This is a genomic window from Cryobacterium sp. TMS1-20-1 (assembly GCF_004402355.1).
GTDB classification, from domain to species: Bacteria; Actinomycetota; Actinomycetes; order Actinomycetales; family Microbacteriaceae; genus Cryobacterium; species Cryobacterium levicorallinum.
Window position 1 is genome coordinate 1 of sequence record NZ_SOGF01000071.1, and the last position, 55,924, is coordinate 55,924.

Annotated in this window: 60 protein-coding genes and 1 pseudogene (1 of these 61 cut by a window edge); 41 read left to right on the forward strand and 20 right to left on the reverse strand. The window is 65.2% G+C overall.

Going from position 1 to position 55,924, the window contains the following annotated elements; all coding sequences use genetic code 11:
* Positions 1-148 precede the first annotated feature (148 nt).
* Positions 149-448 carry a hypothetical protein gene (locus E3O45_RS16845; RefSeq protein ID WP_134444677.1) on the reverse strand — a complete coding sequence of 100 codons (300 nt, stop codon included), beginning with the start codon at positions 446-448 and terminating at the stop codon, positions 149-151.
* A 176-nt stretch (positions 449-624) separates the two neighbouring features.
* On the opposite strand from E3O45_RS16845, the gene aroQ reads away from it, so the two are divergent.
* Both aroQ and E3O45_RS16855 read left to right on the forward strand, forming a co-directional pair.
* A complete protein-coding gene (gene aroQ, locus E3O45_RS16850; protein ID WP_134444678.1) occupies positions 625-1,083 on the forward strand; it encodes a type II 3-dehydroquinate dehydratase in 459 nt (152 codons plus the stop codon).
* 228 nt (positions 1,084-1,311) lie between these two features.
* Positions 1,312-2,844, forward strand: coding sequence for an amidohydrolase family protein (locus tag E3O45_RS16855; RefSeq protein WP_134444680.1), 1,533 nt, complete (start codon positions 1,312-1,314; stop codon positions 2,842-2,844).
* 115 nt (positions 2,845-2,959) lie between these two features.
* Here E3O45_RS16855 and pstB read toward each other — a convergent pair whose 3' ends face one another.
* The 4 genes from pstB to pstS all read right to left on the reverse strand — a co-directional run bounded on the left by pstB (position 2,960) and on the right by pstS (position 7,055).
* Positions 2,960-3,739 (reverse strand): phosphate ABC transporter ATP-binding protein PstB, encoded by a 780-nt coding sequence (pstB, locus tag E3O45_RS16860; RefSeq protein WP_092449481.1) that lies wholly within the window; start codon positions 3,737-3,739, stop codon positions 2,960-2,962.
* Between the two features lie 36 nt (positions 3,740-3,775).
* Positions 3,776-4,864 (reverse strand): phosphate ABC transporter permease PstA, encoded by a 1,089-nt coding sequence (pstA, locus tag E3O45_RS16865; RefSeq protein WP_092449483.1) that lies wholly within the window; start codon positions 4,862-4,864, stop codon positions 3,776-3,778.
* Positions 4,864-5,805, reverse strand: coding sequence for a phosphate ABC transporter permease subunit PstC (gene pstC, locus E3O45_RS16870; protein WP_134444682.1), 942 nt, complete (start codon positions 5,803-5,805; stop codon positions 4,864-4,866). Before pstC ends, pstA begins: the two co-directional genes overlap by 1 nt.
* Positions 5,806-5,960: 155 nt before the next feature.
* The gene (gene pstS / locus E3O45_RS16875) at positions 5,961-7,055 is read right to left on the reverse strand and encodes a phosphate ABC transporter substrate-binding protein PstS (protein WP_134444684.1); all 1,095 of its coding nucleotides are present in this window, start codon (positions 7,053-7,055) and stop codon (positions 5,961-5,963) included.
* Between the two features lie 373 nt (positions 7,056-7,428).
* Between pstS and infA the strand changes: the two genes are divergently transcribed.
* The 7 genes from infA to E3O45_RS16910 all read left to right on the forward strand — a co-directional run bounded on the left by infA (position 7,429) and on the right by E3O45_RS16910 (position 11,644).
* Positions 7,429-7,650: a translation initiation factor IF-1 gene (infA, locus tag E3O45_RS16880; protein WP_035834638.1), complete on the forward strand. Its 222-nt coding sequence runs from the start codon at positions 7,429-7,431 to the stop codon at positions 7,648-7,650.
* Between the two features lie 67 nt (positions 7,651-7,717).
* Positions 7,718-7,831: a 50S ribosomal protein L36 gene (gene rpmJ / locus E3O45_RS16885; RefSeq protein ID WP_035834639.1), complete on the forward strand. Its 114-nt coding sequence runs from the start codon at positions 7,718-7,720 to the stop codon at positions 7,829-7,831.
* A 126-nt stretch (positions 7,832-7,957) separates the two neighbouring features.
* Complete coding sequence (gene rpsM, locus E3O45_RS16890) at positions 7,958-8,332, forward strand: 30S ribosomal protein S13 (RefSeq protein WP_092449488.1); 375 nt, start codon at positions 7,958-7,960, stop codon at positions 8,330-8,332.
* A 45-nt stretch (positions 8,333-8,377) separates the two neighbouring features.
* Positions 8,378-8,776: a 30S ribosomal protein S11 gene (rpsK, locus tag E3O45_RS16895; RefSeq protein WP_035834641.1), complete on the forward strand. Its 399-nt coding sequence runs from the start codon at positions 8,378-8,380 to the stop codon at positions 8,774-8,776.
* Positions 8,777-8,910: 134 nt separating this feature from the next.
* Positions 8,911-9,900, forward strand: coding sequence for a DNA-directed RNA polymerase subunit alpha (locus E3O45_RS16900; RefSeq protein ID WP_092339419.1), 990 nt, complete (start codon positions 8,911-8,913; stop codon positions 9,898-9,900).
* A 48-nt stretch (positions 9,901-9,948) separates the two neighbouring features.
* Positions 9,949-10,476 (forward strand): 50S ribosomal protein L17, encoded by a 528-nt coding sequence (gene rplQ / locus E3O45_RS16905; protein WP_134444686.1) that lies wholly within the window; start codon positions 9,949-9,951, stop codon positions 10,474-10,476.
* 139 nt (positions 10,477-10,615) lie between these two features.
* Positions 10,616-11,644, forward strand: coding sequence for a GNAT family N-acetyltransferase (locus E3O45_RS16910; protein ID WP_134444687.1), 1,029 nt, complete (start codon positions 10,616-10,618; stop codon positions 11,642-11,644).
* Between the two features lie 2 nt (positions 11,645-11,646).
* Here the strand turns inward: E3O45_RS16910 and E3O45_RS16915 are convergent, their stop codons facing one another.
* Positions 11,647-13,614 carry an acyltransferase family protein gene (locus E3O45_RS16915; protein WP_134444689.1) on the reverse strand — a complete coding sequence of 656 codons (1,968 nt, stop codon included), beginning with the start codon at positions 13,612-13,614 and terminating at the stop codon, positions 11,647-11,649.
* Between the two features lie 93 nt (positions 13,615-13,707).
* Here E3O45_RS16915 and truA point away from each other — a divergent pair, with 93 nt between their 5' ends.
* The 4 genes from truA (at position 13,708) to glmM (ending at position 17,155) form a co-directional block, all read left to right on the forward strand.
* Positions 13,708-14,646, forward strand: coding sequence for a tRNA pseudouridine(38-40) synthase TruA (gene truA, locus E3O45_RS16920; RefSeq protein WP_241978802.1), 939 nt, complete (start codon positions 13,708-13,710; stop codon positions 14,644-14,646).
* A gap of 145 nt (positions 14,647-14,791) precedes the next feature.
* Positions 14,792-15,238 (forward strand): 50S ribosomal protein L13, encoded by a 447-nt coding sequence (gene rplM, locus E3O45_RS16925; protein ID WP_092449498.1) that lies wholly within the window; start codon positions 14,792-14,794, stop codon positions 15,236-15,238.
* A 50-nt stretch (positions 15,239-15,288) separates the two neighbouring features.
* Complete coding sequence (rpsI, locus tag E3O45_RS16930) at positions 15,289-15,774, forward strand: 30S ribosomal protein S9 (RefSeq protein WP_092107287.1); 486 nt, start codon at positions 15,289-15,291, stop codon at positions 15,772-15,774.
* Between the two features lie 19 nt (positions 15,775-15,793).
* Positions 15,794-17,155, forward strand: coding sequence for a phosphoglucosamine mutase (glmM, locus tag E3O45_RS16935; protein WP_134444693.1), 1,362 nt, complete (start codon positions 15,794-15,796; stop codon positions 17,153-17,155).
* 2 nt (positions 17,156-17,157) lie between these two features.
* On the opposite strand, the gene coaA is transcribed toward glmM, so the two are convergent.
* The gene (gene coaA / locus E3O45_RS16940) at positions 17,158-18,246 is read right to left on the reverse strand and encodes a type I pantothenate kinase (RefSeq protein WP_134444695.1); all 1,089 of its coding nucleotides are present in this window, start codon (positions 18,244-18,246) and stop codon (positions 17,158-17,160) included.
* A 34-nt stretch (positions 18,247-18,280) separates the two neighbouring features.
* On the opposite strand from coaA, the gene glmS reads away from it, so the two are divergent.
* The 4 genes from glmS to tsaE are packed head-to-tail and all read left to right on the forward strand — an operon-like array spanning position 18,281 to position 22,153.
* Positions 18,281-20,131 carry a glutamine--fructose-6-phosphate transaminase (isomerizing) gene (gene glmS / locus E3O45_RS16945; protein WP_134444696.1) on the forward strand — a complete coding sequence of 617 codons (1,851 nt, stop codon included), beginning with the start codon at positions 18,281-18,283 and terminating at the stop codon, positions 20,129-20,131.
* A 6-nt stretch (positions 20,132-20,137) separates the two neighbouring features.
* Complete coding sequence (locus E3O45_RS16950; RefSeq protein WP_134444698.1) at positions 20,138-20,488, forward strand: holo-ACP synthase; 351 nt, start codon at positions 20,138-20,140, stop codon at positions 20,486-20,488.
* A 47-nt stretch (positions 20,489-20,535) separates the two neighbouring features.
* Positions 20,536-21,606 carry an alanine racemase gene (alr, locus tag E3O45_RS16955; RefSeq protein WP_134444757.1) on the forward strand — a complete coding sequence of 357 codons (1,071 nt, stop codon included), beginning with the start codon at positions 20,536-20,538 and terminating at the stop codon, positions 21,604-21,606.
* Positions 21,599-22,153 (forward strand): tRNA (adenosine(37)-N6)-threonylcarbamoyltransferase complex ATPase subunit type 1 TsaE, encoded by a 555-nt coding sequence (gene tsaE, locus E3O45_RS16960; RefSeq protein ID WP_134444700.1) that lies wholly within the window; start codon positions 21,599-21,601, stop codon positions 22,151-22,153. Before alr ends, tsaE begins: the two co-directional genes overlap by 8 nt.
* An 11-nt stretch (positions 22,154-22,164) precedes the next feature.
* Here tsaE and E3O45_RS16965 read toward each other — a convergent pair whose 3' ends face one another.
* The gene (locus E3O45_RS16965) at positions 22,165-22,866 is read right to left on the reverse strand and encodes a FadR/GntR family transcriptional regulator (RefSeq protein WP_241985419.1); all 702 of its coding nucleotides are present in this window, start codon (positions 22,864-22,866) and stop codon (positions 22,165-22,167) included.
* A 123-nt stretch (positions 22,867-22,989) separates the two neighbouring features.
* Here E3O45_RS16965 and E3O45_RS16970 point away from each other — a divergent pair, with 123 nt between their 5' ends.
* The 8 genes from E3O45_RS16970 to E3O45_RS17005 all read left to right on the forward strand — a co-directional run bounded on the left by E3O45_RS16970 (position 22,990) and on the right by E3O45_RS17005 (position 30,415).
* Positions 22,990-24,357: an SLC13 family permease gene (locus tag E3O45_RS16970; RefSeq protein ID WP_134444701.1), complete on the forward strand. Its 1,368-nt coding sequence runs from the start codon at positions 22,990-22,992 to the stop codon at positions 24,355-24,357.
* Between the two features lie 39 nt (positions 24,358-24,396).
* Complete coding sequence (locus E3O45_RS16975; RefSeq protein WP_134444703.1) at positions 24,397-25,623, forward strand: CaiB/BaiF CoA-transferase family protein; 1,227 nt, start codon at positions 24,397-24,399, stop codon at positions 25,621-25,623.
* The gene (locus tag E3O45_RS16980; protein WP_134444705.1) at positions 25,620-27,131 is read left to right on the forward strand and encodes a carboxyl transferase domain-containing protein; all 1,512 of its coding nucleotides are present in this window, start codon (positions 25,620-25,622) and stop codon (positions 27,129-27,131) included. The genes E3O45_RS16975 and E3O45_RS16980 overlap by 4 nt, the downstream gene beginning before the upstream one ends.
* Positions 27,132-27,218: 87 nt before the next feature.
* Positions 27,219-27,854: a tRNA (adenosine(37)-N6)-threonylcarbamoyltransferase complex dimerization subunit type 1 TsaB gene (tsaB, locus tag E3O45_RS16985; protein ID WP_134444706.1), complete on the forward strand. Its 636-nt coding sequence runs from the start codon at positions 27,219-27,221 to the stop codon at positions 27,852-27,854.
* The gene (gene rimI / locus E3O45_RS16990; protein ID WP_134444708.1) at positions 27,851-28,354 is read left to right on the forward strand and encodes a ribosomal protein S18-alanine N-acetyltransferase; all 504 of its coding nucleotides are present in this window, start codon (positions 27,851-27,853) and stop codon (positions 28,352-28,354) included. Before tsaB ends, rimI begins: the two co-directional genes overlap by 4 nt.
* Entirely contained in the window at positions 28,351-29,436 is a 1,086-nt protein-coding gene (gene tsaD, locus E3O45_RS16995; protein ID WP_134444710.1) for a tRNA (adenosine(37)-N6)-threonylcarbamoyltransferase complex transferase subunit TsaD, read from the forward strand. Before rimI ends, tsaD begins: the two co-directional genes overlap by 4 nt.
* Positions 29,437-29,517: 81 nt before the next feature.
* Positions 29,518-29,967, forward strand: coding sequence for a DUF4190 domain-containing protein (locus E3O45_RS17000; protein ID WP_134444712.1), 450 nt, complete (start codon positions 29,518-29,520; stop codon positions 29,965-29,967).
* 52 nt (positions 29,968-30,019) lie between these two features.
* On the forward strand, positions 30,020-30,415 hold the full coding sequence (locus E3O45_RS17005; RefSeq protein WP_134444713.1) for a hypothetical protein: 396 nt from the start codon (positions 30,020-30,022) through the stop codon (positions 30,413-30,415).
* Positions 30,416-30,423: 8 nt separating this feature from the next.
* Here the strand turns inward: E3O45_RS17005 and E3O45_RS17010 are convergent, their stop codons facing one another.
* Positions 30,424-31,629 (reverse strand): class I SAM-dependent methyltransferase, encoded by a 1,206-nt coding sequence (locus tag E3O45_RS17010; RefSeq protein WP_134444715.1) that lies wholly within the window; start codon positions 31,627-31,629, stop codon positions 30,424-30,426.
* A gap of 124 nt (positions 31,630-31,753) precedes the next feature.
* Here E3O45_RS17010 and groES point away from each other — a divergent pair, with 124 nt between their 5' ends.
* From groES to E3O45_RS17030, 4 genes are all read left to right on the forward strand, one after another.
* The gene (gene groES / locus E3O45_RS17015; protein WP_092107311.1) at positions 31,754-32,050 is read left to right on the forward strand and encodes a co-chaperone GroES; all 297 of its coding nucleotides are present in this window, start codon (positions 31,754-31,756) and stop codon (positions 32,048-32,050) included.
* A 121-nt stretch (positions 32,051-32,171) separates the two neighbouring features.
* Positions 32,172-33,116: an EamA family transporter RarD gene (gene rarD / locus E3O45_RS17020; protein ID WP_134444717.1), complete on the forward strand. Its 945-nt coding sequence runs from the start codon at positions 32,172-32,174 to the stop codon at positions 33,114-33,116.
* An 88-nt stretch (positions 33,117-33,204) separates the two neighbouring features.
* Positions 33,205-33,912: a hypothetical protein gene (locus E3O45_RS17025; RefSeq protein ID WP_134444719.1), complete on the forward strand. Its 708-nt coding sequence runs from the start codon at positions 33,205-33,207 to the stop codon at positions 33,910-33,912.
* Positions 33,913-34,039: 127 nt separating this feature from the next.
* Positions 34,040-35,341 (forward strand): ABC transporter substrate-binding protein, encoded by a 1,302-nt coding sequence (locus E3O45_RS17030; protein ID WP_134444721.1) that lies wholly within the window; start codon positions 34,040-34,042, stop codon positions 35,339-35,341.
* 187 nt (positions 35,342-35,528) lie between these two features.
* Here E3O45_RS17030 and E3O45_RS17035 read toward each other — a convergent pair whose 3' ends face one another.
* From E3O45_RS17035 to E3O45_RS17050, 4 genes are read right to left on the reverse strand one after another with little or no spacing between them, the layout of a single operon-like run.
* Positions 35,529-36,296 (reverse strand): ABC transporter ATP-binding protein, encoded by a 768-nt coding sequence (locus E3O45_RS17035; protein WP_092449545.1) that lies wholly within the window; start codon positions 36,294-36,296, stop codon positions 35,529-35,531.
* Positions 36,283-37,173 carry an ABC transporter ATP-binding protein gene (locus E3O45_RS17040; RefSeq protein ID WP_241985424.1) on the reverse strand — a complete coding sequence of 297 codons (891 nt, stop codon included), beginning with the start codon at positions 37,171-37,173 and terminating at the stop codon, positions 36,283-36,285. Before E3O45_RS17040 ends, E3O45_RS17035 begins: the two co-directional genes overlap by 14 nt.
* 49 nt (positions 37,174-37,222) lie before the next feature.
* On the reverse strand, positions 37,223-38,203 hold the full coding sequence (locus E3O45_RS17045) for a branched-chain amino acid ABC transporter permease (protein ID WP_134444723.1): 981 nt from the start codon (positions 38,201-38,203) through the stop codon (positions 37,223-37,225).
* Positions 38,204-38,211: 8 nt separating this feature from the next.
* A complete protein-coding gene (locus E3O45_RS17050; RefSeq protein ID WP_134444725.1) occupies positions 38,212-39,477 on the reverse strand; it encodes a branched-chain amino acid ABC transporter permease in 1,266 nt (421 codons plus the stop codon).
* Between the two features lie 298 nt (positions 39,478-39,775).
* On the opposite strand from E3O45_RS17050, the gene guaB reads away from it, so the two are divergent.
* From guaB to E3O45_RS17100, 10 genes are all read left to right on the forward strand, one after another.
* Positions 39,776-41,278, forward strand: a complete 1,503-nt coding sequence (guaB, locus tag E3O45_RS17055; protein ID WP_134444726.1) for an IMP dehydrogenase — start codon at positions 39,776-39,778, stop codon at positions 41,276-41,278.
* A gap of 117 nt (positions 41,279-41,395) precedes the next feature.
* Entirely contained in the window at positions 41,396-42,514 is a 1,119-nt protein-coding gene (locus E3O45_RS17060) for a GuaB3 family IMP dehydrogenase-related protein (protein WP_092449554.1), read from the forward strand.
* Positions 42,515-42,757: 243 nt separating this feature from the next.
* Complete coding sequence (locus tag E3O45_RS17065; protein WP_134444728.1) at positions 42,758-44,470, forward strand: glycerol-3-phosphate dehydrogenase/oxidase; 1,713 nt, start codon at positions 42,758-42,760, stop codon at positions 44,468-44,470.
* 248 nt (positions 44,471-44,718) lie between these two features.
* Complete coding sequence (locus E3O45_RS17070; protein WP_233193339.1) at positions 44,719-45,252, forward strand: cation:proton antiporter regulatory subunit; 534 nt, start codon at positions 44,719-44,721, stop codon at positions 45,250-45,252.
* 3 nt (positions 45,253-45,255) lie between these two features.
* Positions 45,256-46,710 carry a cation:proton antiporter gene (locus tag E3O45_RS17075; RefSeq protein WP_134444730.1) on the forward strand — a complete coding sequence of 485 codons (1,455 nt, stop codon included), beginning with the start codon at positions 45,256-45,258 and terminating at the stop codon, positions 46,708-46,710.
* Positions 46,711-46,715: 5 nt separating this feature from the next.
* A complete protein-coding gene (locus E3O45_RS17080; RefSeq protein WP_241985425.1) occupies positions 46,716-47,474 on the forward strand; it encodes an SURF1 family protein in 759 nt (252 codons plus the stop codon).
* A gap of 10 nt (positions 47,475-47,484) precedes the next feature.
* Positions 47,485-47,934, forward strand: coding sequence for a DUF3817 domain-containing protein (locus E3O45_RS17085; RefSeq protein WP_134444733.1), 450 nt, complete (start codon positions 47,485-47,487; stop codon positions 47,932-47,934).
* The gene (gene guaA / locus E3O45_RS17090) at positions 47,931-49,535 is read left to right on the forward strand and encodes a glutamine-hydrolyzing GMP synthase (protein ID WP_134444735.1); all 1,605 of its coding nucleotides are present in this window, start codon (positions 47,931-47,933) and stop codon (positions 49,533-49,535) included. Before E3O45_RS17085 ends, guaA begins: the two co-directional genes overlap by 4 nt.
* A 501-nt stretch (positions 49,536-50,036) precedes the next feature.
* Positions 50,037-50,624, forward strand: coding sequence for a DUF1990 family protein (locus E3O45_RS17095; RefSeq protein WP_241985420.1), 588 nt, complete (start codon positions 50,037-50,039; stop codon positions 50,622-50,624).
* Between the two features lie 90 nt (positions 50,625-50,714).
* Positions 50,715-51,035, forward strand: coding sequence for an SRPBCC domain-containing protein (locus E3O45_RS17100; RefSeq protein ID WP_166789551.1), 321 nt, complete (start codon positions 50,715-50,717; stop codon positions 51,033-51,035).
* Here E3O45_RS17100 and E3O45_RS17105 read toward each other — a convergent pair.
* A complete protein-coding gene (locus E3O45_RS17105) occupies positions 51,032-51,523 on the reverse strand; it encodes a MarR family winged helix-turn-helix transcriptional regulator (RefSeq protein ID WP_134444739.1) in 492 nt (163 codons plus the stop codon). The two genes, E3O45_RS17100 and E3O45_RS17105, sit on opposite strands and share 4 nt — an antisense overlap.
* Positions 51,524-51,567: 44 nt before the next feature.
* Here E3O45_RS17105 and E3O45_RS17110 point away from each other — a divergent pair, with 44 nt between their 5' ends.
* Positions 51,568-52,662 (forward strand): DMT family transporter, encoded by a 1,095-nt coding sequence (locus E3O45_RS17110; protein WP_134444741.1) that lies wholly within the window; start codon positions 51,568-51,570, stop codon positions 52,660-52,662.
* An 89-nt stretch (positions 52,663-52,751) separates the two neighbouring features.
* On the opposite strand, the pseudogene E3O45_RS18485 reads toward E3O45_RS17110, so the two are convergent.
* The 6 genes and pseudogenes from E3O45_RS18485 to E3O45_RS17130 form a co-directional block, all read right to left on the reverse strand.
* A pseudogene (locus E3O45_RS18485) lies at positions 52,752-52,880 on the reverse strand (HipA domain-containing protein); the annotation flags it as partial.
* Positions 52,840-53,253: a HipA domain-containing protein gene (locus tag E3O45_RS18490; protein WP_370450400.1), complete on the reverse strand. Its 414-nt coding sequence runs from the start codon at positions 53,251-53,253 to the stop codon at positions 52,840-52,842. The gene E3O45_RS18490 and the pseudogene E3O45_RS18485, both read right to left, overlap by 41 nt.
* Positions 53,254-53,257: 4 nt before the next feature.
* Positions 53,258-53,395 (reverse strand): hypothetical protein, encoded by a 138-nt coding sequence (locus E3O45_RS18175; RefSeq protein WP_241985421.1) that lies wholly within the window; start codon positions 53,393-53,395, stop codon positions 53,258-53,260.
* Positions 53,388-53,624, reverse strand: coding sequence for a helix-turn-helix domain-containing protein (locus E3O45_RS17125; protein WP_166789553.1), 237 nt, complete (start codon positions 53,622-53,624; stop codon positions 53,388-53,390). The genes E3O45_RS18175 and E3O45_RS17125 overlap by 8 nt, the downstream gene beginning before the upstream one ends.
* A 137-nt stretch (positions 53,625-53,761) precedes the next feature.
* Positions 53,762-53,914, reverse strand: coding sequence for a hypothetical protein (locus tag E3O45_RS17650; protein WP_158251615.1), 153 nt, complete (start codon positions 53,912-53,914; stop codon positions 53,762-53,764).
* A 90-nt stretch (positions 53,915-54,004) separates the two neighbouring features.
* Complete coding sequence (locus E3O45_RS17130; protein ID WP_134444745.1) at positions 54,005-54,823, reverse strand: Bax inhibitor-1/YccA family protein; 819 nt, start codon at positions 54,821-54,823, stop codon at positions 54,005-54,007.
* A gap of 224 nt (positions 54,824-55,047) precedes the next feature.
* Here E3O45_RS17130 and E3O45_RS17135 point away from each other — a divergent pair, with 224 nt between their 5' ends.
* Positions 55,048-55,924, forward strand: partial view of a glycerophosphodiester phosphodiesterase family protein gene (locus tag E3O45_RS17135; protein WP_134444746.1) — the 5' portion only. Its footprint extends 182 nt past the window's final position; 877 of the gene's 1,059 nt are visible here — the first part of the coding sequence; its start codon is at positions 55,048-55,050; the stop codon falls past the right edge of the window.

The following is a 55,924-nucleotide window of genomic DNA, read 5'->3' on the forward strand; positions in this document are numbered from 1 at the left end:
ACCGACCGACACCAAATCCGACAACCGACGGTCAGAGACCGGCTTCACCCACCCTGTACGCGCCATACCCACAACGTAACACGGAGATGCTTAACTGAACGGTATTGCCCTAAAAGGGGCGCAGCACGCGCGGTCCGCGCGGCGTCGTTCAACCGGGTTGGACGGTGGCGCGCTGTCGCCGGCTCGTGGTCACCAATGCGAGGCCGAGGAGGAGTGCGGCGCCACCACCCGCGAGCGGGAGCACGGGGGCGTCGTAACCGGTGGCGGCGAGCCCGGTGGAGGCGAGCCCGCTGTAGCCGACGTACTCCTCATCCGGCGGGACCAGGGTGCCGGTCACGGCCAGGGGAGACTTGCCTTCGGGAACGTAGGTGGCAGCGGATGCTGCGGCCGGCACGGTAAAGACGGCGAGGGTGGTCAGCGCGGTGATGGCGAGGATTTTCTTGAGCATGAGCGAATTCCTGTCAGAACGGTCGTTTTGGCACAATTCGAGGCGTCGGGTGGGCCTCGAAGGCCTCACCGTACCGAGCTTCACCGTAGATATCTACGGGTAGCTGACAATTGGTCAACTATTAATACTGACTGTTATGCTCTCCGACCGCGTTGCGCGACGTGGAACAATTGCGTATGACCATCGAGACTTCGCCCCTGCCGCTCTTCCTCGTGCTGAACGGCCCGAATCTTAATCTCCTCGGCACGCGCGAGCCCGAGCGTTACGGATCCGAAACCCTGCCCGACCTCGAGACGCGCGTCACCGCCGCGGCCGCGCGGTTGAACGTGCGGGTCGAGTTTTTTCAGAGTAATCACGAGGGCGCGCTCGTTGACGCCATCCACGGTGCCCGCGGTGTGGCCACCGGAATCATCCTCAACGCAGGGGCCTACACCCACACCTCGATCGCCATTCGCGATGCGATCGTCGGCGTCGCCATCCCCACCGTCGAGGTGCACGTCACCAACGTGCACGCGCGCGAGGAGTTTCGTCACATCTCTTATATCGCCGAGAAAGCGGATGCCGTCATCGCCGGCGCCGGCCTGCTCGGCTACGTCTTCGCACTGGAGTTCCTGGTCGCCAAGTACGGGCGTTGACCCGCTGCGTCAGAGTTAACCGGGGTGCACTGACTCTCGGTGCTGCAATCTTGCTGATGTGGCGGTTGCTTTGGCACGCCCGCCTTGCGCAACTGTTCGCTCGTCGCTCGTCGCTCGTCGCTCGTCGCTCGTCGCTCGTTGGCCGTCATTGCGAAGCGATGCCAGCCGCCGCCGATTGCACACTGCCCGCCGGTAGGGTGGCAGGACGCCCCGACCGAAAGCCGAACCATGCCCGATCTCGTTTTGCGCTCTGTCAGGCAGCCCGGCGACACCACATTCTCGGATGTGCACATAACCGGCGGTGTCATCACGCAGATCGTGCCCGCCGGCACAGACTCAACCGGCACAGACTCAACCCGCCCGCACCCAACCCGACCGGCCCTCGACGCTGCGGGCCTGACCGGCACCCCCGCCGCCGCGGATCTCGACGGCCGCACCGTCATCCCCGGCCTCTGGGACGAACACGTGCACCTCACCCAGTGGGCACTCACCGGCGCCCGATTCGACCTCTCGGCGGCAGCATCGGCTCGCGACGCCCTCGAGCTCGTGCGCGCGCAGGCCATTGCTGCGGCGCGGCCGACCCCGCTGATCGGCGTCAGATTTCGCGATGCTATCTGGGCCGACGCGCCCACGCTACGCGGTCTCGATGAGGTGACGCGGGGGCATCCGACCGCTTTGATCAGCCACGATCTGCACTGTGTCTGGCTCAACAGCGCGGCCGCCGAGCGTTTCGGCGTGCGGGTCGACGAGTCCGGACTGCTGCGCGAGCAGGCCGCGTTCGCCCTTACGATTGCGCTCGGGCAGCTGCCCGATGCCGAGGTTGACGCTCTGGCCACCCAGGCCGGAGCCCGGGCTGCCGCCCGCGGCGTTGTCGGCATCGTCGACTTCGAAATGACCTGGAACCCGGGCGTCTGGCAACGCCGCATCGCCGACGGATTCGACTCCCTGCGCATCGACGCCGGCATCTACCTGGCCGACCTCGACCGCGCCATTGCCGAACGGATGCGCACCGGCGACCGTATCGCAGACACCCGCGGCTTGCTCAGCGTGGGGCCGCTCAAGATGCTCATCGACGGTTCGCTGGGAACCCGCACGGCGTTCTGCGTCGACGAGTATCCGGTCGGTGGGCACGGCGTGCTCACCGTGAGTGAAGACGACCTGGTCGAGATTCTCGTGAACGCCACCGCGGCCGGGCTGCTGCCCGCGGTGCACGCGATCGGCGATGCGGCGAACACGATCGCGCTCAACGCCTTCGGACGCGCTGCGGCCACCGGACGCATCGAACACGCCCAGCTTCTGCAGGCCGATGACTTTGCCCGCTTCGCCCGCCTCGGGGTCACGGCGAGCGTGCAGCCGGAGCATGCGCTCGACGACCGCGACACGGTGGAACTGAATTGGGCCGCCGGAGCCAACCGCGTCTTCGCCCTGCGCTCCCTGCTGGACGCCGGCGCGACACTCGCGTTCGGATCCGACGCCCCCGTCGCACCCCTCGACCCGTTCACCGCCATGAGCGCCGCGTCGTCCAGGGCTCGCAGTGACGGCCGCGAACCCTGGCGCCCCGACCAGGTCGTGACCCGCAGCCAGGCACTGGCCGCCTCAGCCCGCGGACGCACCCGCCTGCGCGTCGGCGACGTCGCCGACATCGCCATTCTCGACGGCGACCCGCTGACCGTCTCCGACGCCGTCTTCGAACGGATGCCCGTCGCCGCGACGCTCCTGGCCGGTCGCGTCACCCACGGCGCCGACCTCTTCGCGGGCTAGTTGTCCACGGACGGGTTTCAGTGGACAACTTCGGTGGGTGAAGGTCGGGCGTCACCCACCAAAGTTGTCGACTGAGCCGATGCCCTGAAACTCACGGCTCCGACCAGCGAGTGACCTACCCGAACCGACCCGACACGTAGTCCTCGGTCGCCTGCACGCTGGGGTTCGAGAACATCGTGGTCGTGTCGTCGTACTCGATCAGCTTGCCGGGCTTGCCGGTGCCCGCAATGTTGAAGAACGCGGTGCGGTCAGACACCCGCGAGGCCTGCTGCATATTGTGCGTCACGATCACGATCGTGTACTCGCTCTTCATCTCCTCGATGAGGTCTTCAATGGCGAGCGTCGAGATCGGGTCGAGCGCGGAGCACGGTTCGTCCATCAGAATCACATCGGGCTCGACCGCAATGGCGCGCGCGATGCAGAGGCGCTGCTGCTGCCCGCCGGAGAGACCCGATCCGGGACGTGCGAGGCGGTCCTTGACCTCGTTCCACAGGTTGGCACCGCGGAGGGCTTTTTCGGTGAGGTCGTCGGCATCCGTTTTGCTCATGCGACGGTTGTTGAGCTTGACGCCGGCCAGCACGTTGTCCTGAATCGACATGGTCGGAAACGGGTTCGGCCGCTGAAAGACCATGCCCACCTGGCGGCGCACGAGCACCGGGTCCACGCCGGGTCCATAGAGGTTGTTGCCGTCGATGAGCACTTCACCCTCGACGCGCGCGCCGGGGATGACCTCGTGCATGCGGTTCAGCGTGCGAATGAACGTCGACTTTCCGCATCCACTCGGCCCGATGAACGCGGTCACCGTGCGGGGTTCGATCACGATCGACACGCCTTCGACGGCGAGAAAGTTGCTGTAGTAGACGTTGAGGTCATTGACTTCGATGCGCTTGGACATGAGTCCCTTTCTAGAATCTTGAGACAGCGAGAAGTGTTAGCGGCCCAGCTTGGGCGAGAACCAGTGGGCGATGAGGCGGGCGAGTCCGTTGAGCAGCATCACGATGAGAATCAGGGTGAGCGCCCCGGCCCAGGCCCGGTCGATATACGCCTGCGAATCCGCTCCCTGGTTGGCGTATTGCGTGTACACGAACACCGGCAGCGTCATCATCCGCTCACCGAACAGGTCATAGTTCATGCTCGAGGTGAATCCGGCGATGATCAGCAGCGGAGCGGTCTCACCGATGACCCGGGCGATCGACAGCATCACACCGGTGACGATTCCGGCAATGGATGTCGGCAGCACGACCTTGAGAATGGTCAGCCATTTCGGCACCCCGAGTGCAAAAGCGGCCTCGCGCAGTTCGTTCGGCACGAGCTTGAGCATCTCTTCGCTCGAGCGCACCACGACCGGAATCATCAGCACCGACAGCGCGATCGCCCCGCCGAATCCAAAGCGGATGCCCGGGTCGTCAAACAACAACGCGAACAGCGCGAAGGCGAACAGCCCGGCAACGATCGAGGGGATCCCGGTCATCACGTCGACGAAGAAGGTGATGGCCTTGGCGAGCTTGCCACGGCCGTACTCGACCAGGTAGATCGAGGCCAGCAGCCCGATCGGCACCGAGATGAGCGTGGCCATTCCGGTCACCATGAGCGTGCCGATGACCGCGTGCAGCACGCCGCCGCCGGCACCGACCACGTTGCGCTGCGAGGAGGTGAAGAACGTCGGCGTCAGAAACGCGGGCAGCCCGTTGACCACGGTCGTGTAGATGATCGACACGAGCGGCAGAAGCGCGATGACGAAGGCCGCTGTCACGAGCGCTGTCATCAAGCGGTCCTTGGCCTTACGCGAACCCTCGACCAGTCGGGAGAGCACGTAGATGGCCACGCAGTACAGCACCGTTCCGAACACGACCGTGCCGACGACGTTGAAGCCGTCGACGCTGCCCGACAGAAACAGCATGGCGAAAAACGCGGCTGAAACGGCCCAGCTGGCCAGCAGTACCCAGAGCGAGGAACGGCGTGGCAGCTTGCCCGCGGTAAGCGAGTTGGTCAGCGGCGAAGCTTCCAAAACGGATGTCATCAGTTGGCTCCCGAAAATGCCTTGCGGCTGTTGATAATGACGCGGGCCAGCATGTTCACGAGCAGGGTGACCACGAACAGCATGAGGCCGGTGGCCAGCAGAATATTCACGCCGACGCCGTGCGCCTCCGGAAAGTTCAACGCGATGTTCGACGCAATGGTGTTCGAATTCTGAGCGGTGAATAGCTGAAAGATGACCTCGGAGCTGGGGGAGAGCACCATGGCCACGGCCATCGTCTCACCGAGGGCCCGGCCAAGGCCGAGCATCGAGGCGGAGATGATGCCGGGCAGTCCGAACGGCAGCACCGCCATGCGGATCATTTCCCAGCGCGTTGCGCCGAGGGCCAGGGCGGCTTCCTCGTGCAGCAGCGGCGTCTGCAGAAAGATTTCGCGGCAGATGGCGGTGATGATCGGCAGAATCATGACGGCGAGCACGATGGCGACCGTGAAGATGGTGCGACCGGTGCCCGAGACGGGGCCCTCGAACGGGGTGAACCACCCGAACCACTCGACCAAGGTGGTGTAGAACGGCTGCACCATCGGGGCGAGCACGCCGATGCCCCAGAGCCCGAAGACCACCGAGGGAACGGCAGCGAGCAGGTCGACCAGGTAGCCGAGCCCCTGAGCGAGCTTGCGCGGGGCGAAGTGCGAGATGAACAGCGCAATGCCGATAGCGACGGGCACGGCCATGAGCAGGGCCAAAATGGCCGAGTAGATGGTGCCGAAGACCAATGGGCCCACGTACGACCAGAAGTTGGTCACGTCACCGCTGAAATCATCGGGTGCGGCGACAAACGCCGGCAGGCTCTCCACGAGGAGGAAGACTGCCACGGCGGCGAGCATGGCAAGAATCAGGCTGCCGGCAATGACGGTGGCCGAGGAGAAGATGCGGTCACCCGGTCGTTGCCTGGCCTTGATGGTCGTGGCGGCAGCTGTGGTCATGCCGGGGTCTCCCTAGAAAACAAAAACTGGTGAAATCCTGATGCCGGGTATCGGTGTTGGGCTGCGAACGTCAATAAAAAGACGTGCACACCCCAGTCTGCCCGATCAGCTCCCGCACATGTGCGAAAAGCTGACCGGGCAGGTGTGTTCAGGTGTTACTTGACGGTCGCGAGAACCGCGGCGACGTTGTCGATGAGCTCGGAAGTCATCGGTGCGACGCCGGCGAACTCTTCAGCAACGGCCTGCCCTTCGGCGCTGGAGATGAACTCGACGTAAGCCTTGACGAGCTCGCCCTGGGCGGCATCGGCGTACTCGTTGCAAACGATCGCGTAGCTCACCAGAACCAGCGGGTATTCCGCCGGGTTGGTGGTCTTGCGGTTCAGGTCGAGCGAAAGGTCATCGGCTGCGCGGTCGGCCACGAGGGGCGATCCGGCGACAACCTCGGCCGCAGCCTCGGGGGTGTAAGCGACGAACTCGTCGCCGACCATGAGCTTGGCGGTGCTGAGGTCTCCGGCCTGCGAAGCGTCGGCGTAGCCGATCATGTTCGTGCCGTTGGTGACAGCGTCAACGACGCCCGAGGTTCCCTTGGCGCCTTCTCCGCCGAACGGGAAGGTGTCAGAGGCCTTTTCCGTCCACACGGTCGGTGCGGTCTGGCCGAGGTAGTCGGAGAAGTTCTTGGTGGTACCCGAGTCGTCCGAACGGTGCACGGCGTTGATAGTTTCGGAGGGCAGGGTCGCGTCGGGGTTGAGCGCGACGATGGCGGCGTCATCCCAGCTGGTGATGGTGCCGGCGAAGATCTTGGCGAGCGTGTCAGCGTCGATATTGAGTTCGTCAACACCATCGACGTTGAAGATCACGGCGATCGGGGAGATGTAGACCGGAAGGTCGACAGCCTTGGTGCCGGGAACGCAGGAGGCGAATTCGCCGGCCAGCTCGTCTTCACCGAGGTAGGAGTCACTGCCGGCGAAATCGGTGCCGCCGGCGATGAAGGCTTCGCGGCCGCCGCCGGAGCCGGAGGGCTCGTAGTTGATGGTCACGCCGGTGTTGGCGGTCTGGAACGCGGCGATCCAGGCCTGCTGGGCGGCGTCCATGGCGGAGGAGCCGGCGCCGTTCAGGGTGCCGGTGAGCGTGCTAGCAGATGCATCGTCGCCGGTGGTGGCAACATCGCCTTCGTTTGCTGCACAGGAGGACAGTGCGAGGCCTGCGGCAATGGCGATGACCGCGGGGCGGCCGAAACGCTTGAAGTTCACGTGAATCCCTTTCAAGAAGAACAAGACATGATTGCTGGTGCATGGGCCGGTGCTGACCCGTAGACGAGGTTAAGCAAATGAAGTAACCGCCGACCGACGCCAAGGTAAACGGAAGGTAAACGGGCGATAACGTTTTTGGCGTGGGCGGGCCGTGATGCGGGGCATCCGTTCTATGAAGCGGTCGCCAGGCAGATGGCCGAGGCGGAGTCGGTGAGTATCGGAATGCACTGCGGCGGGGCCGATTATAAGACTGAATTGCCAAAAGGCAATCTCATACCATAGGATTGATCCTTGGTGTCTGGTGTCGTCTTTCGTGGCGTGTCTGGCACTAATCCCGCGTGACCAGCATTCAATACAGAGCGACAGTGAGGGTATGGCCAAAAAAGACGGTGTCATCGAAATCGAGGGCGCGGTAGTCGAAGCTCTGCCCAACGCGATGTTTCGCGTTGAGCTGTCAAACGGCCATCGAGTTCTTGCCCACATCTCGGGCAAGATGCGTCAGCACTACATCCGTATCCTTCCAGAGGACCGCGTGATCGTTGAGTTGAGCCCGTACGACCTGACCCGCGGCCGGATCGTCTACCGCTACAAGTAACGACTGCTGTAAGTAACGGCCGACGGCATCCCGTTGGTACGAAGACAGCGAAAAACAAGGAATCACCATGAAGGTCAAGCCCAGCGTCAAAAAGATCTGTGACAAGTGCAAGGTCATCCGCCGCAACGGCAACGTGATGGTCATCTGCGAGAACCCGCGTCACAAGCAGCGCCAGGGATAATCTCTCTCTTCGAGATTCACCTGCATAAGTAAATAGCAGTTCCGGGAGCCCTTCGGGGTGACACCATCGGTTGGAGGCCGGTGTACAGGAACTGTTACAGACCTCCATCACTAAACAGGAGACACAATGGCACGTCTAGCCGGCGTCGACATCCCGCGCGATAAGCGCGTGGAAGTTGCATTGACATACATTTACGGTGTTGGCCGTACGAGGGCCCTCAAGACCCTCGCCGACACTGGAATCGACGGAAACATCCGCGTCAAGGATTTGAGCGACGACCAGCTCGTCCTTCTCCGCGACTACGTCGAGGGAACCTTCAAGGTTGAGGGTGACCTCCGCCGCGAGGTTGCCGCTGACATCCGCCGCAAGGTTGAAATTGGCAGCTACGAGGGCATCCGCCACCGCAAGGGCCTGCCCGTTCGCGGTCAGCGCACCAAGACCAACGCTCGCACCCGCAAGGGCCCGAAGCGCACCGTAGCCGGCAAGAAGAAGGCGCGCTAGGCCTCGGCCTAGCCCGCTAACGCCTTTAGGATTCAGGAGAAATTCATGGCACAACCCAAGTCGGCCGTACGGAAGCCGCGTAAGAAAGAAAAGAAGAACATTGCTGTGGGCCAGGCCCACATCAAGAGCACCTTCAACAACACGATCGTGTCGATCACCGACACGACCGGTGCCGTCATCAGCTGGGCCTCGTCGGGCCAGGTTGGTTTCAAGGGTTCGCGCAAGTCGACCCCCTTCGCCGCACAGCTGGCCGCCGAATCGGCCGCCCGCCAGGCGCAGGAACACGGCATGAAGAAGGTTGACGTCTTCGTCAAGGGACCCGGCTCAGGCCGCGAGACCGCGATCCGTTCGCTGCAGGCCGCTGGCCTCGAGGTCGGATCGATCAACGACGTGACGCCCCAGGCTCACAACGGATGCCGTCCGCCCAAGCGCCGCCGCGTCTAAAGCACTCGCTGTCATCTCGACGGGCTCGGCACTTGAATGGCGCCGAGCCCCATCGGGACTCTTTTCTTTCAACTTTTCACACTCTCGTCATTGCAAGTGTCATATAGCGGACACTTAGCCGAAAGGAATCAACAGTGCTTATTGCACAGCGTCCAACGCTCACCGAAGAGAACATCTCGGAGTTCCGTTCACGGTTCATCATTGAGCCGCTCGAACCTGGCTTCGGCTACACCCTCGGCAACTCGCTTCGCCGTACTCTGCTCTCCTCGATTCCCGGCGCTGCTGTAACCAGCATCCGTATCGATGGCGTGCTGCACGAGTTCAGCACCGTCCCCGGTGTGAAGGAAGATGTCACCGAGATCATCCTGAACATCAAGGGCCTCGTCGTCTCGAGCGAGCACGACGAGCCCATCACCGCGTACCTGCGCAAGCAGGGTGCCGGCCAGGTTACCGCCGCTGACATTTCGGCTCCGGCCGGCGTCGAGGTGCACAACCCGGAACTGGTCATCGCAACCCTCAACGACAAGGCGAAGTTCGAACTCGAACTGACCATTGAGCGTGGCCGTGGTTACGTGTCCAGCACCCAGAACCGCAACGAGTTCTCCGAAGCCGGCCAGATTCCGGTCGACTCGATCTACTCGCCCGTGCTCAAGGTGACCTATCGGGTCGAGGCAACTCGTGCCGGAGAGCGCACTGACTTCGATCGCCTCGTCGTTGACGTGGAGACCAAGTCGGCCATCTCGCCGCGCGACGCCATCGCATCCTCTGGTCGCACCCTGACCGAGCTGTTCGGCCTGGCCCGCGAGCTCAACACCGCAGCTGAGGGCATCGAGATCGGCCCAGCGCCGGTTGACGCTGTGCTCTCGACCGAGCTTTCGATTCCGATCGAAGACCTCGACCTGTCGGTGCGCTCGTACAACTGCCTCAAGCGCGAAGGCATCAACAACGTCAGCGAACTGGTCGCCCTGTCGGAGACCCAGCTGATGAACATCCGCAACTTCGGGCAGAAGTCGGTTGACGAAGTGAAGGACAAGCTCGTTGAGCTCGGCCTGTCACTGAAGGATTCGGTTCCCGGATTCGACGGCGCGCACTTCTACAGCGGCTACGAAGAAGAGACCAACTAAGGCTCGGCTTCCCGCTGCCTTTCGATTTTTTGATACTGGAGATTACCAATGCCTAAGCCCACAAAGGGCCCCCGTCTCGGTGGCGGCCCGGCGCACGAGCGCCTCATGCTTGCGAACCTGGCCGCGGCCCTGTTCACCCACAAGTCGATCAAGACGACCGAGACCCGTGCCAAGCGCCTGCGTCCGCTCGCCGAGCGCATGGTGCAGTTCGCCAAGCGCGGCGACCTGCACGCCCGTCGTCGCGTTCTCGCCACGATCACCGACAAGTCCGTCGTGCACGAGCTGTTCACGGTCATCGCCCCGCAGGTCAACGAGCGTCAGGGCGGCTACACCCGCATCACGAAGCTCGGTTTCCGCAAGGGTGACAACGCGTCCATGGTGCAGATGGAGCTCGTTCTCGAGCCCCTGACCCCCAAGGTCAAGCGTTCCAAGACCGCGACCGTTGCCGCGACCCCCGTCGGGTCCGAGAACGTCGTTGTCGAAGACGTAGTCGTCGAAGACGCTGCCGTCGAAGAGACCGTCGTAGCCGAAGACGCAGCCGTCGAAGACGCTGCGCCCGAGGCCGACAAGAAGTAGCACCACCACCGAAGGGGGGCCCACGAAAGTGGTCCCCCCTTTTTTTCACCTCACCAGGTCGGCGAGAGCGCAAAAAGTGCCCGATTGAACGCCTCAATCGGGCACTTTTTGCGCTCTCGACGAAAGATAGGGTGGGGGGATGGTTGATTACGAGACATCGTTGACGGAACGCGTGGGGGATGCCCCGGCGCCGGTGGTTCCGTCGCACCCGGACGTCGCCGGGTGGCGCGCGGCCACTGAGAGCGACATCGACGGCATCTGGGAGCTGCGCCAGGCCATGGGCGAGGTCGATCACCCCAACTACCTCACGGCCCGCGGCGCGATCGCCGCCGACTTCGGCTACTCCCACTTTCACGCCGACCGAGACTCCCTCGTCGGCGTCGACGTGGCCGGCCGCATCGTTGCAGTCGGCATGGTCATGTTTCCGCCGCGGCAGGTGAGCCTGGTGCGCTCGATGCCGATCGGCGGGGTGCATCCGTCGCTCCGTGGCCGGGGTATCGGCCGCCAGATGCTGGCCTGGCAGCTGGCGCGGGCGAAGCAGCAGCTCGCTTCGTCGACCAAACAACTGCCCGGCTGGATCCTGACCTACGCCGACGAACGTTCCCCGCAGAACTCCGCGCTGTTCGAGCACGCTGGCTTAACGCTGGCGCGCTACTTTCTTACCCTCGAGCGTGCACTGGATGCCCCGGTGCGGGTGATCGAGCCCGCCGAAGGTATTCGCATTGAGGCATATACGGCCGATCTGTCGGCAGCGGTCCATAAAACCCGCGACGATGCCTTCATGGACCACTGGGCCAGCCAGCCAATGAGTGACGAGAACTGGAACGCCTTCGTCGGCGGCAAATGGTTTCGCCCCGACCTCTCGTTCGTCGCGTGGGCCGGCGACGAGGTCGTCGGCTTCGTGCTGTCGACCGCCAACGAGAACGTCTGGGCCAGCCAGGGCTTCACCGGCAGCTATATCGACCTGGTCGGCGTATTGAGCGGATGGCGTGGCCGCCACATCGCGCAATCCCTCCTGGCCGCCCAGCTGGCTGCCGGGCAGGCGCTCGGCCACGAGCGAGTGACCCTCGCGGTCGACTCCGCGAGCCCCACCGGAGCCCTCGGCCTGTACACCGGCATGGGTTTCGTGCCCACGCATCGCAAGATGGCCTACACCCTCGAGTTCTGACCTCAGCGGTACGGTGGGGCCGTGGGCGCGTCGGCGTCACGCAGCAGCCAGCTCATGTCGGCCAGCGGCGGCAGCGCGGCCAGACGTTCCAGCGCCGCCAGCACCTGGTCGGCGTAGAGCTGCCCGCCGCTCGGGCCTGGATGTACCTGGTCGCCGGCGAGCAGGTCGAGGCGCCCGGCGATCGTGTCGTGCCAGTTGGCGAGCTCGACCCGGCGATTGCCCGCTGCGAACTCGGCCAGGGTCGCATTGACCCCGTCGGTCCAGTCGCGGTCGGCATAAGCGTTCACGAGCACGAGCTGCCGGTCCGGGCCGAGAATGCGCAGAATGGACACGAGCTCGCTCGCCGTGATCGGGCCGTTGGTGCCGAGACCGATCACGACCACCGGATGCAACTGGCCGGCAGCCTTGAGCGCCAGCAATATGTCGTCTGCGGAATACATTCCGCGTGACACCGAAGCATCGATCGTGATGCCCGTGAGGGTCTCCTGCAATTCCGGGGCTGAGGCGAGCATGACCGAGTCGCCGACGGCGGTGATCAGTCCCTCAGCTGGGGCCGGGGTCGCCGTGGCGTGGCGGGCCGCCTCGGCGGCCGCAGCCTGCGCGGCGGCGCGCGCCGCAGCATTCACTGCCCGTTGGCCGCGTTCGATGCGCAACTGCGCCGAGGTCTGGGCGGGGGCGGTCAGGACGGCGGCCGTGGTGCCGCCGATCAGCAGAAGCGAGAGGGCTGCGGCGGCCGCGACCAGGCGGCGTCGCTGCGCGGGGCCGGTCAGGAGCGTGCCAATCAAACGGATGCGGCCGCGCAGGCCGATCCGCCGGATCGGCTGCTCCAACCAGCGGTACGACAGGCCCGCGCAGGCCAGCGTGATCCCTGTGGCGAGCAGCCCGATCGGCAGCAGGCCGCCGGTCGGCCAGAGCAGCTGCACCAGGACGAGCAGCGGCCAGTGCCACAGGTAGATTCCGTAGGATCGTTCGCCGAGGTAACGCAGCGGCGCCCGGTCGAGCAGCTGGCCGAAGCGGCCGCCACGCACACCGGCCCAGATGGCGACGGCTGTGGCCAGGCTCACCGCGACCAGGCCGCCGCGGTAGGTTGCGCTGCCGTCCTCGGGCAGCCAGATGGCGAACGCGATGATCGCCGTGACTGCGGCCGCGCCGAGCCAGGGCCGCAGTCGGGGCAGCTCGTTGCGGTGCCCGCTCGGACGGCGCAGCAGCAGCGCGAGGGCCGCCCCGGCGAACAGCCCGAAACTGTGCGTGTCCGAGCCGTAGTAGACCCGGGTCGGGTCGGCGCCGGGCTGATACAGCACACCCATCCAGATCGCTGAGGCGACGAACAGTGCGGTGACGATGGCGAGCCGCAGACGCGGGCGGCGAAGGAGTAGCACGGCCAGCAGCATGAGCGGCCAGACCAGGTAGAACTGTTCCTCGACGGCGAGCGACCAGAGGTTGCGCAGCAGCTCGGGCTCGTTCACGCTGAAGTAGCTGTTGTCCGTCGCGATCGACACCCAGTTGTAGCCGAAGGTCGTGGCCCCCAGCAGCTGAGCGCCGAGGCCGACGAGAACATCGCCGCCGATCAAAAATGCCACGGTGCAGCTGATCAGAATCACCGGAACCAGCGGCGGAACCAGGCGCCGGGCCCGCCGCTGCCAGAACCGGCGCAGCGAGATACGCCCGGTGCGGGTGTGCTCGGAGACGAGCAGACCCGTGATTAGAAAACCGCTGATCACGAAGAAAACGTCGACGCCGATGAAGCCTCCGGGCAGCAGCACCGGAAAGAAATGGTAGAGCACGACGGCGATCACGGCGAGGGCGCGCAGGCCGTCGAGGCCGGCGAGACGGCCACGGCGCTCGAGCGGCGCTGCGGCCGCCCTAGCCGGACTGTTTTGCGGCCCGATCACGGGTTCTTCGAGCACGGCAGCGCCGGTTGACGACGGAGTCCTCCCGGCAATGGGAGACGGTGCGACAGGGCGGGTCATGGGTAAGACGAGCATTCACGTGCCACGCGCACGGGGGTCATGCGCTGGGCCGGATTCAACGATAACCCGCACGCGCCGCCTAGGCTTACCCTCGTGAATCTTTTCGTACCCCGCGCCGGCCATGCCGCGCCAGGGTCCACGCGCATCAGACTTGACCTCGCCTACGACGGCACAGATTTCACCGGCTGGGCCCGCCAGCCGGGCTTTCGCACCGTTCAGGCCGACATCGAAAACGGGCTCGCCGGCATCCTGCAGAGCTTTCCCCCGCACCCCACGCTGATCGTCGCCGGTCGAACGGATGCCGGGGTGCACGCCCGCGGGCAGGTCGCCCACTTCGACCTCACCGCCGAGCAGGCACACTCCCTCGTGCGCATTCAGCGCGGCACCGGAAACCGCCCGCCGGTCGACCTCGGCACCGCCGTGCTGCGCCGCCTCGGCGGCATCCTGGTGACCAAGCCCGACATCGTTCTGCGCCGTGCCACGGTCGTGCCCGGCGGTTTCGACGCGCGATTCTCCGCCATGTGGCGCCGCTATGAGTATCGAATCGCCGACCCCCTCGCTCTGCACGACCCGCAGCAGCGACTGCGCACTACGTGGCATCCGTTTAAACTCGATCTCGCCGCAATGGACGCGGCGGCGGCGACCCTGGTCGGCCTGCACGACTTCGCCGCCTATTGCAAGCCGCGACCCGGCGCTACAACCATCCGCACGGTGCAGGACTTTCGCTGGCGGCGCGACGACGACGGCCTCATCGTAGCCACCATCAAAGCGGATGCCTTCTGCCACAGCATGGTGCGCGCCATGGTCGGCGCCTGCGTCGCCGTGGGGGAGGGGCGGCTCGATGGCAGCACCCTCGCGCACCTGCACTTCGACAAACACCGCATCAGCGAGTTCAAAGTGATGCAGGCGCACGGTCTGACCCTGATCGACGTCGGCTACCCGGAAGACGCCGAACTGGCGCTGCGCGCCGTCGCCACCCGCAACCGGCGTTCGCTGCCCGGCCCCGTCGAAGTTGCGTCCGCAGCACTCTGAGACTAGTGTTGACCCTTGGTGTCTGTGCGTTGCAGCGCGGCACCCGAACGTGAGCCCTCCATCGACAGTGTTCTGCTTGACAGAACACGCCCGGAGCGGGATTCACGAACACCTCCGTTCGAAAAAAGAAGAAAGCAGCACACTAGTGACGCGCACTTACAGCCCCAAGGCAAGCGAACTCCAGCACGACTGGGTAGTCATCGATGCCACCGATATCGTCCTCGGACGTCTGGCCAGCCACGCGGCAATCCTGCTGCGCGGCAAGCACAAGGCCACCTTCTCCCCGCACATGGACGGTGGCGACTTCGTCATCATCATCAACGCCGAGAAGGTTGCCCTCACCGGCAAGAAGCTCGACCTGAAGATCGCTTACCGCCACTCCGGTTACCCGGGCGGACTCACGGCGACGAACTACTCCGAGATGCTCGAGAAGCACCCGACCCGTGCGGTCGAAAAAGCGATTCGCGGCATGCTGCCGAAGAACTCGCTCGGTCGCACCCAGCTCACCCACCTGAAGGTTTACGCCGGCTCCGAGCACCCGCACTCCGCTCAGCAGCCCACGCCGTACACCCTCAGCCAGGTCGCGCAGTAGCGCCGGCAACCAGACTTCTCGACTCTTAGATAAAAAGGATTCCCATCATCGTGGCGAAGATCGCAGACCAGATTGACCAGGCTCCGGAGAGCTACTCCACCGAGACTCCGGCAGAAACCGTAACCAAGGCGCCCCGCGCCGTCCTCAACGTTCCCGGCGCAGCCGTCGGCCGTCGCAAGCAGGCCATCGCCCGCGTGCGCATCGTCCCCGGCTCCGGCACGATCGTTGTCAACGGCCGCGAGTTCGCTGACTACTTCCCGAACAAGCTGCACCAGCAGCTGATCAACGACCCGTTCAAGGTTCTTGACCTGCTCGGCTCGTACGACGTCATCGCCCGCATCACCGGTGGTGGCCCGTCCGGCCAGGCCGGCGCGCTTCGCCTCGGCATTGCCCGCTGCCTCAACCTGATCGACGAAGAGAACAACCGCGCCATCCTCAAGAAGAACGGCTTCCTCAGCCGCGACGCTCGAGTCAAGGAGCGCAAGAAGGCCGGACTCAAGAAGGCCCGCAAGGCACCTCAGTTCAGCAAGCGCTAATCCGATTGCCGACGACGATATGACTCGTCTGTTCGGCACGGACGGCGTTCGGGGCCTGGCTAACCGTGATCTTACGGCGGGCCTGGCCCTGAGCCTTGCCCAGGCCAGCGCCGCAGTGCTGACCAAGGGGCGTCGTGCTCAAGCACGCCTCGAACAGGGCCGCCGCCCCGTTGCTGTGGTCGCCCGCGACCCGCGAATTTCCGGCGAATTCTTGACGGCTGCCGTCTCGGCCGGCCTGGCCTCCAGTGGTGTCGACGTGCTCGATGCCGGAGTCATTCCGACGCCCGCCGCCGCATTCTTGATCAACGACATCGGTGCCGACTTCGGTGTGATGATTTCTGCCTCACACAACGCGGCACCAGACAACGGCATCAAGATCTTCGCCTTTGGCGGAACCAAACTTCCCGACGACGTCGAGGACCGCATCGAGTCTTACATTGGACGCGACACCCTGATGCCGATCGCCGGCGACGTGGGACGCATCCGTCGTTTCGCCGACGCTGAAGACCGCTACGTCGTGCACCTGCTCGGCACCCTGCCGCACCGCCTGGACGGCATTCATGTCGTGCTCGATTGCGCCCACGGTGCTGCCGCTGGCGTTTCGCCGCAGGTGTTCACGGATGCCGGCGCTCGCCTCACCGTGATCGGCGCCGACCCCGACGGACTCAACATCAACGATGGCGTGGGGTCGACCCACCTCGACAACCTGGCGCGCGCCGTGCTCGAGCACGGTGCCGACATCGGAATCGCCCACGACGGCGACGCCGACCGCTGCCTCGCAGTGGACCGCGACGGCAACATTGTCGACGGCGACCAGATCATGGCGATCCTCGCCGTGTCGATGGCCGAGCGCGGTGTGCTCAAGGACCGCACGCTCGTGGCGACGGTCATGAGCAACCTCGGTCTGCGCAAGGCGATGGCGGCCAACGACATCGCGATGGTGCAGACCAAGGTCGGTGACCGGTACGTGCTCGAAGAGCTCAACGCCCACGGGTATTCGCTCGGCGGTGAGCAGAGCGGCCACGTGATCATGACCGAGTTCGCCACGACCGGCGATGGTATTCTCACCGGGCTGCACCTCGTGGCCGAAATGGCGCGCACCGGTAAAACGCTCGCCGAACTCGCATCCGTTATGACGGTCTACCCGCAGATTCTGGTCAACGTGCGTGGAGTGAACCTCAAGGGCCTCGCTGCCGATCAGGTTATTGCTGACGCTGTCGTGGCCGCGGAGACCGAACTCGGCGACACCGGTCGCGTGCTGCTGCGCCCGTCCGGCACCGAACCGATGGTGCGGGTCATGGTGGAGGCCGCCGACCAGCCGACCGCCGACCGCCTGGCGCACTCCCTCGCCGAAGTCGTGCGCGAGCGCCTGGCCCTCTAGCCCTACCTACCTACCGACGGGGCCCGGGCCCGGAAACCAGGCCCATGTTCTATCATGGGCCCCGTTTCCGGGCCCGGGCCCGGTCGCAGGGGAATCGCGGAAGCGCGGGTCAGACCTTGCGCAGCAGCACCTTGGAGACGGCGTGTGTGGGGTCCTTCCGCAGCACNGTGTGTGGGGTCCTTCCGCAGCACGAGTGTCGCCCGCGATCGGGTGGGACGGATGTTCTGCAGCAGGTTGGGCTCGTTGATGCTGGTCCAGATACTTCGCGCTTTGGCACGGGCCTCGTCCTCGGTAAGGGCGGCGTATCGGTGAAAGAACGAGTTCGGGTTCGCGAACGCGCCGCGCTGCAGCTTGAGAAAACGTTCCTCGTACCAGCGGGCGATGTCCTGGGTGCGGGCATCCACGTAAACCGTGAAGTCGAACAGGTCGCTCACCGCCAGGCCGTGGCCCGGCCCGGGCGGCTGCAACACATTGAGCCCCTCGACAATGAGAATGTCCGGCTGGCGCACAACGATCTGCGCGTCGGGCACGATGTCGTAGCTCAGGTGCGAGTAGAACGGCGACCGCACCTCGGGGGCGCCGCTCTTGACCGCGCTCACAAAGCGCAGCAGGGCGCGTCGATCGTAGGACTCCGGGAACCCCTTGCGCTCCATCAGCCCCCGGCGGTTCAACTCCGCATTGGGAAACAGAAAACCGTCGGTCGTGACGAGCTCGACCCGGGGAGTGTCGTCCCAGCGGGCCAGCATCTCCCGCAGCAGCCGCGCGGTGGTCGACTTGCCGACGGCGACCGAACCGGCGACGCCGATCACAAACGGAGTGGGCCGGGCGCGCTGCCCGAGAAACCCGCTGGTCGCGCGATGCAGTTTGCGAGCGTTCGCCGCGTACAGATTGAGCAGCCTGCTTAACGGAAGGTAGACATCCGTCACCTCGTTGATGTCGAGCGGCTCACCGAGGCCGCGCAACTGCACAATCTCGGTCTCTTTGAGCGGCAGCAGGGTGGTCGGCGCGAGGGCCGCCCAGTCGGCTCGGTCAAGTTCCACGAAGGGGGTACCGTGGCCGTTCATTACAGGGGCCAGCACCAGATCGGACATTCCACCAAGCTTAGTCCGGCTAAAATCGACTTCTATGTGCGGAATCGTAGGTTATGTCGGAAGCAACAAGACCGTAGACGTACTCATGGGAGGGCTCGGACGGCTCGAATATCGCGGCTACGACTCCGCGGGTATCGCCGTGATTGACGAGTTCGGGGTGCTCAATACGGCCAAGAAGGCCGGCAAGCTCGTGGCCCTCACCAACGAGCTCAAAGCCCACCCGATCAACGACGGCGCGACCGGCATCGGTCACACCCGATGGGCCACCCACGGCGGCCCCAACGACGAAAACGCGCACCCGCACCTCGGCGACAATAACAAGCTCGCCCTCATTCACAACGGCATCATCGAGAACTTCGCCCCGCTGCGTGACGAACTGCTCGCCGAGGGCTTCACCTTACTGAGTGAAACCGACACCGAAGTGGCCGCTGTGCTGCTCGGACGCGAATACCAGCGCGTCGGCGACCTGGCCGAGGCTTTTCGCACCGTCGTTGCCCGCCTCGACGGCGCCTTCACGCTGCTGGCCGTGCACCAGGACCAGCCCGGCGTCGTCGTCGGCGCCCGCCGCAACTCGCCGCTCGTCATCGGGCTCGGCGACGGCGAGAACTTTCTCGGCTCCGACGTGGCCGCTTTTGTGGAATACACCCGCCGCGCCGTCGCCATCGGCCAGGACCAGATCGTCACCATCACAGCGGATGCCGTCACCGTCACCGATTTCGATGGTCACCCGGTCGAGACCGAGGAGTTCGATGTCGCCTGGGACGCCTCGGCGTCGGAGAAGGGCGGCTGGTCCAGCTTCATGGCCAAGGAGGTCTCCGAGCAGCCGGACGCCGTCGCCAACACCCTGCGCGGCCGCATCGCCGACGGCCACGTGGTCGTACCCGAACTGAGCGCATTCGGCGATGACGTGCTCGCCGGCATCCGTCGGATCGTCATCATCGCCTGCGGAACCGCCGCCTACGCTGGCCAGGTCGCCAAATACGCCATTGAAAAGTGGGCGCAGGTGCCCGTCGACGTCGAGCTCAGCCACGAGTTCCGTTACCGCGACCCGGTCCTCAGTGACGACACTCTGGTCGTTTCGATCAGCCAGTCCGGCGAAACCATGGACACGCTCATGGCCGTCAAGTACGCAATGGAGCGGGGCGCCAAGGCGATCTCGATCTGCAACACGCAGGGCGCGACCATCCCGCGCGAGAGTGATGCCGTCATCTACACCCACGCCGGCCCCGAGGTCGCGGTCGCGTCGACCAAGGCTTTCGTCGCGCAGATCACCGCGCTCTACCTGTTCGCGCTGCACCTGGCCCGGGTTCGCGGCAGTCTCACCGAGGCCGAGCAGGCCGCGCAGGTCGCCGAGCTGCAGGCCATCCCGGCGAAAATCGAGACCGTTCTGCAGGTCGAAGACGAGGTGCGTCAGCTGGCCCGCTGGATGAGCGACACCCGCGCCGTGTTGTTCCTCGGCCGCCACGTCGGGTTTCCGATCGCGCTCGAGGGAGCACTCAAGCTGAAGGAGCTCGCCTACATCCATGCCGAGGGCTTCGCTGCCGGTGAGCTCAAGCACGGTCCGATCGCGCTGATCGAGCCCGGCCAGCCGGTGTTCGTCGTGGTGCCGAGCCCGCGCGGCTCCGCGCACCTGCACCCCAAGGTCGTCTCCAACATTCAGGAGATCCGCGCCCGCGGTGCCCGCATCATCGCCATCGCCGAGGTCGGCGACGCCGCCGTGCTGCCGTTTGCCGACACCGTCATCCGCATTCCGCTCGCAGCTTCGCTGTTCGAACCGCTGCTGGCCGTGGTGCCGCTGCAAATGTTCGCCATGGAGCTCGCCATCGCCAAGGGCCTCGACGTGGACCAGCCGCGCAACCTCGCGAAATCCGTCACGGTCGAATAGCCCGCAGTGATCAAGGGCATCGGGGTCGACGTGGTCGACCTGGCGCGGTTCACCCGCCAGGTCGCGCGCACGCCGGGCCTGGTACCACGCTTGTTCGCCCAAAGCGAACGCGGTCTGCCGGTACATTCCCTCGCTGCGCGTTTCGCCGCTAAGGAAGCTCTGATCAAGGCCCTCGGCGACAGTGCGGGGGCTACCTGGCAGGAGATGGAAATCGTGAACGACCCACACGGCAACCCCGAATTCAAGCTCAGCGGGGCGGCCCTGCAAGCGCTGAAAGATCGCGGCATCAGCCGCGTGCACGTCACCATGACGCACGACGCCGGCGTGGCCTGCGCCTTCGTCGTGGCCGAGTCGTGAGCGGGTTTCGCGAGGCCGTGATCGACCTCGCCGCGATCCGCAGCAATATGGCGCACCTGCGTGCGCTGGTCGGCACCCCGCACGCCATGGCCGTGGTCAAGGCCAACGCCTACGGTCATGGCGCCGTGCCCGTGGCCCGCGCCGCCCTCGCCGGTGGCGCCGACTGGCTCGGCGTCGCCGACATCGACGAGGCCCTGCAGCTGCGTGACGCCGGAATCGACGCGCCGATCCTGGCCTGGCTGCACGATCCAGACGCCGATTTCAGCGCCGCCATCGATGATGACATCACCCTCGGCCTCTCGTCAGCACGCCAACTGCAACGGGCAGCGGATGCAGCGGCGGAACTCGGCAGGGCGGCATCCGTTCATCTCAAACTCGATACCGGCCTGAGTCGAAACGGTGTGCACGAGAACGACTGGGCTGAGGTGTTCGCGCTCGCCGCGGCCCTCGAGCAGGTCGGGCTGCTGCGCGTTGACGGCGTGATGAGCCACCTCTCCAACACCTCAGCCACCGACGACCAGCAGGCGCTGGAGTGTTTCGAGCGCGGTGTCGCCTTAGTGCGTGCCGCCGGATTGGCCCCGACCCTCGTGCACCTTGCCTCTTCCGCGGCGGCACTGCGTCTGCCAGCCGCGCGCTTTTCGATGGTTCGCCTGGGCATCACCCTGTACGGGCTGTCGCCGTTTGATGATGCCAGCAGCGCCGACCTCGGCCTGGTGCCGGCCATGACCCTGCGCGGCCGGGTCGCCCTGGTGCGCCGGGTGGCCGCGGGCGCCGGCGTCTCCTACGACTATCTCTGGCGGGCGCCGGAAGACTCCACGCTCGTGCTCGTGCCGCTCGGCTACGCCGACGGAATTCCGCGGCAGGCCTCCAGTAGTGCGCTCGTGCAGATTCACGGCGCGACCTACCCGCTGGTCGGTCGGGTCGCGATGGACCAGTTCGTGGTCAATCTCGGAGCCGACAATCCAGGCGTCGCCGTGGGCGATACCGTCGTGCTGTTCGGAGACCCGGCCACGGGAGCGCCGAGCGCGACCGACTGGGCCGACGCCGCCGGCACGATCAACTACGAGATCGTCACCCGCATCGGACACCGGGTGCCCCGGCTGCACATCCATGGCTGAGTCGGGTCTGTCTGAACTGCGGCGAACCATGCCCGATGCCGCCGCGATGCACCACTTCGGTATCGGACTCGCGGCCACGCTGCGGGCCGGCGACCTGATCGTGCTCACCGGGCCGCTCGGCGCGGGCAAGACCACCCTCACCCGCGGCCTCGGCGAGGGGCTGCAGGTGCGTGGCGCCGTAACCAGCCCGACCTTCGTGCTCGCGCGCACGCATCCGAGCCTGGTTGGTGGCCCACCGTTCGTGCACGTCGACGCCTACCGCCTGAACAGCGCCATGGAGCTCGACGACCTCGACATCGACTTCGCCCACTCCATCGTGGTCGTTGAATGGGGTCGCGGCCTGCTCGACGGCATCACCGAGTCCTGGCTCGACATTGAAATCGAGCGACCGCAGGGCCGGTCTGACGCCATCAGCGAAGCGGATGCCGCGGTATCCGTTATCGATCTGGATCACGATCTCGACGAACCACGCACCGTTACCCTGACCGGCCACGGGCTGCGCTGGGCGGATGCGACCGACTTCGGGCCACTGCGACCGCGGCGCTGAGCCCCCGGCCGCTACTTCAGCAGCGCGACGTCTGAGACGAGTTCGATGTGTGCGAGCATTTTCGCCGCGGCCTCGTCGGCATCCTGCGAGCGGATGGCCGCCGTGATCGCTCGGTGCGACGCCAGGGACTGCTCGGGTCGTCCCGGCTGGGCGAGTGACTCGAGCCGCGTTTCGAGGATCATCTCGGCGATGAATGCCATCAGCTGGGCGAGCACGGGGGAGTGCGCAGCCGTCGTGACGGCTTGGTGGAAGAGCTCGTCGCCGTGCGACCCGCGGTCGCCGACGGCGATTTCCTCGGCCATCACTCGGAGCGCATCCTCGATCGCGAGCAGGTCGGCATCCGTTCGGCGTTCCGCGGCGAGCTCGGCGAGTTTCACCTCGAGGGTGCTGCGGGCTTCCACGATCTCGGGGAGCCGGTTGCGATGTTCGCGGAGCCCACTGATCACCGTTGCGATGCTCGGCCGGTAGACGAGAACGGCGCCGGTGCCGTGTTGAACGTCGATGACACCGAGCACTTCGAGGGCCACGAGGGCCTGGGCGAGGGTGGCGCGGGAAACACCGAGCCGTTCCGCGAGCTCGCGCTCGGCGGGTAACAGGTCGCCGGGGCCGAGGTGGGCGGACTCGATGTAGGCGAGAAGCTGGGCCACGAGCTGTTCGTAAAGGCGTGGTTTCGTGACGCGCGTAAGCGGCTGGGGCATTGCGTCCCTCGTCATGTCTGCCTCCCTAAGATCCCTCAGCCCAACTTTACACGGCTCTTGACAAAGTCACCTACTGTCTAGGAGGCTAGTCCAGTGAGCCAATAGCCCACTCTCATCTGAACCTATGGAGGAACAACGATGTCCGCTCCCGTTATCTCAATCATCATCCTGGCGGTGATGTTTCTGATCGCCACGCTTTTGCCCGTCAACATGGGTGCGCTGGCCTTCGTGGGTGCCTTTCTGCTCGGTGCTGTCTTCCTCGGCATGGAGACCACCGATATTCTCGCCAACTTCCCGGGCGGGCTGTTCCTCACGCTCGTCGGCGTTACGTATCTGTTCGCGATTGCGCAGGGCAACGGCACGATCGACCTGCTGGTGCGCGGTGCAGTGCGGCTCGTCGGTGGTCGGGTGGCCCTCATCCCCTGGGTGATGTTCGTGATCACCGCCGTGATCACGGCCGTCGGTGCGCTGTCCCCGGCCGCGGTGGCCATCGTGGCGCCGATCGCGCTCGGCTTTGCCCGCAAGTACAAGATCAGCCCGCTGCTGATGGGCATGATGGTGATCCACGGCGCGCAGGGCGGCGGATTCTCGCCGATCGCCGTCTACGGCGTGATCGTGAACAGCCTCATCTCGACCACAGGGCTCGACGCGAGCCCGACAGCGGTGTTTCTGTCGAGCCTCATCTTCAACTTTCTGATCGCCGTCGTGCTGTTCATTGTGCTCGGTGGCCGAAACCTGATGTCGAGCCGGGTCGGACATTTCGTGGAGCAAGCCGCCGAAGCGCGCATGGCCGTGAGTGTCGGTGCGCGCGCCGGCGGTGATGTGGCGTTCAAGGGCTTCGGCTCCGGCATCTACGGCCCCCGCGACCCCGCGGGCGACGGACTGCAGGCCACGGCCACCCGCGGAGAGCGCATCCCGCAGCTTGTGACGGTGGCCGGCCTCATCGCCCTCGCCGTGATCGCGCTTGGCTTCAAGGTTGACGTGGGCTTCGTTGCGATCACCATCGCCGTCATCCTCGCCCTCGTCTCGCCTGCGGCGCAGAAGGGCGCGGTCAACAAGATCAGCTGGTCGACCGTGCTCCTCATCTGCGGCATGCTCACCTTCGTCGGTGTTCTCGAAGAGGCCGGCACCATCGAATACGTGTCGGAAGCGGTGGCCAACCTCGGCATGCCCCTGCTTGCCGCACTCTTGATCTGCTACATCGGTGCCGTCGTCTCGGCCTTCGCCTCGTCAACGGCCATTCTGGCCGCGCTGATTCCGCTCGCCGTGCCGTTCCTCGCGACCGGGGATATCAGCGCCATCGGCGTGATCTGCGCGCTCGCCGTCGCATCGACCATCGTGGACGTGTCGCCGTTCTCGACCAATGGCGCGCTCGTGCTCGCCAACGCCCCCGACGACGTGGACAAGGACCGCTTCTACAAGCAGATCCTCGCCTACAGCGGAATCGTCGTCGTGGCCGGGCCGGCCATCGCCTGGGCGGTGCTCGTGCTGCCCGGGTGGCTGTAACCCGTCACCGACCCCACGCACCTGGAGAAAGGACCGATCATGAGTACCGAAACCGACACCCGTTCTGAAACCGACCGGCCGGGTCCCCTCGCGGGCTACCTCGTTGTGGACCTCAGCCGCGCGCTCGCCGGTCCGCACGCGAGCATGATGCTCGCCGACCTCGGCGCACGCGTGATCAAGGTGGAGAATCCAGGCACGGGAGACGATACCCGCGGCTGGGGCCCGCCCTTTGTGGGCCCCGCGAACGATCCGCAATCCACGTACTTTCTCTCGTGCAACCGCAATAAAGAATCCATCGCCCTCGATCTGAAGAGTGACGACGGCCGGGAGGTGCTCAGCGAGCTGCTGCTGCGCGCGGACGTTGTGGTGGAGAATTTTCGTCCAGGGGTGCTCGACCGGCTCGGATTCTCGCCCGAGGCGATGCACGCTCTCAACCCGGCGCTGGTGATTCTCTCGATCACCGGTTTCGGCCACGACGGCCCGGAATCCAGTCGAAGCGGCTACGACCAGATTCTGCAGGGCGAGGCCGGCCTGATGTCCCTCACCGGCTCCGCCCCCGACGACCCGCAGCGTGTGGGCGTGCCGATCGCCGATCTGCTCTCGGGCATGTATGGCGCGTTCGGGCTGCTCGCCGCGCTGCTTCAGCGCGAGCGCACCGGTCAGGGACAAATTGTGCGCACCTCGCTGCTAGCCGCACTGGTGGGAGTGCATGCCTTCCAGGGCACCCGCGCCACGGTGGCCGGCGAGGTGCCGGAGGCCCAGGGCAACCACCATCCGTCGATTGCTCCCTACGGGCTCTTTCCCTGCCGCGGCGGCAGCGTGCAGATCAGCATCGGCAGTGAGAAACTCTGGGCCACCTTCGCAGCCGAGTTCGGCCTCGATGCTGCGCAATCCGAGTGGGCCACCAACGCGCACCGCGTGCGCAATCGGGAGGGCCTCAAGGCTGCCATAGCGGATGCCTTCGCCAACTTCGATGCCGTGACCCTGCTGAAGAAACTGACCGACGCCGGAATCCCGGCCGGCAAGGTGCGTTCCCTGGATGAGGTCTATCAATGGGATCAGGTGCTCTCGCAGGGGCTGCTGATCGATGTTGAACACGAGGTGCTCGGCCGGATCAGCCTCCCCGGGCCTCCGCTTCGGTTCTTCGGACCCGCCGATACGGTCGAGACAACGAACACGATGCACTCCGCTCCGCCCGTGCTCGATCAGCACGGCAACGACATTCGCACCTGGCTCAACCGTTCACTGGAAGGTATCTCACTTTGATTTCTCAACCCGCGCTCGCAACTCGCCACCTCAACGCCACGGAGCTCATCGACGTGGTGCTCGATAACGGGTCCTTTACGAGCTGGGATCAGCCCGTGGTTGACCCCGACCCGAACGAGGCGTACCGGGCCGACCTCGTGAAGGCACGAGCGAAGAGCGGCACCGACGAGGCGGTGCTCACCGGCGAGGGGCTGATCCACGGTCGTCGGGTGGCGATCGTCGTGAGCGAGTTCGCGTTTCTTGCCGGATCGATCGGGCTTTCTGCTGCTGACCGGATTGTGGACGCGATCGAACGGGCCACACGCGAGGGGTTGCCGGTCCTGGCTGGACCGGCATCCGGCGGTACCCGCATGCAGGAGGGCACGTTGGCCTTTTTGTCGATGGTGAAGATCACCGCCGCCGTGCGCGCGCACCGCGAGGCGGGGCATCCGTATCTGGTGTACCTGCGGCACCCCACCACGGGCGGGGTGATGGCATCCTGGGGCTCGCTCGGGCATGTGACGGTGGCCGAGCCGGGCGCGCTGCTCGGGTTTCTCGGCCCGCGGGTTTATGAGGCGCTGTACGGCAAGAAATTTCCGGAAAACGTGCAGGTCTCCGAAAACCTGTTCAACCAAGGGCTGATCGACGCCGTTGTGCCGCCGGAGCAGCTGCCGGAGATCGTGCACCGCGCCCTCACAATTCTCACCGACCGGGCCTCCACGCCGGTGGCGGCACCGGAGACCCTGAACGTGCGGCCGGCAGCGAGCGGCGCGTGGGCATCCATTCAGATTTCGCGCAACCCGCGGCGACCAGACCTGCGCCAGCTGCTCGCCTACGGCGCGCACGACGTGCTGCCGCTCAACGGCACGGGCGAGGGCGAGAAGGACCCGGGGCTCATGCTCGCCATAGCACGGTTCGGGCAGCAGAGCTGCATCGTGCTCGGGCACATCCGGCCGCGGCCTTCGCAAGACACCAGGATGGGCCCCGGATCGCTGCGGGAGGCCCGTCGCGGCATGCGCCTTGCGGAAGAACTCGGGCTTCCGCTGCTCACCGTGATCGACATCGCCGGGGCCGCGCTGTCGAAGGAGGCCGAGGAGGGCGGCATGGCCGGGGAAATTGCCCGCTCTTTGCACGAGCTGATCGGCCTGCGGTCGGCAACCGTGTCCGTGCTGCTCGGACAGGGTGCCGGCGGCGGGGCGCTCGCGCTGCTGCCCGCCGACCGTACGATCGCCGCCCAGCACTCCTGGCTGTCGCCGCTTCCTCCCGAAGGGGCAAGTGCCATCGTGCATCACAACACCGAGTTCGCACCGGCCATGTCGGAGGCTCAGGGCGTGAACGTGGCCTCGCTGTACGCCAATCGGATCGTCGACCACATCGTGGACGAGCGCCCCGACGCCGCCGACGAGGGACGGGCGTTCTGCCAGCGGCTGGCTGAAGCCATCGAATACGAGCTGTCCTCGCTGTCCACGGTGCCCGTTGACGAGCTACTTCCGCGTCGCTTGGCCCGCTACCGTTCCCTCGGTCGCTGATTCTCGTCCTTTCGACGGATGATGTGACCCTCCAGCCGCAGCGGCCGACGCGCGCAGCGCCTGCCGCATCAAAGCTAGGCTGAGCGGGTGCTACTTGCCATCGATACCTCTGCCGGCACGAGTGTCGCCGTGGTCGACCTTGACCGCGGGATTATCGCCGAACGCGGCGAAGCCGACACAATGCGCCACGCCGAAATCGTCGGCCCATTCATTCTTGACTGCCTCCGCGAGGCGAAAATCACCCCGGCGGATCTCTCCGGCGTGGTCGGAGGCATGGGCCCGGGCCCATTCACCGGCCTACGCGTCGGCATCGCCTCGGCGCGCGTGTTCGCCCTCGGCGCCGGCAAGCCGCTCGTGCCCGTGATCAGCCACGACGCCATCGCCTACGGCCACTACCGTCGCGGCCACACCGGCCCGCTCGTCGTCGTCACCGACGCTCGCCGTCGCGAAATCTACTGGAGTGCCTACAGCGAAGCGGATGCCGCCGGCCTGCCCGTGCGCGTCGGCCCACCCGGACTCGCCAAACCCGCCGAACTCGACGAGCCCGCCTGGCAACACGCGCTCTGGCCGCGCCTCGACGCCGCCACGGTGTCGGCCGGGGAACTCGGCCTGGTCGCCGAACTCAGCTACGCCCACCGGCGTCCATTCGCTGCCAATGAACCGCTCTACCTGCGCTCACCCGACGTCACGCTCTCCAATGGACCCAAGCGGGTCAGCCGATGACCTGGCAGCTGCGCCGCGCCTACGAGGCAGACCTCGCGGCGATCATGCACCTCGAAACCAGCATTTTCGAGAACGATGCCTGGTCACCGCCGATGATGGCCCGCGACCTTGGCGACCCGGCCTGCTACTACCTCGTCGCCTTTCCCCCGGACGACCCAGATAGCATCGAGGCCTACGCCGGACTGCTCGCCCCGCAGGGAGCCACCGAGGGCGACATTCAGACCATCGCCGTCGCCGACTCGGCCCGCGGACACGGTCTCGGACGCACCCTGATGCAGGTCCTCATCTCCGAGGCCCGCAAACGCGGCGCCCGGCTGGTGTTTCTCGAAGTGCGCGCCGACAACCCCGGTGCCCAGCGCCTTTACGACCGGCTCGGATTCGTGGAGGTCGGCGTGCGCCGCGGCTACTACCAGCCCGACAATGTCGACGCCGTCGTCATGCGCCTGAATATTCCAGAATTGGAATCTATGCTCACCGCCCCCGAAACGGCTCACTCATGAACCGCACCGTCCTGAATCGATCCGAACCGCTCGTACTCGGCATCGAAACCTCCTGCGACGAGACCGGCATCGGCATCGTGCGCGGAACCACCCTGCTCTCCAACACCATCGCGAGCTCGATGGAGGAACACGCGCGCTACGGCGGAGTCGTGCCTGAAATTGCCGCGAGAGCCCACCTCGATGAGCTCGTGCCGGCCATTGACGCGGCCGTCGCCGAGGCCGGCATCCGCTTGAGTGATCTCGATGCCATCGCTGTCACCTGCGGTCCGGGGCTCTCCGGAGCTCTCATGGTCGGGGTCGGCGCCGCCAAGGCGCTCGCCGTCGCCCTCGACAAACCGATTTACGCGGTCAACCACCTGGTCGGCCACGTCGGTGCCGACCTGCTGCGCGGCGCTACCAACACCAACGACACCGAGCCACTCGAGTACCCGACGATCGCGCTGCTCGTGTCGGGCGGGCACACCTCGCTGCTGCTCGTGCGTGATCTGGTCAGCGACGTCGAGCTGCTCGGTGAGACCATCGACGACGCCGCCGGGGAGGCCTTCGACAAGGTCGCCCGGCTGCTCTCGCTGCCCTACCCCGGCGGGCCGCAGATCGACCGGGTCGCAGCCCTCGGCAACCCGAAGGCCATCCGCTTTCCGCGCGGACTCAGCCAGCCCAAGGACATGGCCGCGCACCGCTACGACTTCTCATTCTCTGGCCTCAAGACTTCGGTCGCCCGCTTCGTCGAACAGCGCCAGGACGCCGGCGAGCCCGTGCCGACAGCTGACGTCGCGGCGAGCTTTCGCGAGGCGGTGGTCGACATTCTGCTCACCAAGGCCCTCGCCGCGTGCGCCGACCACGACGTGCCGCGGCTGCTGCTCGGCGGCGGTGTCATCGCCAACGCTCGACTGCGCCAGGTCGCCACCGAGAGAACGGATGCTGCCAGCGTTGTCCTGCGCATCCCGCCGCTCTCGCTCTGCACCGACAACGGCGCCATGATCGCCGCCCTCGGCGCGCAACTCATCATGGCTGGGCATGAGCCCTCGACCCTCGAATTCGGCGCCGATTCCACCCTGCCGGTCGGGGAGATCCAGGCTTGAGCAACGCCCAGTCGCCGGGTACCCGCTAACGGGATAATCTGGCAGGGCGACCACCGAACGAAATTATGAAGGAGACCGCAGATGTCTGATCCCACCCAGCCCCCCGTCGAACCGACGAACAGCGGCCCGACGAACTCGAATCCGGCCACTGCCAGCGTGCCCCCCGCCGCGCCCGCCTATCCGAGCTACCCGGCGGCGGGTACCCAGCCCCCCGCTCACGGCCAGGCTCCCGCGTATGGTCAGAATCCCGCGAACGGTCAGAACCCGTATGGCCAGCAGAACCCGCAGGACAAGTACAACGTTCTGTCGATCATCTCCCTCGTCACGTCGATCCTCGCGATCTCGATCGTGGGCATCATCACCGGCCACATCGCCCTGAGCCAGATCAAGAAGACCGGCGAAAAGGGCTACGGCCTCGCCCTCGGTGGTCTGATTGTCGGTTACCTCGGCTTCGTCGTGGGGATCTTCATCCTCATCGGCTCGATCGCACTGCTCATCACTGCCGCCAACGTCGGTGTGAGCCAGTTCTAACAGACTCACCCCACTGAACGGTCGCTGGCCGGTTCGCAGCACGAGGACAGCAATGAGTACACCGCACCAGGATTCCGACACGCATCGGGATTACACCCGTGCGCCCGCGCCCCCGGGCAGCCAGCTCAGCTGGGAATCGACCGTCACCGCCCCGACCGAGTTCGTGCCGTACAGGTACACCGAGGCGGAGGTGCGGCGCATCACCGGCCGGCGCCGACTCTCGGTCGTCTCCGTCGTCTGCGGGTTCGTCGGGCTCGTGCTCGGCGTGCTCGGTGTGTTCGGCCTGCCGGTCGCGCTCGTTGCGATCGTCCTCGCCTTGATTGCGCGCACCACCGAGCATCGGGCCCGTGCCCTCTGGAGCAGCGGTCTGGCGAGCGGCCTCGTCGGGATTCTGCTCGCGGTCGGCTGGTTCGTCTACATCAGCCAGACCGTGCTGCCCCTGCTGTAGGCCGACCGTTAGCGCACGCGCTCCACGAGCAGCGCAACCCGATGTCCGGCCACCCGGGTCAAAATCAGCGTTGCGACTTCCGGCCCCTTGAGCTTCAACCGGGTGCGCAGCGTCGCGGGATCAACGTCGACGCCGCGCTTCTTGATCTCGAGCGTTCCGATGCGGCGCTCGAGCAGTGCGAGCCGCAGCTTCTTCTCGTCGAACGACAGCGTCTCGAGCACCCGAAAGGCGGTTGCGAACGGCGTCGGCGTCAGCGTGTCGTTGGTCAGGTAGGCGATTCCCTCGCTCAGCATGCTGGCCTTCATCGAGCGGGCCAGATCGCCGATCAGTCGCGCCCGAATGACCGCGCCGTCGGGTTCGTAGACGTAGTGGCCGAGTTCGCCGACCGGCTCGTCTTCGCTGTCGGCATCGTTGCTCAGCTCCTGCACGCCATCCCGGGTCAGCAGCAACGCCGATCGACGGATGCCCGGGCGGGCGAGAGCGCCGAACCACAGTCCCATTTCCACCAGCTGGCCATCCACCGACACCCACTGGGCCTCCGCGTCGACCGGAATCTGGTCGCGATCATGGCCGGGCCCGAGCTTCATGCCGAGCGGCAGCGTCGTTGCCAGCAGGTAGGCGAAGTCGAGGGAGGGGGAGTAATCCTCGGATCGGGTGAGCCGCTTGGTGTTGCTGTGCCCGCTCGTGCGCCGGGCTGGATCGAGCCAGACCGCGTCGAAATCGGTCAGATCAACCGTCTCGGCGTCGGCCTGCAACGCGGAGGCATTGGGGAACGGGGCCAGGTTGTAGCTCGCAACCGTGGCCGTGACCTCGTCGGCGTCGACGGCCACGACCGGCAGATCCATCGCGGCGAGGGCCATCGCGTCGCCGCCGATGCCGCAGCCGAGGTCGGCGACCCGCGGCGCGCGGCCGAGGGCGGCTCCAAGTTCGGCGAATCGCCCGGCGTGCAGTGCGGCAACCCGCAACCGGGTCGCCTGTTCCAGACCGGCCTCGGTGAACAGCATCCGCTCGGCAAATTCTCCAAACTTGGTTACGGCTTTCGCCCGCAGTCGCGACTGGCTCAACACGGCCGACACGAGTCCGGGGGCGTGCCCAGCCTTGCGCAGCTCGCTCACGAGCTTCAGCACATCACCGTTTGCCTCGTAGGGCGGCAGGGAATCCAGCAGCCGTAAACTCGCGGGGGAGAGCAGCTCAACGAGCTCGGTTCGATCCATTCTGCAACGGTACCAAACGGCCCGATCTGGCACTCACGTTGCGCGAGTGCCAGCATCCCCCCTAAACTTCACTTGGCACTCTCGCTGTGAGTCTGCTAACCCAAGTCTTAGAAAGAGGTCAACCGTGTCGGTCTCCATCAAGCCGCTCGAGGATCGCATCGTCATCAAGCAGGTCGACGCAGAGCAGACCACCGCATCAGGTCTGGTCATTCCTGACACCGCGAAGGAAAAGCCCCAGGAGGGCGAAGTTGTTGCAGTCGGCCCCGGCCGCATTGACGACAACGGCAACCGCGTTCCCCTCGACATCGCCGTCGGCGACAAGGTCATCTACTCCAAGTACGGCGGAACCGAGGTCAAGTTCGGTGGCGATGACCTTCTGGTCCTCTCCGCTCGCGACGTGCTCGCTGTGGTCGTGCGCTAAGTAGGTTTCATCACTACCTAGCCTTCAGACTGAAATTGGTCTTTAGCCTGAAACTCCCGGATGGCCTGGCCATCCGGGAGTTTTTGTTTGCGCAGTTAGTGTCTCGGTAGGGAGAATATTTATGACGGATGCCGCCGCACCGGCCGAGTCGGCCGCTCGCGCCACCCACCGCACGGGCCTCGTCTTCGGCGGCCTGGCCTACGGCCTCTGGGGCGTGCTGCCGCTTTACTTTCTGCTGCTCATCCCCTCCGGCGCTTTTGAAATCGTGGCCTGGCGGGTGCTGTTCTCCCTCGTTTTCTGCGCCCTGATCATTACCGTGACCCGCACCTGGACCGTGCTCGGGCGCGCGTTCAAGCAGCCGCGTCTGGTTTGGACCATGGGCCTGGCCGGTGCGTTCATCTTCGTTAACTGGCAGACCTACGTGATCGCCGCAACCACCGGGCACGTCGTCGAAGCAGCCCTCGGCTACTTCATCAACCCGATCGTCACGGTGCTTCTGGGCGTCTTCGTGCTGCGCGAACGGTTGCGCCGCCTGCAGTGGGTGGCCATCGGCATCAGTTTTCTCGCCGTGATCGTGCTGGCGGTCGGCTACGGCTCGCTGCCGTGGATCTCGCTCATCCTCGCGTTCTCCTTCGGCTTCTACGGGCTGATCAAGAAGCGCGTCGGCCCGAACGTCGACGCCGTCACCGGCCTCACCCTCGAAACGGCCTGGCTGGCCCCGGTCGCCATCATTCAGCTTCTGGTCGTTTCCGGCATGTCCGGCCTCACCTTCGGCACCGTCTCCGGCTGGCACACGGCTGGCCTGCTTTCGGCCGGGGTCATTACCGCTGTTCCCCTGCTGCTCTTCGCCGCCGCCGCCCGGCGCCTGCCGCTGACGGTGCTCGGGCTCATTCAGTTCGTCGCGCCGGTCATTCAATTTCTCGTCGGCGTAGTCGTTCTGAACGAGGCGATGCCGCTCGAACGCTGGGCCGGATTTGCCCTGGTCTGGGTGGCCTTGATCATACTGATGGTCGATATGGTCGCCTCCGGCCGCGGACCCCGTCGCAGCTCGCTTGAGCCTGCCTAATACCGTCCGACCTGGCTCCGAACCCCCGTCCGGCCCAGCCGATACGCTGAACCGACACGTCACCTCAGCTCGTACCAAAGGATTTTAGATGCCCCGTCGCACGCTCACCGTCGTCGTTCTGCTCGGCGCCCTGGCCCTCACCGGCTGCACCAGCACGACCCCGGCCGCGCCGAGCACGACCCCGGCCGCGGTCGCCACGGCCGCTCCGAGCGGTGACGGAACCTTGAGCATCGGCACCCTCTTTCCCACCACCGGGGACAACGCTGCGAGCGGCGCAGCGCAGGTGGCAGGCACCGAGCTCGCCCTGCGCGACATCCTGGCCGAGCAGGCGACGCTGACGCAGCCGATCCAACTCGTGCATCGCAACTCGGCCGGTGACCTCGCCGCTGCCTACGCCGACCTCGCCGCTCGCGGCGTTGACCTGGTCTTGTGGGACGCGACGACCGCGCTGCCAGCGGATGCGCACAGCTCCGTTGGCAGCGCCGCTCTGGTATCACTGGGTGACTTCGCCAACGGTGGCACACCGCTCGCCGCAGACGAGGCATTCACCGTGCGTCTGAAGACCGCCGACCCGGGACTGAACGCCACCGCTGGCGGCGCGGAGGCCTACGACGGCCTGATCACGGCCGCCCTGGCCGCCGTGATCACCGGGGACGACGGCGGCGCATCGCTCGATGCCGGCTGGGCGCAGGTGATTTCGGGAACGGCCGTCTGCCTCTCCTGGGGCGAATGCGTGTATGCGCTGGTGCAGGAGCAAACCATTGATTTTCAGGGTGTGACCGGGCGCCGTTCGTAACGATTTGATCGCTTTACCCGGTTGTGACACGCACAGGTAGGTTTCTGTGCCGTTGATTGCCTAATCTGTCACCACGGCAGTCAATCGGCTGACCAGACTTACCTCTCGCTATCTATCAAGGAGCAACATGAGCGTATTCGCGAAGGCCTCAGCCTCCCGCTCCGTTCGTACCCTCGTTACCGGTGTCGCGCTCGTCGGCGTGAGCGCACTTCTGCTCACCGGCTGCAGCAACGACGCTGTTACGGCACCCAGTGATTCTGCGGCGCCGTCGGCGGATGCCGCAGACTTCAATACGGTTGAGGCCGGTGACCGCGACCTGACGCTGAAGATCGGCACCGCCCTTCCGCAGAGTGGTGGACTGGCGTTCCTCGGCCCGCCCGAAGAAGCCGGTGTACAGCTGGCTGTCAACGACATCAACGCGGCCGGCCTCGGCATTTCCGTCGAAGCCATCTTCCGCGACTCGGGTGACACCACGACCGACACCGCCACCGTTTCGGTGACCGACCTGCTGTCGCAGGACGTCTCGGCGATCGTCGGTGCGGCCTCTTCTGGTGTCTCCAAAACCATAATCGACCAGATCACCGGCGCCGGCGTCGTGCAGTTCTCCCCGGCCAACACCTCGGACGCCTTCACGACCTACGACGACAACGGTCTGTACTGGCGTACGGCTCCGTCTGACGTTCTGCAGGGCGAAGTGCTCGGCACCCAGATCGCTGACGATGGCAACGCCACCCTCGGCCTGATCGTGCTGAACGATGCCTATGGAACCGGCCTCGCCAAGTACACCAGCGACGCGTTCACCGCTGCCGGCGGCGAGGTCGTTGCGGAGGTACTCTTCAACGAGGGCGATTCCAACTTCGCCTCGCAGATCGCCGAAGTGACCGCGGCAGATCCCGACGCGATCGCGCTTGTCACGTTCGACCAGGCCAAGGTCATCGTCCCGGCGCTCGTCGGTTCCGGTTTCCCCGGCGACAAGCTGTACTTCGTCGACGGAAACGTCGCCGACTATAGCGCCGACTTCGCAGCAGGCCTCATCGAGGGCTCCAAGGGCACGTTGCCCGGCCTCGACACCGCCTCGCTCGGTGACTTCACCACCCGCCTCCTCGAAGTAGACCCGACGCTGACCGACTACAGCTACGCTGCCGAGTCCTACGACGCCGTGATCCTGATCGCCCTGGCCGCCTATGCGGGCAACGACGTGTCGGGTGAATCCATCGCGAGCTACCTGCGTCAGGTCTCCGGCGGAACCGGTGATGGCACCAAGGTTACCGACTTCGCCGAGGCTGCTGCAGCCTTGAAAGCTGGCGATCAGGTCGATTACGACGGCTTCTCCGGCCCGATCACGTTCGACGAGAACGGCGACCCGACCGGCGCTAGCATCGGCATCTACGAGTTCGATGCTGGCAACAAGTACACCCGCATCAACTAGCTCCACCGTTTAGCTGAATGATTGAAGGGCCCCGGCTTCGGTCGGGGCCCTTCTGCGTACCGCGTTGATTCACGCGAGCGGATGCGGCGACCCGGCCGCCAGCATCCGCTCAGCAAGCCCACACACAGAAGCGGCGCCCGAGAGAGTCTCGGACGCCGCCACGGGCTGGTACGGGTGATTTCGGGAGCTAATCCTGCCCGAGGGTGCCCAGGTAGAGGCCGATCACCTTGGGGTCGTTCAAAAGCTCACGTCCGGTACCGGTGTACGCGTCCCGGCCCTGGTCAAGCACATAGCCGCGGTCGCAGATCTGCAGGCAGCGGCGGGCGTTCTGCTCGACCATGATCGTGGTCACTCCGGCCTTGTTGATCTCCTTCACCCGCAGAAAGGCTTCATCCTGGCGCACCGGGGACAGCCCGGCACTCGGCTCGTCGAGGAGCAGCACGTGCGGGCCCATCATGAGCGCGCGGCTCATGGCGACCATCTGTCGTTCGCCGCCGGAAAGCGAACCGGCGCGCTGGGACATCCGCTTGCCGAGCTCTGGAAAGATCTCGGTGACGAACTCCAGACGTTCCACGAGCCCCTTGGGCTTGAGAAAGATGCCCATTTCGAGGTTCTCTCGAATGGTCAGGGTGGGAAAGACGTTGTTGTTCTGCGGTACGAAACCCACACCCTGTGCGACCAGCTTGTTGGCCTTGAGGTTGGTGATGTTGTTGCCGCGGAGCAGAATTTCGCCCTCGCGTACCTTGACCAGCCCGAAGATCGACTTGAGCAGCGTGGACTTGCCGGCGCCATTCGGGCCGATGATGCCGATCAGTTCGCCTTCGTAGGCGGTGAGTGAGCAGGAATTGAGAATGTTCACGCCGGTCACATACCCGGCGGTCACGTTCTTGACCGCGACGACCGCTTCCCGAGTCTCGGCCGGTGCTGGCGGGGCCAGCGGATTAGCGTTCGTCATCGAGCAACTCCTTTATGGCTGAGACGTTTTCGGCTTCGGCGGCCTGGTCTTCGCCGATGTCTTCGTCGTGGTGCTGTCCGAGGTAGGCGTCGATTACGGCCGGGTTTCTCATGACCTCGTGCGGGTCGCCCTCGGCGACCACCTGGCCCTCGGCCATCACGATCACCCAGTCGGCGATGTGCCGCACCATGTGCATGTCGTGCTCCACGAACAGAACGGTCATGCCCTGGGACTTGAGGTTCAAAATATGGTCGAGCAGCGACTGGGTCAGTGCCGGGTTTACGCCGGCCATCGGCTCGTCGAGCATGACCAGGGTCGGGTCGCTCATCAGCGCTCTGGCCATTTCGAGCAGCTTGCGCTGCCCGCCGGAGAGGCTCGCCGCGTAGTCGTCCTTCTTGGTATCGAGCTTGAACCGGGTGAGCAGATCGAGTGCTTTGGCCCGGTTCTCCTCCTCCTGGTTGCGCCAGAGAAACGGCATCAGCGCGCGGAACATGTTCTCGCCGGTCTGGCCCTTGGCGCCGAGCAGCATATTGTCCATGACGGTCAACAGCCCCAGGGCCTTGGTGAGCTGGAAGGTGCGAATCTGGCCCATGCGGGCGACCCGGTAGGCGGGAACGCCGGCCAGGGAGCGGCCGTCGAAGGTCCATTTGCCGGCGTCGGGCTTGTCGAAACCGGTCAGCAGGTTGAACAGGGTGGTCTTGCCGGCACCATTGGGGCCGATCAGCGCGGTGATAGCACCGCGCGGAACTTCGACGTGGTCGACATCCACCGCGGTCAGGCCGCCGAAGGTGCGGCGCACGCCGTCGACGACGAGAATCGGGTCGACCTTGCGGCAGCCCGGTTCGGCCTCGCCGATGTGCAGGCCGGTCGTTTTGATCGGCTTCTGGGTGGGAACGGGCGGCTCGAGCGGAGCGGCCGAAACAGAGTTATCGGACAAAAGCCAACTCCTTTTTATTACCGAAGATGCCTTGCGGTCTAAAGATCACGATCAACATAATCGCCACTCCCACCAGGATGAAGCGCAGCTGGCCGCCCTGGATCGCTGTCATAAACGGCAACCAGCCCGCCTCCACGGCTCGAGCGATGAAGCCGGAAAAGAACGACAGCAGCACCCAGAAGATCATCGAACCGATGATCGGGCCGAGCACCGTTGCAGCACCGCCGAGCAGCAGGATGGCGTAGATAAAGAAGGTCAGCGTGGTCTGATAGTTCGACGGCACGACCGCTCGAGGCAGGGCAAAGATCATGCCGGCGATGGTACCGAGCACACCACCGAAAATGAGCGACTGCATTTTATAGGCGTACACGTTCTTGCCGAGCGCACGCACGGCGTCTTCGTCTTCGCGGATGCCCTTGATCACTCGGCCCCACGGGCTGCGCATGATCTGCCAGACGAACAGCGCCGCGAGAATCACGATCGACCAGGCCACGATGCGCAGCCAGGTGTCGTAGGCGTTATTCTCAAACGGCCCGAATCCGTAGCTGCCCTCGGCAAGCGGGTTGAGCGCCGCGAACTCGTTCTTGTAGCCACTCAGGCCGTTGGCCGACCCGGTCACTGCGGCGAAGGTGTTCGTCGTGAACAGCAGCCGCACAATCTCGGCGGCGGCGATCGTGACGATAGCGAGGTAGTCAGCGCGCAGTCGCAGTGTCGGAATACCCAAAATCAAGGCGAAAATAACGGATGCTCCCACCCCCACCAAAAAGGCGCCCCAGACGGGGAAACCGAAGGTCAGGATGGAAATGGCGTAACCATAGGCGCCGAGGGCCATGAAGCCGGCCTGGCCAAAGTTCAGCAGGCCGGTGTAGCCGAAGTGCACGGCGAGCCCGAGGGCGGCGAGTGCGTAAGCGGCAGTGGTCGGGCTTATCAGCTCGACGGCTGCGTTGCCAAAGATTGCTCCCCAGTCCATGTGAACCCCTAACCAATTCTCTCTTTACGACCCATAATGCCTTGCGGTCGAAACAGCAGCACCAGGATCAAAATTACAAGGGCGCCGACAATCTTCATGTCGGACGGAAGCCAGAGCGTCGACAGCTCAACGAAGAGCCCAACGATGAGGGAACCGACGAGGGCTCCGAAGGCGGTACCGAGACCACCCAGGGTGACGGCCGCGAAGACGAGCAGCAACATTTGAAAGCCCATGTCCCAGCTGACGCCCGGGCGGAAGTAGGCCCAGAGCACCCCGCTGAGCCCGGCCAGTGCTGCCCCGACCACCCAGACGATGCGAATGACGTTGTCGACGTCGATGCCGCTGGCCGAAGCCAGGCTGGGATTGTCGGAGACGGCACGGGTGGCCTTGCCGATGCGGGTGCGCAGCAGAAAGTAGGCCACGGCGAGCAGCACCACGATGCTGATGCCCATGCTCGCGAGGTCGATCGGGGAGAGCGAGATCGGGCCGAACTTGAGGTCCGCCATGCCCGCGCCGGGCAGCTGACTCGTGCTGCCGCCGAAGAAATACTGGTACAGGTAGCGCAGCGCCAGCGAGAGTCCGATGCTCACGATCATGAGGGGGATCACCGCCACGCCCTTACGGCGCAACGGTTTCCAGAGCACCGCATCCAGGCTGAATCCGAGCGCGCCGCTCAACGCAATGGCGATGAGAATGGCGAGCCAGATCGGCAATCCGAAGTTGACCGAGAACACCAGCGTCATCAGCGCACCGAAGGTGATCAGCTCGGCGTGCGCGAAGTTGCTCAGCCCGGTGGTGCCGAAGATCAGCGACACGCCAATCGCCGCGAGGGCGAGCAGCAGGCCAAAGTTCAGGCCGTTGAAGAATCGGTTCACAAACTGGTCGAAGAAGCTCACCGTGTTGCGGACCCCTTCACCGAGGAAGAAGTTGACCGAGCGACGGTCGGTCAGCCCGAACTCGGCTTCGATCACATTGCCACCCTCGGTGACGACGACGCCCTCTGGAAGGGTGTCTTCGTCGAGGGTGACCTCGTAGGTTCCCTTTTCGGGAACCCCGATGGCCCATCGGCCATCGGCATCCGTCACTGTGTCGGCCTCGTAGCCGTTGCCGGACACGGCGATCGCTACGTCGCCGAGGGCTTCCCCATCGAACTGCACGTTGCCGGAGATCGTGAAATCGAACTCGGTGCCGACCTCGTCGGCGTGCGCGCTGCCCGCCGAGAAGGTGGCCATGGTGAGGGCCGCGAGAAGGGTCACAAACAGGATCACGAGCATCCTGGGAACGTATCTCTGAGCCGTATGTGTGGGCTGCACGGGACCTCCATGTTGGTGCCGACCGATGGGTAACCGGGCGGGCGCCGGGTGACTAATGCCAACTTCTCTGTTGAGAGTATTTGCCGATTATGTCCTATATGTTTCGAAACTCCGCACCGGCTGGCCAATGGTGTGCGGAATGTGATGAGCCCAAACACGCTTAACATTGAAGGACCGGTCTATTCCCTTCACGTCCCGTGGGGTGGTAACGCGATTTTCCGGACAATTTTCAGTTTTTCCGCTACAGGTAAGGGGTTTCATGGATCAGCCAGATCCGTTCGGATTCACCGGACTCACCTACGACGACGTGCTGCTCCTGCCGGGGCACACCGACGTCATTCCGAGCGAGGCGGTCACCAAATCCCGGTTGACCCGGCGCATTGATGTGTCGCTACCGCTGCTCTCCAGCGCCATGGACACCGTGACCGAGACCCGTATGGCGATCGCCATGGCCCGTGAGGGTGGCCTCGGAATTCTGCACCGCAACCTGTCGATCGGGGATCAGGCCGAACAGGTCGACCTGGTCAAGCGCAGCGAATCCGGCATGATCACCAACCCGGTCACCACTTCGCCCGACGCCACCGTCGCCGAGGTTGACGCCCTGTGCGGCCAGTTCCGCGTGAGCGGGCTGCCGGTCGTCGACAGTGACGGCATCCTGGTGGGAATCATCACCAACCGCGACATGCGCTTCGTGCCGCATGCCAAGAAGGCCCTCACCCGGGTGCGCGAGGTCATGACGACCTCCCCGCTGATCACCGGCAAGGTCGGGATGGCTCCCGAAGACGCCCTCGCGATCTTTGCCAAGCACAAGATCGAAAAGCTGCCACTGATCGACGCCAACGGCAAGCTCACCGGCCTGATCACCGTGAAAGACTTCGACAAGAGCGAGGAATATCCCCTCGCCACCAAGGACGACGGCGGACGCCTGCGCGTCGGCGCGGCGATCGGCTTCTTCGGTGATGCCTGGCAGCGCGCGACCGCTCTGCTCGAATCCGGGGTGGACGTGCTCGTGGTCGACACCGCCAACGGCGACAGCGCCGGCGTGCTCGACATCATTCGTCGTCTGAAGTCGGACAAGGCCTTCGCTGACGTCGATGTGATCGGTGGAAACGTCGCCACCCGCTCGGGCGCCCAGGCGCTCATTGACGCGGGTGCCGACGCCATCAAGGTCGGCGTGGGCCCCGGCTCGATCTGCACCACCCGCATCGTGGCCGGTGTCGGCGTGCCCCAGATCACCGCCGTGTATCAGGCCTCGCTGGCCGCGCGCGAAACCGGTATTCCGGTCATCGCCGATGGTGGCCTGCAGTATTCCGGTGACATCGCCAAAGCCCTCGTGGCCGGCGCCGACACCGTCATGCTCGGTTCCCTGCTCGCCGGATGCACGGAAAGTCCCGGTGAACTCGTGTTCGTCAACGGCAAGCAGTTCAAGACCTATCGCGGCATGGGCTCGCTCGGCGCGTTGCAGACCCGCGGGTCGAAGACGTCGTACTCGAAGGACCGCTACTTTCAGAGCGATGTTCCGAGCGACGAGAAGCTGATCCCCGAAGGTATTGAGGGGCAGGTGCCGTTCCGTGGCCCGCTCGCCGCGGTGGCCTACCAGCTCATCGGCGGCCTGCGCCAGTCCATGTTCTATGTGGGCGCGCGCACCATTACCGAGCTCAAGCAGAAGGGCAAGTTCGTGCGTATCACCCCCGCCGGGCTCAAGGAATCGCACCCGCACGACGTGCAGATCGTGGTAGAGGCTCCGAACTACCGTCGGTAGTTCCGGCGCGGGCCGCCGCTCGCGTTGTCCAGGCGGCCGGCGCTGGCGGCCTGCGGATGCCGGGTGACGGCATCCGCTGGAAAAGGGGATGCCGGTGGCTCCCTCTAAACTGGAACCATGGAAATCGAGATCGGCCGCTCCAAGCGCGCTCGCCGCGTGTACGCCTTCGACGACATCGCGGTGGTGCCCAGTCGGCGCACCCGCGATCCGGAGGACGTGTCGGTCGGCTGGACCATCGACGCCTACCAGTTCGCCATTCCGGTGCTGGCGGCGCCGATGGACTCCGTCGTCTCGCCCACCACGGCCATTATGATGGGCCAGCTCGGCGGCGTTGGCGTGCTCGACCTCGAGGGGCTGTGGACCCGGCACGAGAACCCCGAGCCGTTGCTCGCCGAAATTCGCAGCCTGCCCGCCGATAAGGCGACCGCGCGCATGCAGGAGATGTACTCCGCCCCGATCCAGCCGGAGCTTGTCACCGCGCGCCTGGCCGAGATTCGGGCCGGCGGAGTCACCGTGGCCGGGGCTCTCTCGCCCCAGCGCACCCAGGAACTCTACGAAACCGTCGTTGCCGCCGGCGTCGACCTGTTCGTCATCCGCGGCACCACGGTCTCGGCCGAGCACGTCTCGCAGAACCAGGAACCGCTCAACCTCAAGAAGTTCATCTACGAGCTCGACGTTCCCGTCATCGTCGGCGGCGCTGCCACCTACACGGCGGCGCTGCACCTCATGCGCACTGGAGCGGCGGGCGTTCTGGTCGGTTTCGGCGGGGGAGCCGCGTCGACCACCCGCGCGACCCTGGGCATCCACGCCCCGATGGCCACAGCCGTAGCGGATGTCGCCGGCGCGCGCCGCGATTACATGGACGAGTCCGGCGGGCGTTACGTGCACGTCATCGCCGACGGAGGGCTGGGCGCCTCGGGCGACATCGTCAAGGCGATCGCCTGCGGCGCCGACGCCGTCATGCTCGGCACAGCGCTCGCCCGGGCAACGGATGCTCCCGGCGGCGGATTCCACTGGGGCGCCGAGGCGCACCACCCGCAGCTGCCGCGCGGCAAGCGCGTCGAGGTCGGCACCGTCGCGCCGCTCGAGGAGATCCTCTACGGTCCGGCTCCGGTCGCCGACGGCACCGCCAACCTGATCGGCGCGCTGCGTCGGTCGATGGCGACCACCGGTTACTCCGATCTCAAAGAATTTCAACGGGTTGAAGTGGTTGTCGCGCCGTACCGAGTGAACTAACGTCGGCTTAAATCAATATCGGTGAGAACTGGCGTCGGTTTAGATCAACACCGAAGTCAGCGCGTTCCGCCGGTACCCAGCTTCACCCGCCACAATTCAGTACCGCAATAGCGTTGTTGCAACACGCCGCTTGAACTTGAACACGGAGTCTGAACAGGAGTAGTCATGGCCTCCCACAATTCGGTACCGCACATTTCAGCAGGGACTAATTCAGTCGTCACTAATTCAGCAGTCACTAATTCAGTGACGCGATCCTCGAGATTAGGGCCGGAGGAGCGCGAGGCGGCCCTGGCCAAGCTCAAAGACAAAGAGCTCGACATTCTCGTGGTCGGCGGCGGAATCGTCGGTGCCGGGGCCGCTCTCGATTCCGTCACGCGCGGGTTGAGCGTCGGCATTCTGGAGGCGCGGGACTGGGCCTCTGGCACATCGAGCCGGTCGTCCAAGCTCGTGCACGGCGGCATCCGCTATCTGGAGCAGCTGGACTTTCGTCTGGTGCGGGAGGCGCTCACCGAGCGGGGCCTGCTGTTGCAGCGCATCGCGCCGCACCTCGTGAAGCCGGTGCGGTTCCTGTATCCCCTCAAGAAACGCTTCACCGAACGCTTCTACATCGGCGCCGGAATGCTGCTGTACGACATCTTCTCCTACACCGGGGGGCGCCCGCCGGGGGTGCCGCATCACCGCCACCTGTCGAAGAGTCAGGTGCAAAAGCTCATCCCGAGCCTGACCAACAACGCCCTGGTCGGCGGCATCACCTACTACGACGCCCAGGTCGACGACGCTCGCTACGTGTCCTCGCTTGTACGCACCGCCTCGTTCTACGGCGCGCACGCCGCCAGCCGGGTGCGGGTCGAGGGATTCATCAAGGTCGGGGAGCGCGTTGTGGGCGTGCACGCCCACGACCTGCAGACCGGCGAACGCTTCGATGTGCGGGCCAAACAGGTCGTGAATGCGACCGGCGTCTGGACCGACGACACCCAGCGCATGGTCGGCGAACGCGGCACCTTCAAGGTGCGGGCGTCGAAGGGCGTGCATCTCGTGGTGCCGCGCGACCGGTTCCAGAGCGCCATGGGGCTGCTGCTGCGCACCGAGAAGAGCGTACTGTTTGTGATTCCGTGGGGCCGACACTGGCTCATCGGCACGACCGACACCGACTGGTACCTCGACAAGGCGCACCCGGCCGCGACGGCCGCCGATATCGACTACATTCTGGAACACATCAACTCGGTGCTGAGCGTGCCGCTCACCCGGGAAGACGTCGAGGGCGTCTACGCCGGGCTGCGCCCGCTGCTGGCCGGCGAGAGTGACGAGACCTCCAAGCTCTCCCGCGAACACCTCGTGGGGCATTCCGTTCCCGGCCTCGTCGTCATCGCCGGCGGCAAGTGGACCACCTACCGCATCATGGCCAAAGATGCAGTGGATGCCGCGGTGTCCGCTCTCGACGGGCGCATTCCCGCGTCGGCGACCCACGACATCCCCTTGCTGGGTGCCGAGGGATACCAAGCCGCCTGGAACAAGCGCGGCAAGATCGCCAGGGCGTTCGGCCTGCACACCGTGCGCGTCGAACACCTGCTCAACCGGTACGGCACCCTCACCGACGAGCTGCTCGACCTCATTCGCGCCACCCCGGCGCTCGCCGAACCGTTGCCCGGCGCCGACGACTACATTGGAGCCGAAGTGGTCTACGCGGCCTCGCACGAAGGTGCGCTGCACCTCGAAGACGTGCTGGCTCGGCGTACCCGCATCTCGATCGAGGCGTGGGATCGCGGGGTGTCGGCCGCACCGGTCGCCGCAGCGCTCATGGCCGGCGTGCTCGGCTGGGACCAGGAGCGAATCGACCGTGAGGTCGGCTTCTACCTCACCCGGGTCGCCGCCGAGCGGGCTTCGCAGGAGCAGCCGGACGACGAGTCCGCCGACCGGGTGCGCCTCGAGGCCCCCGATATCGTCGTGACCACCTAGCGGCCCTCCGGTCAGGCCCGCGCCCGCTTAGGGTGGCCGCTACGGCCTCGAGCGGATGCCCGCGCCCGCTTTGGGTGGCCGCCCTCTGCGTCAACCGGCGTAGCGGCTACCGAAATGGGGCGCAGGCACCCTTGGGGCGCGGGCATCCGCTGGTCGAGCGCACGAGTGAAGAGGAGGCGCGGCGAGGGGCGCGCGGCGGTAAAAGCGGCTCCGGTAGAATAGGGCTACTGCCCTTTACCTCAGGAGTCATGACAATGGTTGATGTTCGGCGGGTCAAACTTCCCGGCGTGGGGGTACTGCACACCTTCATCACGGATGACGGCGGCAAGGTCGGCGTCATCGCCCACCGATCTGGCCACAGCGACCTCATCACCTTCGCCGATGATGAAGGCGGCCCGGACGCGAGCAAGGTTTCGCTGCGGCTTAACGAAGACGAGGCGCACACCCTCGCCGAGCTGCTCGGAGGTACCCAGATCACCGAGTCGCTCAGTGCCCTCGACCAGATCCCGGGCCTCAGCATCGACTGGTTCACCGTCGACTACGAAGACCACATCGCCGGCCAGGCCCTGGGCAATCCGGCCGACCGTGGCATCGCAGGCCTCACCGTCGTCGCCGTGGTGCGCGGCGAATCCGCCAACCCGGCCCCCGCCGCCGACTTCAAGGTCTTCCCCGGTGACACCCTCGTCGTCGCCGGCTCGCCGGAAAAGGTCGTCAAGGCCTTCGCGTTCTTTCGTACCGGTGAAGTGAAGGCGAAGACCGTCGACGCTCCACCCGGGGGGTAAGCGATGCACGTGGGCGAAGACCTCCTCGTTCTCGGCATCCTGCTCGTCGTCGCCTACGTTCTTGGCCGCCTGGGCAAGGTGATCGGGCTCCCCACTATCCCGATCTACATGATCGTGGGCGTGCTCGCCAGCCCCAACACCGACTTCTTTCCCCTCGACTTCCAATCCGGCGATATCGAACTCATCGCCGTGTTCGGCCTGATCCTGCTGCTCTTCAGCCTCGGCCTCGAATTCGACCAGGAAGAATTCTTCGGCAACGCCAAGACGCTGATCATCTCCGGCGGTTCCTGGGTGCTCATCAACATGGGCGCGGGCTTCATCTTCGGCATGCTCGTGGGCTGGGGCCCCCGCGAAGCCCTCGTCATCGCCGGTATGACCGGCACGTCGTCGAGCGCGATCATCACCAAACTGCTTATCGAACTGCGCCGTCTGGCCAATAAAGAGACACCGATGATCCTCGGCGTGACCGTCGTGGGTGACATCTTCATCGCGATCTACCTCTCCATCGTCTCCGTCGTGCTCAGCGGCAAAACCGAGATCTGGCCGATCGTGCTGCAACTGTCCATCGCGTTCCTCTTTCTCGTCGCGATGTTCTCGCTCGCCCGCTGGGGCGGCCGGGTGGTGTCGCGTCTCATGCGCACCAAGGACGACGAGCTGTTCACCATTTTATTCTTCGGCCTGGTCGTGCTGTTCGCCGGCATCGGCGAGATCATCGGCGTGACGGATGCCATCGGCGCGTTCCTGATCGGCGTCGTGCTCGGCGCAAGCAGCTACCGCGCCAAGATCGAACGTGTCGCCGTGCCCCTCCGCGATATCTTCGCGGCGTTCTTCTTTCTCAACTTCGGCCTCGCCCTCGATATCGCCCAGTTCGGTTCGGTGATCGGTGTGGTGTTCATCGCCATCGGGATGACCTTTGTGCTCAGTCTGCTCTCGGGCGCGCTGCTGGCCTGGCTGCACAAAATGGGGCCACGCGAAGCCCTCAATACGGCCGCTATCTTCGTCAACCGCGGCGAGTTCACCTTGATTCTGGCGACCCTGTCGGTGTCGGCCGGGCTCGACCCGCGCCTGCAACCGTTCGCCGGCCTGTACGTGCTCTCCATGGCCATCCTCGGCCCGCTGTTCGCGGCGAATTCGGAGAAGATCGGGTCGGCACTGCGCCGCCGGGTGCCGGCATCCGTTACGACGGGGGCAGCGCGCAATCCGATGCGGGACGAAGAGATCGCCCTCGTCGAGGCGGCGACGGCGGCCCAGGCCGCGGACGCCGACGAGCACAACCGGCGGGCGCCCAAACGTGACTCGGTCAATTCCCAAGCGACGGAAGCTACGGTTGCACAAGCGAAACACTTAGATTCAATGGCCGATTTCGCGCTCGGCCAGCACACCCCAGATCCCGATGATGACGCCGACAGACCGGCACGCAAACCCGGGCGAGAAACCCACACAGGTGACTATTCGTGATCAGAATGATGCTGCGCCCCCGCTGGGTGCTCGCGCTGCTGCTGGCCCTCGGCATCGCAGCAGGCTTCGCCCTGCTCGGACACTGGCAGCTGGAGCGCGCCATCGAATCCGGCGTGGTCGTGGAACGCAGCACCGAGCAGGCCAAACCGCTCGCCGAGGTCGTGCAGCCCGACGGTACGGTGACGCAGATCGCGACCGGCCAAATGGTCACGACGACGGGCTCCTGGGTGCCCGGCGATGAGCAGCTCATCACCACGCGCCTCAACGGCGGCATCGATGGTTTCTGGGTGGTCAGCCATTTTCAAACGGATGCTGCCGCCAGCGTCGCCGTCGCGCGCGGCTGGGCTCCCGACCGGGCCACCGCCCAGTCGGTCATCGAGGTATTGGCGTCGGAACCGGCGAACGCTCCCGTCACGCTGACCGGACGCTTTCTCACCGGGGAGGCCCCGGAGTTGCCCGATCCGGAGGGCGACTCGATGGAAATGACCAAGGTCGCGCCATCCGCTCTGATCAATCTGTGGGCCGATTTCAGCGACGAGTCGGTCTATTCCGGCTACATCGTCGATGCCGAAGCAGCGCCCGGCCTTGATGTGATCGATTCCCCGGTGCCGGAAGTCGACCAGTCGCTGAACTGGCTGAACATCTTCTATGCCATCGAGTGGGTCGTCTTCGCCGGCTTCGCCGTGTTCCTCTGGTACCGCCTGGTGCGCGACGCCCTTGAGCGCGAAATTGAAGACGCCGAAGCCCTCACTGCGCTCACGTAGAATTAGGCACATGCCTCGTCTACCCAAGCCCGCCGATATCTCCAGCATTCCCGGTGCGCTGCGGCTGTACCAGGTGTCATCGACCATCACCGGCGTCTTCCTGCTGCTGCTCTGCATCGAAATGGTCATCAAGTACGGTTTCGGCCACGAGATCGAGATGGGCGGTTCGCAGGGGTTTCTCGCGCTCGTTCCGACCGACACGGTCGCCGCGATCAACCTCAGCACCGGCATTCTGATCGCGCACGGCTGGTTCTACGTGCTCTACCTGTTCGCCGACTTTCGCCTCTGGAGCCTCATGCGCTGGCCGTTCTGGCGCTTCGTGCTCATCGCCCTCGGCGGCGTCGTTCCCACCCTGTCCTTCATCGTCGAGGTTCCCGTTGCTCGCACGGTGAAGCGTTTCCTCGCCGAGAATACCGAAAAGACCGCGGCACTTGCCGAGAAGGCGAAGGCCCAAGCATGACCATTCCAGCGGATGCCCCCATCACCGACTCCGGGCTGGATCGCCCCGTTCTCGTGGTCGACTTCGGTGCGCAGTATGCGCAGCTGATCGCAAGGCGCGTGCGGGAGGCATCCGTTTATTCGGAGATCGTGCCGCACACCATCACCGCCGCCGAAGTGCTCGCCAAGAACCCACGCGGAATCGTTTTGAGCGGTGGACCGTCCAGCGTCTACGCCGAGGGCGCACCAGCTTTCGACGCCGCGATCTTCGAGCTCGGCGTGCCCGTGCTCGGCATTTGCTACGGCTTTCAGGTGATGGCGACCGCCCTTGGTGGCACCGTCGCCCACACCGGGGCCCGCGAATACGGCTCGACCCCGGTCACCGTGAGCAACGGCGATAACGTTTTGCTCGCGAACCAGCCCGACAGCCAGACGGTCTGGATGAGCCACGGCGACTCGGTCGCCACCGCGCCCGACGGCTTCACCGTGCTCGCCTCGTCGGTCTCGACCCCGGTCGCCGCGTTCGCCAATGACGAGAAGCGGCTCTACGGCGTGCAGTGGCACCCGGAGGTCAAGCACTCCGAAAACGGCCAGCACGTACTTGAAAACTTTCTGCACCGTGCTGCCGGTATCAACGCCGACTGGAACAGCGGCAACGTCATCGCCGAGCAGGTCGCGAAGATTCGCGCCCAGGTCGGAACCGGCAAGGTTATCTGTGGCCTGTCCGGCGGAGTCGACTCCGCCGTGGCCGCGGCCCTCGTGCACAAGGCCATCGGCGACCAGCTGGTCTGCGTCTTTGTCGACCACGGTCTGCTGCGCCAGGACGAACGCCGCCAGGTTGAAGAGGATTATGTCAAGGCCACCGGAATCCGTCTGGTCACGGTCGACGTACGCGAGCAGTTCCTGACCGCCCTCGAGGGCGTGAGCGATCCGGAGACCAAGCGCAAAATCATCGGCCGCGAGTTCATTCGCACCTTCGAGCAGGCCCAGGCCGAGCTGATCAAGGAAGCCGCCGAAACAGACGGCGATCCGATCGCCTTCCTCGTGCAGGGCACCCTGTACCCCGACGTCGTCGAATCCGGCGGCGGCAGCGGCACCGCGAACATTAAGAGCCACCACAACGTGGGCGGCCTGCCCGAAGACCTGCAGTTCGAACTGGTCGAACCGCTGCGCACCCTGTTCAAGGACGAAGTGCGCGCGATCGGCGCCGAACTCGGCCTGCCGGCCGAAATCGTGCAGCGCCAGCCGTTCCCCGGCCCCGGCCTCGGAATTCGCATCGTCGGCTCGATCACCCAGGAACGCCTCGACCTGCTCCGTCAAGCGGATGCCATCGTGCGCGCCGAGCTGACCGCCGCCGGCCTCGACCGCGAGATCTGGCAGTGCCCGGTCGTGCTGCTCGCCGACGTGCGCTCGGTGGGCGTGCAGGGCGATGGCCGCACCTACGGCCACCCGATCGTGCTGCGCCCGGTGTCGAGCGAGGACGCCATGACCGCCGACTGGACCCGGCTGCCCTACGACCTGCTGGCCAAGATTTCGAACCGCATCACCAACGAGGTCGACGGGGTTAACCGCGTGGTGCTCGACGTTACCTCGAAGCCGCCGGGAACGATTGAGTGGGAGTGATCCCCAAGTAAAGAAGGGCCGGCTCTCGTGAGCCGGCCCTTCTTGTGTGCCCGGCACCCGCATCCGCTCGTAGCCGCGCCCGAAACGGCCACCCGTTTGGTGCGCGCTCATGCGTTTCTGGGGCGTTGGCCTACCGGGCGGCGGGCGGAACCGGTGGCCGACCCGACCGCGCGGCGCTCAGCGGGCGGGCCGCGCGAGCAGCGCGCGGGCCACGTCGCGGGCGACTTCGACCTGATGCGCGAAGGTCTCCGTGCCGACGGTGACGAGCGCGCCCTCGTGGAGCAGCATCATCCGCTTCGCCATGCACCAAAGCGGATGCCGCCACCCCCTCCTCGACCGAGAGGTGGCGCGGCCGACCGTTGGTGAGGTGCTCGATCGTGCGGCCCGACGGGCTGAGCGGGCAGAGGTATCTGCACTGGAGACGCTCGCGAGCGCCCGAACCGAGCGTTTGGGTCAGCTACAGGAGCGGACTGGCGCGGGATCGTGGTGGATTGTGCTGCGGTGGTTGACGTATTGACCGCCGTCGGCGTCACCGATGCGCTTGACTGGGCAGATGACGCGCACACTCAGTCCTGCCCGCGAGATGGGGGAGCGGCCCGTGGCAGCATGCAGATCATGACCAGCCCTGACCTTCGCGACTGGCCGGCCAGCGACCCACGATTCCGCCGATCGGAAGTGTCGGCGGTCGTGGGGAGGGGTGACGCGGTCTGGGAGCGCGCCGCTCGGGATGTGCTTCGGTGGCGGGTGAAGACCGCGAGCGGGTTTGCGGTTGACTCACCCGGTGCGGTGTCGCCCGGCGACCGGGTAATCGTCACTGCAGGCCTGTTTAACCTGACCGTTGTCGAGCCGGTGGAGGTCGTGGCCGTCGTCGATGAGCCGGACCGGGTCGGGTTTGCCTATCGAACCCTGCCCGGGCATCCGGTCAGCGGTGAGGAGGCGTTCATCGTGCACCGCCGTGGCGACGAGGTGCGCCTCACCGTGCGCTCGCTCACGAGGGCGGCGCCGCAGCAACCGTGGCGAGCTCTCTACCCACTGCTCCGCGTCGCGCAACTGGTCGCGCGCAGGCGGTACCTGCGTTCGCTCCGCTGATCGAACGGGGCATCAGGTCCAGGTCGTGCTGCGCTGTCGCCGAATCAGATAATCGTGAAACTTCGGTGCAGTGTATTCGTAGAGACCTTTTTGCAGCCGGTAGACCACACCCTGATCCGCCAGCCTGCCCATCAAGACGTTGACGTTGACGTTGACGTTGACGTTGCCCTGCTTGCGAGAGGTGACCTGGTGTATGTTGACTCGCACGCGCCGGTCAGCAGGAGAAAGTCCTGGGGCGAGCCGCACGGCGACCCGGATGACACTCCAACCGTCACGATCACCATCGAGCCCGTTGTCAACGGCACAAGCATGACCTTCGATCTGCACGGTGTCGACGGGTCCAGGGGCGATGGATTCTTCTACGACGGATGGCAGGACGTGCTCGATTCGCTCGGTCGCTACCTGAGCTAATCGCGCGTTGCCGCAGCGTTGATCCTCTGCAACAGCCCCACGAGGATCGACTGTTCCTCGATGGTGAGAATCGCGGTGATGGCTCGCTCGGTCTCGACGTGCGGGGCCAGGGCGGCATCGATGACCCGCTTACCGGCATCCGTCAGCGCGACCAGAGTGCCGCGGCCATCGTCGGGGTTCGCCTCGCGGCTGACCAGACCTCGCGTCTGCAGTTTGTTCAGCCGCTGGGCCACCGCGCTCGTCGAGATCATCGCATCGCGGGCCAGCGCCGCCGGGGCGATCCGGTACGGCGCACCACTCCGCAGCAGCGTGGCGAGCACGTCGAAAGAGGATGCGTCCAGGCCATACCGCGTAAAGGTCGCGGCCAGGCGGGTCTCGATCGCCAGAGCGGTGCGGCTCAAGCGGCCGATGACGGCCATCGGGGAGACATCGAGGTCGGGCTTCTCGGTGCTCCACTGCTCAAGGATTCGATCAACCTGGTCTGCCATGGTTCTAGCCTAGCAATTGCTAAGCACTTAGCTATAATAGCTAAGTGCTTAGCAATCGATCCCTGCTGTTGGCCACCACAGCCCTTGCCCCCATTCTCTGGGGCACCACCTACCTGACGACGACGATGTTCCTGCCCGCCGATCGGCCCCTGCTCGCAGCATTCCTGCGCGCGTTCCCCGCAGGGCTGCTGCTGCTGATTCTCTGCCGCCGCTTACCGCACGGCGACTGGTGGTGGAAATCCTGGCTGCTCGGCGTGCTCAATATCGGGGCGTTCTTCGCCCTGCTCTTCATTGCGGCCTACCGGCTGCCCGGCGGAGTGGCCGCCATCGTCGGAGGTCTGCAACCGCTCGTGGTCGCGGTGCTCGCCAGTCGAGTAGTGCACGAGCGCCTGACCGGGCGCGTGCTGGCGGGCGGTGCGGCCGGAGCCTTCGGAGTGAGTCTCATCGTGCTCCAAGCGCAGGCGAGGCTTGACGCTATCGGAATTCTGGCCGCGGTCGGCGGCACGCTGTGCATGGCATCCGGGATCGTGCTCTCTAAGAAGTGGGGGCAGCCCGCGTCGCTGCTCGCGACAACTTCGTGGCAACTCATCGCCGGCGGACTCAGTCTCCTGCCCGTCCTGCTCCTGCTCGAGGGCCTCCCGACCACGCCGTTGACCGCGCCCAACCTCCTCGGCTACGCGTATCTCTCCGTGGTCGGCACCGCATTCGCCTACGCCGCCTGGTTCCACGGCATTGCGCGTCTAGCGGCGAGCACCATTGCCTTTCTCGGCCTGCTGAGCCCGGTCGTTGCGATCCTGCTCGGCTGGGCGATCGCCGGAGAGCACCTTGCCCCGATTCAGATAGAGGGAATCGTCCTCGTTCTGGGCTCGATCTCGGCCGCCATCGTTGCCAGGGCCCCAAAGCCTGCCGGTCTTCCACGCGACCTCAGAGGGAGGGGGGTCAAGCGTGGCTTATCGTTCCTTCGGTCGGCTGATCTCGGTGCCGGCCGCGAGTCTGGCGGCATTCCACGAGAGCCCGTCGATAACGCCGGGATCGATGCCGGCGGGGGCGGTGAGCGCAGATTGCGCTTGCTGGAACCTGTGAATGGTGCTGTAGATGGTGACTCGATGAGGTCTCTGCGCAGCACTGACCACGATTGAGCCTCATTGACCAGCCGCTCGACCGTGATCTTGCGGTGATCGAACACGTTGTCGATTGCCATCGCCAGCTCCCAGTTGATCCGGCCACGCTGGATGAGATTCGGGACGGCGTCGTAAATTTGCGAGATGCTGGTGCCATCACTGTCGTGGATAAGCCCGACGTTCTTGGCGTGGGCATCATTGTTTCCAATGAGAACGTGAAAAACCAGTTGTCGCAACCATTACGTCGCGCCAGTCCAGGCCCAGGGCTTGGGTGACATCTTCCTGATGTACGAGGGTACCGTTTCGGCCAGAGACCCGACGGTCGAATCGTTCGATAGCCAAGAACGTGGTCTGGCCCAGGGGTATTACCTCGCTGCTGAATTGAGAGAGCCCCATGTGCCGGGCGATTTCATGGCTATAGAACTCGTTGTAGATTCCCCCGGGCAGGGATTGCAGTTGCGGTTTGAGGATGTGCGTCGAGTGGGCTCGACGGTGAGGCTCGCGCCAATCGGAACCAAATCGCGATGGTTGCCGTCCGGCGCATAGCCGCCGAAAAAGTTGGAGACCAAGGTGGCGTCTGGGCGAGTACCCGGAAGAGACGCGAACGATTCGGTCAGGGTGATCGAGCCCGCCGGTAGTCGCTGTTCCAAGTGAAAATGATGCGGTGCTTGTCGTGCTGCCGGCCGCTCCGATAGGTTTCCACCACGCCGAGATAGTCCTCGTGGAGGAAGACGGACAGTGCGTCAGACATGATCGTCGGTCTTGTCACTGAGAGTGTATGAAATGGTGATGGTGATGCCGAGCGTGTTCAGGGCGCGAAAGAGCCGGGTGATGTAGAGGTTGGGTCGTCCCTTCTCCAATTCCTGCAAATATTGGCGGGAGATGGCGAGGTCCTGAGCGAGGTCGTCTTGGCGGATGCCTCGGGAATCGCGAACGGCCTTGATCACGGCGCCGAGGTCCTGAAATTTCGTCACCGCCACGGTATTCATTTCAGGCCTCTCGTTCGCGGGGCCGGGGGTGGACCCTAGCTATGCAGGCATACTCTTGCATACCTGCACGGAAGAATAAGCTTGCATGCAGGTATGTACGGATATTCTTGCACCGGGCATCCGCTTGTTTAGCCTTTGGGGGCCTTGATGTATTTGCGGATAGCGCGGATGACTACAAAGGCCAGCCCGAGGAGCACGATGGCGCTGCCGATGTAGCCGAACGTTGCGGTCATGCCGGTGGCTTCGAGCGGGAGCAACGCGTGCAGGTCTGTGAAACTCATTACTTAAGCCAACCACAGTGTGGCGTGCGCGGGGTACGAAAAAGCGCCCCCGTTCCGAAAGAACGAGGGCGCCTGATCAAGCGGATGCTGCTACTCGCGGGTGAGCACGAAGATGCGCAGCATCTCGACGTAGAGCCAGACGACGGTCATGATGATGCCGAACGCGCCGGTCCAGCCGTACTTGCGCGGCAGGCGGTTGTTGACGCCCTTCTGGATGAAATCGAAGTCGAGCACGAGCGAGTACGCGGCCAGCAGCACCGCGAGCAGGCCGATGAGGATGCCGAGCTTGATGTCGAAGCCGAGAATGCTGATGCTCGCACTGCGCATGCCGAAGGCCTGATCGCTGCCGCCGAAAATCATCATTCCCACGTTGATCAGCGAGAACGCGGCGTAGCCGATCATGGCGATCAAGAAGATCTTGGTGGCCTTCTTCGAGGCGCGAATCTTGCCGCTCTTGAACAGTGCCAGCGTGACGCCGACCACGACGAGAGTGGCGAGAACCGCCTGCATCACGACGCCCCCGTAGATGTCTTCAAAGACGCGGGAGATACCACCGACAAACAAGCCCTGGGCCCCGGCGAAGGCGAGGATCAGCGGAGCCGACGGCTCCTTCTTGAAGGTGTTGACCAGGCCGAGCACGAAGCCGGCGATGGCACCCAGAATGAACAGGAACGGCAGCACCGGGGTGGCGACCCAGGAGATCATGGCCGCCACGAGCAGCAGCGCGAAGCCGAGGCCGGTCTTGGTTATGGTGTCTTCGTAGGTCATGCGTTCGGTGTCCTGTGAACCGGCGGCGGGCCGGTTGTACATCGACTGCAGATCGTTGTCAGAGAGGGCCTGCGACGACGCCACTGCGCCACGAGCGCCGAACGCTTCGTTGCGGGAGAAAGCGGGGTTGGAGGATGCCATGGGTTGCTGTACTCACAATCAGCTGATGGGTCATTCGGGTGCGCGCGGGCGAACCGACACGCAGCGCCTGGTGCGGCACTGCATTAAAGGTACCCGAGAGCGCATTCGAATGTGCTGGGGATCAGCCGATTTGCAGCAATTCAAGCCGTGATCTGGCACCCGTTTCGCTGCAAGCGGATGCCGGCCCCCAGCATCCGTTCTGCTGACGCGGTTAGCCTGACACCATGCAACCGATCGTCATTGGCCACCGCGGGGCAAGCGGCCACCGGCCCGAACACACGCGCTCAGCTTTCAATTTGGCCTTCGCGCTCGGCGCCGACGCCGTCGAACCCGACCTGGTCGCCACCCGCGACGGCGTGCTCGTCATTCGCCACGAAAACGAAATCTCCGGCACAACGGATGTCGCCACTCGCGCCGAATTCGCCGCTCGCCGCGCCGAGAAACTCGTTGACGGCAAGGCGATCACCGGCTGGTTCACCGAGGACTTCACCTGGGAGGAACTGCGCACCCTGCGCGCCCGGGAACGGCTGCCAGCCCTGCGACAGAGCAATACGACCTTCGACGACCAGCACCCGATTCTGCGCCTGCGCGACCTGTTCGACCTCGTCGATGCCGCGGCCGAGCAGACCAACCGAACGCTCGGGATCGTCGCCGAGATCAAGCACGCCACCTATTTCGGCGGGCTCGACCTGCCGCTGCCCGAACTGTTCGCGGCCGAGGTCTCCGCTGCCGGCTGGAACACCGACCGGCTCACCGTGGAGAGCTTTGAACCGAGCGTGCTTGCCCAGGTTCGGGCTCAGGGTGTGCGTGGCAAACGCGTCTTCCTGCTCGAAGACGAGGGGTACCCCGTCGACCAGGTCGCGGAGTACGGCGCCGGCGCGCTCAGCTACGCCGAACACCTCACGGCCGACGGGCTCGCGAGCCTTGCCGCTGGCCGCTCGGCTGGCGGGTCCCGCAGCAGTATGGGCTCCAGTACCGCTACGAGTGATATCGGCGTCGATGGCATCAGCGTGCCCAAATCGCTCATCCTCGAAACGGATGCTGCGGGTGACGTGATCGGGGCATCCGCTCTAGTGGACGACGCCCACGCTGCCGGGCTCG

Coding starts and splice junctions, on each gene's coding strand:
- E3O45_RS16845 (WP_134444677.1), bottom strand. CDS start 448: ATGCTCAAGAAAATCCTCGCCATCACCGCGCTGACCACCCTCGCCGTC.
- aroQ (WP_134444678.1), top strand. CDS start 625: ATGACCATCGAGACTTCGCCCCTGCCGCTCTTCCTCGTGCTGAACGGC.
- E3O45_RS16855 (WP_134444680.1), top strand. CDS start 1,312: ATGCCCGATCTCGTTTTGCGCTCTGTCAGGCAGCCCGGCGACACCACA.
- pstB (WP_092449481.1), bottom strand. CDS start 3,739: ATGTCCAAGCGCATCGAAGTCAATGACCTCAACGTCTACTACAGCAAC.
- pstA (WP_092449483.1), bottom strand. CDS start 4,864: ATGACATCCGTTTTGGAAGCTTCGCCGCTGACCAACTCGCTTACCGCG.
- pstC (WP_134444682.1), bottom strand. CDS start 5,805: ATGACCACAGCTGCCGCCACGACCATCAAGGCCAGGCAACGACCGGGT.
- infA (WP_035834638.1), top strand. CDS start 7,429: ATGGCCAAAAAAGACGGTGTCATCGAAATCGAGGGCGCGGTAGTCGAA.
- rpmJ (WP_035834639.1), top strand. CDS start 7,718: ATGAAGGTCAAGCCCAGCGTCAAAAAGATCTGTGACAAGTGCAAGGTC.
- rpsM (WP_092449488.1), top strand. CDS start 7,958: ATGGCACGTCTAGCCGGCGTCGACATCCCGCGCGATAAGCGCGTGGAA.
- rpsK (WP_035834641.1), top strand. CDS start 8,378: ATGGCACAACCCAAGTCGGCCGTACGGAAGCCGCGTAAGAAAGAAAAG.
- rplQ (WP_134444686.1), top strand. CDS start 9,949: ATGCCTAAGCCCACAAAGGGCCCCCGTCTCGGTGGCGGCCCGGCGCAC.
- E3O45_RS16910 (WP_134444687.1), top strand. CDS start 10,616: ATGGTTGATTACGAGACATCGTTGACGGAACGCGTGGGGGATGCCCCG.
- E3O45_RS16915 (WP_134444689.1), bottom strand. CDS start 13,614: ATGACCCGCCCTGTCGCACCGTCTCCCATTGCCGGGAGGACTCCGTCG.
- glmM (WP_134444693.1), top strand. CDS start 15,794: ATGACTCGTCTGTTCGGCACGGACGGCGTTCGGGGCCTGGCTAACCGT.
- glmS (WP_134444696.1), top strand. CDS start 18,281: ATGTGCGGAATCGTAGGTTATGTCGGAAGCAACAAGACCGTAGACGTA.
- alr (WP_134444757.1), top strand. CDS start 20,536: ATGGCGCACCTGCGTGCGCTGGTCGGCACCCCGCACGCCATGGCCGTG.
- tsaE (WP_134444700.1), top strand. CDS start 21,599: ATGGCTGAGTCGGGTCTGTCTGAACTGCGGCGAACCATGCCCGATGCC.
- E3O45_RS16965 (WP_241985419.1), bottom strand. CDS start 22,866: ATGACGAGGGACGCAATGCCCCAGCCGCTTACGCGCGTCACGAAACCA.
- E3O45_RS16970 (WP_134444701.1), top strand. CDS start 22,990: ATGTCCGCTCCCGTTATCTCAATCATCATCCTGGCGGTGATGTTTCTG.
- E3O45_RS16975 (WP_134444703.1), top strand. CDS start 24,397: ATGAGTACCGAAACCGACACCCGTTCTGAAACCGACCGGCCGGGTCCC.
- rimI (WP_134444708.1), top strand. CDS start 27,851: ATGACCTGGCAGCTGCGCCGCGCCTACGAGGCAGACCTCGCGGCGATC.
- tsaD (WP_134444710.1), top strand. CDS start 28,351: ATGAACCGCACCGTCCTGAATCGATCCGAACCGCTCGTACTCGGCATC.
- E3O45_RS17000 (WP_134444712.1), top strand. CDS start 29,518: ATGTCTGATCCCACCCAGCCCCCCGTCGAACCGACGAACAGCGGCCCG.
- E3O45_RS17005 (WP_134444713.1), top strand. CDS start 30,020: ATGAGTACACCGCACCAGGATTCCGACACGCATCGGGATTACACCCGT.
- E3O45_RS17010 (WP_134444715.1), bottom strand. CDS start 31,629: ATGGATCGAACCGAGCTCGTTGAGCTGCTCTCCCCCGCGAGTTTACGG.
- rarD (WP_134444717.1), top strand. CDS start 32,172: ATGACGGATGCCGCCGCACCGGCCGAGTCGGCCGCTCGCGCCACCCAC.
- E3O45_RS17025 (WP_134444719.1), top strand. CDS start 33,205: ATGCCCCGTCGCACGCTCACCGTCGTCGTTCTGCTCGGCGCCCTGGCC.
- E3O45_RS17030 (WP_134444721.1), top strand. CDS start 34,040: ATGAGCGTATTCGCGAAGGCCTCAGCCTCCCGCTCCGTTCGTACCCTC.
- E3O45_RS17035 (WP_092449545.1), bottom strand. CDS start 36,296: ATGACGAACGCTAATCCGCTGGCCCCGCCAGCACCGGCCGAGACTCGG.
- E3O45_RS17045 (WP_134444723.1), bottom strand. CDS start 38,203: ATGGACTGGGGAGCAATCTTTGGCAACGCAGCCGTCGAGCTGATAAGC.
- E3O45_RS17050 (WP_134444725.1), bottom strand. CDS start 39,477: ATGCTCGTGATCCTGTTTGTGACCCTTCTCGCGGCCCTCACCATGGCC.
- guaB (WP_134444726.1), top strand. CDS start 39,776: ATGGATCAGCCAGATCCGTTCGGATTCACCGGACTCACCTACGACGAC.
- E3O45_RS17060 (WP_092449554.1), top strand. CDS start 41,396: ATGGAAATCGAGATCGGCCGCTCCAAGCGCGCTCGCCGCGTGTACGCC.
- E3O45_RS17070 (WP_233193339.1), top strand. CDS start 44,719: ATGACAATGGTTGATGTTCGGCGGGTCAAACTTCCCGGCGTGGGGGTA.
- E3O45_RS17075 (WP_134444730.1), top strand. CDS start 45,256: ATGCACGTGGGCGAAGACCTCCTCGTTCTCGGCATCCTGCTCGTCGTC.
- E3O45_RS17080 (WP_241985425.1), top strand. CDS start 46,716: ATGATGCTGCGCCCCCGCTGGGTGCTCGCGCTGCTGCTGGCCCTCGGC.
- E3O45_RS17085 (WP_134444733.1), top strand. CDS start 47,485: ATGCCTCGTCTACCCAAGCCCGCCGATATCTCCAGCATTCCCGGTGCG.
- guaA (WP_134444735.1), top strand. CDS start 47,931: ATGACCATTCCAGCGGATGCCCCCATCACCGACTCCGGGCTGGATCGC.
- E3O45_RS17105 (WP_134444739.1), bottom strand. CDS start 51,523: ATGGCAGACCAGGTTGATCGAATCCTTGAGCAGTGGAGCACCGAGAAG.
- E3O45_RS18175 (WP_241985421.1), bottom strand. CDS start 53,395: ATGTCTGACGCACTGTCCGTCTTCCTCCACGAGGACTATCTCGGCGTG.
- E3O45_RS17650 (WP_158251615.1), bottom strand. CDS start 53,914: ATGAGTTTCACAGACCTGCACGCGTTGCTCCCGCTCGAAGCCACCGGC.
- E3O45_RS17130 (WP_134444745.1), bottom strand. CDS start 54,823: ATGGCATCCTCCAACCCCGCTTTCTCCCGCAACGAAGCGTTCGGCGCT.